At 60.0% G+C, this 57671-nt stretch carries 35 protein-coding genes and 2 pseudogenes (1 of these 37 running past the window's edge); 22 read left to right on the top strand and 15 right to left on the bottom strand.

The window, feature by feature from the left end; translation table 11 throughout:
* Together rph and DSM100238_RS06580 are read right to left on the bottom strand one after the other, a co-directional pair.
* Positions 1-524 carry the 5' portion of a ribonuclease PH gene (gene rph / locus DSM100238_RS06585; protein WP_152355908.1) on the bottom strand. The gene continues 211 nt to the left of window position 1, outside the view, so the window shows 524 of its 735 coding nt (coding positions 1-524); it begins with the start codon at positions 522-524; its stop codon lies off the left edge, out of view.
* A gap of 207 nt (positions 525-731) precedes the next feature.
* Positions 732-1364 (bottom strand): Pr6Pr family membrane protein, encoded by a 633-nt coding sequence (locus DSM100238_RS06580; protein WP_152355884.1) that lies wholly within the window; start codon positions 1362-1364, stop codon positions 732-734.
* Between the two features lie 556 nt (positions 1365-1920).
* Between DSM100238_RS06580 and DSM100238_RS06575 the strand changes: the two genes are divergently transcribed.
* Positions 1921-3312 (top strand): nicotinate phosphoribosyltransferase, encoded by a 1392-nt coding sequence (locus DSM100238_RS06575; protein WP_152355883.1) that lies wholly within the window; start codon positions 1921-1923, stop codon positions 3310-3312.
* A 204-nt stretch (positions 3313-3516) separates the two neighbouring features.
* Here the strand turns inward: DSM100238_RS06575 and DSM100238_RS06570 are convergent, their stop codons facing one another.
* The gene (locus DSM100238_RS06570; RefSeq protein ID WP_152355907.1) at positions 3517-3837 is read right to left on the bottom strand and encodes a DUF3039 domain-containing protein; all 321 of its coding nucleotides are present in this window, start codon (positions 3835-3837) and stop codon (positions 3517-3519) included.
* Between the two features lie 655 nt (positions 3838-4492).
* Between DSM100238_RS06570 and coaD the strand changes: the two genes are divergently transcribed.
* From coaD to ilvN, 7 genes are all read left to right on the top strand, one after another.
* The gene (gene coaD / locus DSM100238_RS06565) at positions 4493-4999 is read left to right on the top strand and encodes a pantetheine-phosphate adenylyltransferase (RefSeq protein WP_152355882.1); all 507 of its coding nucleotides are present in this window, start codon (positions 4493-4495) and stop codon (positions 4997-4999) included.
* Positions 5000-5166: 167 nt separating this feature from the next.
* Positions 5167-6132, top strand: coding sequence for an ATP synthase subunit B family protein (locus tag DSM100238_RS06560; RefSeq protein WP_152355881.1), 966 nt, complete (start codon positions 5167-5169; stop codon positions 6130-6132).
* Position 6133: 1 nt separating this feature from the next.
* Positions 6134-6751 carry a YceD family protein gene (locus DSM100238_RS06555; RefSeq protein ID WP_152355880.1) on the top strand — a complete coding sequence of 206 codons (618 nt, stop codon included), beginning with the start codon at positions 6134-6136 and terminating at the stop codon, positions 6749-6751.
* A gap of 202 nt (positions 6752-6953) precedes the next feature.
* Complete coding sequence (gene rpmF, locus DSM100238_RS06550; RefSeq protein ID WP_015449839.1) at positions 6954-7148, top strand: 50S ribosomal protein L32; 195 nt, start codon at positions 6954-6956, stop codon at positions 7146-7148.
* 487 nt (positions 7149-7635) lie between these two features.
* On the top strand, positions 7636-8613 hold the full coding sequence (rnc, locus tag DSM100238_RS06545) for a ribonuclease III (protein ID WP_167511089.1): 978 nt from the start codon (positions 7636-7638) through the stop codon (positions 8611-8613).
* A 282-nt stretch (positions 8614-8895) separates the two neighbouring features.
* On the top strand, positions 8896-10818 hold the full coding sequence (locus tag DSM100238_RS06540) for an acetolactate synthase large subunit (protein ID WP_152355879.1): 1923 nt from the start codon (positions 8896-8898) through the stop codon (positions 10816-10818).
* Between the two features lie 39 nt (positions 10819-10857).
* On the top strand, positions 10858-11412 hold the full coding sequence (gene ilvN, locus DSM100238_RS06535) for an acetolactate synthase small subunit (protein WP_152355878.1): 555 nt from the start codon (positions 10858-10860) through the stop codon (positions 11410-11412).
* Between the two features lie 333 nt (positions 11413-11745).
* Here the strand turns inward: ilvN and DSM100238_RS09705 are convergent.
* The 3 genes and pseudogenes from DSM100238_RS09705 to DSM100238_RS06525 form a co-directional block, all read right to left on the bottom strand.
* Positions 11746-11982: pseudogene (locus tag DSM100238_RS09705) on the bottom strand (ABC transporter C-terminal domain-containing protein); the annotation flags it as partial.
* 105 nt (positions 11983-12087) lie between these two features.
* Positions 12088-13911 (bottom strand): annotated as a pseudogene (locus DSM100238_RS06530) (ABC-F family ATP-binding cassette domain-containing protein); the annotation flags it as partial.
* A 156-nt stretch (positions 13912-14067) separates the two neighbouring features.
* Positions 14068-14793, bottom strand: coding sequence for a type 1 glutamine amidotransferase (locus DSM100238_RS06525; protein WP_152355876.1), 726 nt, complete (start codon positions 14791-14793; stop codon positions 14068-14070).
* A gap of 80 nt (positions 14794-14873) precedes the next feature.
* On the opposite strand from DSM100238_RS06525, the gene cysS reads away from it, so the two are divergent.
* On the top strand, positions 14874-16487 hold the full coding sequence (gene cysS, locus DSM100238_RS06520) for a cysteine--tRNA ligase (RefSeq protein ID WP_152355905.1): 1614 nt from the start codon (positions 14874-14876) through the stop codon (positions 16485-16487).
* A 144-nt stretch (positions 16488-16631) separates the two neighbouring features.
* Here the strand turns inward: cysS and DSM100238_RS06515 are convergent, their stop codons facing one another.
* Positions 16632-17549, bottom strand: a complete 918-nt coding sequence (locus DSM100238_RS06515) for a cation transporter (RefSeq protein ID WP_152355904.1) — start codon at positions 17547-17549, stop codon at positions 16632-16634.
* Between the two features lie 441 nt (positions 17550-17990).
* Between DSM100238_RS06515 and ffh the strand changes: the two genes are divergently transcribed.
* The 5 genes from ffh to rimM all read left to right on the top strand — a co-directional run bounded on the left by ffh (position 17991) and on the right by rimM (position 22750).
* Entirely contained in the window at positions 17991-19631 is a 1641-nt protein-coding gene (gene ffh, locus DSM100238_RS06510) for a signal recognition particle protein (protein ID WP_152355875.1), read from the top strand.
* 213 nt (positions 19632-19844) lie between these two features.
* Positions 19845-20909, top strand: a complete 1065-nt coding sequence (locus tag DSM100238_RS06505) for an endonuclease/exonuclease/phosphatase family protein (RefSeq protein ID WP_167511087.1) — start codon at positions 19845-19847, stop codon at positions 20907-20909.
* 554 nt (positions 20910-21463) lie between these two features.
* On the top strand, positions 21464-21925 hold the full coding sequence (gene rpsP / locus DSM100238_RS06500; RefSeq protein WP_152355873.1) for a 30S ribosomal protein S16: 462 nt from the start codon (positions 21464-21466) through the stop codon (positions 21923-21925).
* A gap of 1 nt (position 21926) precedes the next feature.
* Positions 21927-22160: an RNA-binding protein gene (locus DSM100238_RS06495; protein ID WP_015449829.1), complete on the top strand. Its 234-nt coding sequence runs from the start codon at positions 21927-21929 to the stop codon at positions 22158-22160.
* Positions 22161-22168: 8 nt separating this feature from the next.
* The gene (gene rimM / locus DSM100238_RS06490) at positions 22169-22750 is read left to right on the top strand and encodes a ribosome maturation factor RimM (RefSeq protein WP_152355903.1); all 582 of its coding nucleotides are present in this window, start codon (positions 22169-22171) and stop codon (positions 22748-22750) included.
* Positions 22751-22891: 141 nt separating this feature from the next.
* Here rimM and DSM100238_RS06485 read toward each other — a convergent pair whose 3' ends face one another.
* The gene (locus DSM100238_RS06485) at positions 22892-23641 is read right to left on the bottom strand and encodes a DUF4190 domain-containing protein (protein ID WP_167511086.1); all 750 of its coding nucleotides are present in this window, start codon (positions 23639-23641) and stop codon (positions 22892-22894) included.
* 322 nt (positions 23642-23963) lie between these two features.
* Between DSM100238_RS06485 and trmD the strand changes: the two genes are divergently transcribed.
* Complete coding sequence (gene trmD / locus DSM100238_RS06480) at positions 23964-24959, top strand: tRNA (guanosine(37)-N1)-methyltransferase TrmD (RefSeq protein WP_152355902.1); 996 nt, start codon at positions 23964-23966, stop codon at positions 24957-24959.
* An 819-nt stretch (positions 24960-25778) separates the two neighbouring features.
* Here trmD and DSM100238_RS06475 read toward each other — a convergent pair.
* Complete coding sequence (locus DSM100238_RS06475; protein ID WP_152355871.1) at positions 25779-26381, bottom strand: nitroreductase family protein; 603 nt, start codon at positions 26379-26381, stop codon at positions 25779-25781.
* A 266-nt stretch (positions 26382-26647) separates the two neighbouring features.
* Between DSM100238_RS06475 and rsmD the strand changes: the two genes are divergently transcribed.
* Positions 26648-27277: a 16S rRNA (guanine(966)-N(2))-methyltransferase RsmD gene (gene rsmD, locus DSM100238_RS06470; protein ID WP_152355901.1), complete on the top strand. Its 630-nt coding sequence runs from the start codon at positions 26648-26650 to the stop codon at positions 27275-27277.
* A 187-nt stretch (positions 27278-27464) separates the two neighbouring features.
* Here rsmD and DSM100238_RS06465 read toward each other — a convergent pair whose 3' ends face one another.
* Positions 27465-29969 (bottom strand): ATP-dependent DNA helicase RecG, encoded by a 2505-nt coding sequence (locus DSM100238_RS06465; protein WP_152355870.1) that lies wholly within the window; start codon positions 29967-29969, stop codon positions 27465-27467.
* 977 nt (positions 29970-30946) lie between these two features.
* Entirely contained in the window at positions 30947-31141 is a 195-nt protein-coding gene (rpmB, locus tag DSM100238_RS06460) for a 50S ribosomal protein L28 (RefSeq protein WP_026503384.1), read from the bottom strand.
* A 281-nt stretch (positions 31142-31422) separates the two neighbouring features.
* Between rpmB and DSM100238_RS06455 the strand changes: the two genes are divergently transcribed.
* The 4 genes from DSM100238_RS06455 (at position 31423) to DSM100238_RS06440 (ending at position 37906) form a co-directional block, all read left to right on the top strand.
* Positions 31423-32487 carry a PfkB family carbohydrate kinase gene (locus DSM100238_RS06455; RefSeq protein ID WP_152355869.1) on the top strand — a complete coding sequence of 355 codons (1065 nt, stop codon included), beginning with the start codon at positions 31423-31425 and terminating at the stop codon, positions 32485-32487.
* Between the two features lie 648 nt (positions 32488-33135).
* Positions 33136-34683, top strand: coding sequence for an MFS transporter (locus DSM100238_RS06450; protein ID WP_240812389.1), 1548 nt, complete (start codon positions 33136-33138; stop codon positions 34681-34683).
* A gap of 300 nt (positions 34684-34983) precedes the next feature.
* Entirely contained in the window at positions 34984-36156 is a 1173-nt protein-coding gene (locus DSM100238_RS06445) for an ATP-binding protein (protein ID WP_152355868.1), read from the top strand.
* A 304-nt stretch (positions 36157-36460) separates the two neighbouring features.
* Positions 36461-37906: an aspartate ammonia-lyase gene (locus DSM100238_RS06440; RefSeq protein ID WP_152355899.1), complete on the top strand. Its 1446-nt coding sequence runs from the start codon at positions 36461-36463 to the stop codon at positions 37904-37906.
* A gap of 191 nt (positions 37907-38097) precedes the next feature.
* Here DSM100238_RS06440 and DSM100238_RS06435 read toward each other — a convergent pair whose 3' ends face one another.
* The 3 genes from DSM100238_RS06435 to DSM100238_RS06425 all read right to left on the bottom strand — a co-directional run bounded on the left by DSM100238_RS06435 (position 38098) and on the right by DSM100238_RS06425 (position 52938).
* Complete coding sequence (locus tag DSM100238_RS06435; protein WP_152355867.1) at positions 38098-38943, bottom strand: putative ABC transporter permease; 846 nt, start codon at positions 38941-38943, stop codon at positions 38098-38100.
* Positions 38944-39481: 538 nt separating this feature from the next.
* Complete coding sequence (locus DSM100238_RS06430) at positions 39482-44215, bottom strand: InlB B-repeat-containing protein (RefSeq protein WP_152355866.1); 4734 nt, start codon at positions 44213-44215, stop codon at positions 39482-39484.
* The gene (locus DSM100238_RS06425) at positions 44212-52938 is read right to left on the bottom strand and encodes a Cna B-type domain-containing protein (protein ID WP_167511085.1); all 8727 of its coding nucleotides are present in this window, start codon (positions 52936-52938) and stop codon (positions 44212-44214) included. Before DSM100238_RS06425 ends, DSM100238_RS06430 begins: the two co-directional genes overlap by 4 nt.
* 443 nt (positions 52939-53381) lie before the next feature.
* Here DSM100238_RS06425 and DSM100238_RS06420 point away from each other — a divergent pair, with 443 nt between their 5' ends.
* Positions 53382-54023: a TetR/AcrR family transcriptional regulator gene (locus DSM100238_RS06420; RefSeq protein WP_167511084.1), complete on the top strand. Its 642-nt coding sequence runs from the start codon at positions 53382-53384 to the stop codon at positions 54021-54023.
* Between the two features lie 134 nt (positions 54024-54157).
* Here the strand turns inward: DSM100238_RS06420 and DSM100238_RS06415 are convergent, their stop codons facing one another.
* Positions 54158-55594, bottom strand: coding sequence for an Mbeg1-like protein (locus DSM100238_RS06415; protein ID WP_152355864.1), 1437 nt, complete (start codon positions 55592-55594; stop codon positions 54158-54160).
* 663 nt (positions 55595-56257) lie between these two features.
* On the opposite strand from DSM100238_RS06415, the gene DSM100238_RS06410 reads away from it, so the two are divergent.
* Positions 56258-57040, top strand: coding sequence for a mechanosensitive ion channel family protein (locus DSM100238_RS06410; RefSeq protein ID WP_152355863.1), 783 nt, complete (start codon positions 56258-56260; stop codon positions 57038-57040).
* Positions 57041-57671 lie beyond the last annotated feature (631 nt).

Raw genomic sequence — 57671 nt, 5'->3', positions numbered from 1 at the left:
TTGCCGTCAATCACGCCAACCGACACCGCGGACACCGCGTCCTTGATCACCTTGTCAGCGGACTTGATGTGCCCGTTCTTCTCAGCCCAGCGCAGCGCGTCGACGAGCGCGACATACGCGCCGGTAATCGATGCGGTACGTGTGCCGCCATCCGCTTGCAGGACATCGCAATCAAGTTGGATTTGGTTCTCCCCCAACGCTTTCATGTCGATGACGCCGCGCAGACAACGCCCGATCAGACGGCTGATTTCATGGGTTCTGCCGCCGATCTTGCCTTTGACTGATTCACGGTCGGTACGCTCGGAGGTTGCACGTGGCAGCATCGCGTATTCCGCAGTCACCCAGCCCAGCCCGCTGTCCTTGCGCCAACGCGGTACGGACGGCGTGAATGTCGCTGTGCACATGACGCGCGTATGCCCGCATTCGATGAGCACGGAGCCTTCCGGCGGCTCGGTGAAATGCCGGGTGATGTGTACGGGACGCAGCTCATTGACTTTCCGTCCGTCTGCTCGCGTGAGATTCATATCGACTTCCAAAGCGAGTCGTGATTGCGCATCGCCCTTGGCGCTGTTCTCGGTGGTGTTGCCGAACGCGGAATCCGCCTGTGTCATGTCTGCCTCGTGTTCCTTCATCTGCAATGTGCCGGCCCTACCGGCGTATCATCCTTCGTACGCTCTCAACCTAGCACAGCGGAACGTCCGCTTCACCGCGACCGCATCGCGCGGCACAGCTCACTGCGAGCGCAACAATGATTTTTCGGGAAGGATCCGATCGATAAGGAATACGGCGAGCGCAACCAGGAGAAAACCGATGGCGAGCTCCACGACGTTGACGATGAACTGGCTCCATCCCAGCTGTCCCAGATCGATGAAAGTGTACGGGTATGGGTTGCCGCCGACCGACGGGCCCGAATACGGCCATAGTTGCGCCCGGATCACGACGAACGCAAGGTAGATCGGGAAGTAGCCCATCCAGCTGAGCACGTAGCTGGGTTTGAATCGCCGGTGCGGGTCGAAGAGGAGGAAATCGATCACCGCCATCACTGGTGCGATGCGGTGCAGCATCGTATTGGTCATGATGCCGAGTACTTGGGGCACGTAATGTGGGTCGTCCGGCGGCATCAGTAGGAATGCGACGAGCGCTGTGATGATCGCGTACACTGTCAGACAGCCTTTGAGCCAGGCGGGCGGCTGGATACCTTTCAGCAGGCTTGCAGCTCCGGACCAGAGCATGACCAGCCCAAGCATGAATCCCGTTTGGAATGTGAAATATACCCACCGATTGGGAATCGTCCACGCCTCATATGTGCCGACAAAGCACAACGCGGCGATCGCCAGCCGCCAGACACCCGCTATGAATCTCATACCGCCAGCTTACGCCCGCCCCGCAAGCTACCCAGCGTCGGCACAACCCTCCACCAACACTTAGAGGGCGCCCAGCGTCGGCAGGAACCTCTACCGACACCGGGAATCGAGTGTGCCGCATCCGGACGCTTCTCTCTACAAACTAGCTACGCTGACAACTCCCTCAGCGTAACCAGTTTGTAGAAGAATCCACCACCAACACACAAACCAGCTACACTGACAACTCCCTCAGCGTAACCAGTTCGAGAAGCTATACAAACCAGCCACACCGACAACCCCCTCAGCGTAACCAGTTCGAGAAGCTATACAAACCAGCTACGCTGACGGCCCGCTTAGCGTAACCAGTTTGTAGAAGAATCCACCACCAACACACAAACCAGCCACGCTGACAACCCCCTCAGCGCAACCAGTTCGAGAAGCTATACAAACCAGCTACGCTGACAGCCCGCTTAGCGCAACCAGTTTGTAGAGGAGATGGCGTCGGGGCGAGCACAGACAGCATCGTCCGGGCCGGACAGTACCCCGTCTCCCGCTCTCTGCCGACGCCCACGCGGCAATGCTTGCACGGGGACTTCCGGCGGACTACGCTAACCGGCAACAGGAAGAATCACACGAAGGAAATATCATGGTTGATTACTCACCGGCACTGATGACCGACATGTACGAATACACCATGCTGGATGCCGCACTCAAAGACGGGACAGCAAACCGCCCATGCGTCTTCGAGATCTTCACCCGGCACCTGCCCGAAGGCCGCCGCTACGGCGTACTCGCCGGCACCGGACGCATCCTCGACGCCCTCGAACATTTCCATTTGGACGATGAAGACCTCGCATTCCTCGCCGACCGCAACATCGTCAGCAAGGAAACACTCGACTGGCTCAAGGACTTCCGTTTCACCGGCTCCATCAAAGGGTATCGCGAAGGCGAAATGTTCTTCCCCAATTCGCCCGTCCTGCAAGTCGAAGGAACATTCGGCGAATGCACACTGCTCGAAACGCTGCTCCTGTCCATCCTCAACTACGATTCCGCCGTCGCTTCCGCCGCCTCGCGCATGGTCAGCGCCGCCAAGGATCGCCCCTGCATGGATATGGGCGGCCGACGCACCAACGAATGGGCTGCGGTCGCCGCCGCCCGCGCTGCCGTCGTCGGTGGATTCCAAGGCACCGCGAACCTGCTTGCCGCCCAACTGTACGGGCTCAAAGCCATCGGCACCGCCGCCCACTGCTTCACGCTCGTGCATGACAGCGAACGCGAAGCCTTCGAATCGCAAATCAACGCGCTCGGCAAAAGCACCACGCTGCTGGTCGATACCTACAACATCGAGGAAGCCGTAAAAACCGCCGTCGAAGTCGCCGGGCCAGACCTCGGCGGGGTGCGCATCGATTCCGGCGATCTGGCAGCGATGGCGCAACGCGTGCGCAACGAACTCGACGCGCTGGGAGCGACCTCCACAACCATCACCGTCACCAACGATCTCGACGAATACGCGCTCGCCGCGTTGCAGACCGCCCCGGTTGACTCCTACGGCGTGGGCACGATGCTCGTCACCGGTTCCGGGGCGCCGACGTGCGCAATGGTGTACAAGCTGACGGAACGCGAGAACGCGGACGGCATTATGGAACCTGTCGCCAAGAAGTCCAAGGATAAGGCGACCGTGCCGGGGCGCAAACTCGCGTACCGTTCCTACGAGTACAATCTCGCGGATTGCGAGCACGTCATTTCCGGCTCCGAAAGCAAACTGGCGGACTTCCATGCGCCCGACGATTGGAAGGATCTGCTCGTACAGTACGTCGATCATGGTGACATCAACCACGATTACCAGGGCCATGACGCCATCGTCAATGCGCATAACTATCGCGCGAAGGCATTGGCGGAACTGCCGATCACCGCACAAAGCCTGATGAAGGGCGATCCGGCGATTCCGACTGAAACGACTGTGCTGTAAACAACTCGGCTGTAAACGACCTGCCGCAACCGGGCGTGGCATGATGTCACCCCGGCAGTTCCCAGGTGAGAGCGTGCCGGGGCGGCCGCGTGCTCTGGCAACACAGACGCCATCCATGTGCAAGGCCGGTTGCAGGGCGCATTCACGTCCTGCAACCGGCCTTGCACATTCACCGGCGATGCCTCTTATCCAACAGGGGCGGAATCACTCTTCCCCGTTGCCGGCGCCGCCCATCATCTGCTCATAAATGCGCTTGCATTCCGGGCACACCGGGTACTGCGAAGGGTCGTGCTTCGGCACCCAGATCTTGCCACACAACGCGACCACCGGACGGCCTGTCAAACGGGACTGCTCTATGCGGCGCTTCGAAACATAATGCGCAAAACGGTCCGCATCGCCGTCGTCAGTGCCTTTGAGCTTCTCTTCCGCCTGCGGTCGTTCCAAAACCGCCGTGCCGGTCGCGGAATCCGGATTCGACAGTGGAGATACCGCCTCATCCGCATCGCGCACGGTCAGTCTCGCCATGGCACCAGCCGTGAATCCAGCAGTTGCGCCGGCAGCAGAACCTGCCGTCCGCAGCGTATCGAACGGTTCATCCACGAGCATATTCTCATTGTCACTGGTGTTCTTTACGTACCTGTTCATCAGTTTCCGCCTTCCACCGGATTGTCGTCGATTCCACCATCATAGCCGCGCGAAATATCTGACGGCGGTGACACATCGACGTGCAAGCATCCTCGTGGGGAAGAGGACGTTCTGCCTGGACGATGTTGTCTACGTCTGCGTCTGCCCCCGACGCCGTCCCCTCTACAAACTGGTTACGGAAAGCGGGCCGCCAGCGTAGCTAGTTTGTATAGCTTCTCAATCTGGTTGCGCTGAGGGGGCCGCCAGCGTAGCTAGTTTGTGTTGTTGGTGGCGGGCTTGTCGCTGTGTCTCCTTCACAAACTGGTTACGCTAAGCGGGCTGTCAGCGTAACCAGTTTGTAGAGAGAAGCGCCCGGATGCGGCACGCCCGATTTTTAGCGTCGTTACAACCTTCTACCGACACTCACGACCCACTCAGCGTCGTCACAACCCTCTGCCGACACTCACGACCCACTCAGCGTCGACAGAAACAGGGGCCAAACCGTCCACCGACGCTGAGCTGACGTGCCCGGCAGGAAACGCGGTACGCTTGTGCTATGACTATCGCAGTATGCCCTGGCTCGTTCGACCCGGTTACCGCCGGACATCTTGACGTTATCCGACGCTGCTCGCGCTTCTTCACACAAGTGCATGTAGTCGTCGCCGTCAACGCCGCGAAAACACCGATGTTTTCCGAACGCACCCGGGTTGATATCATCCGTCAGGCTCTCGGCGGAACGTGCGACAATGTAACCGTCGCCTCCACCGACGGCCTCATCACCGATTATTGCAAGAAGGTCGGCGCAACCGTCATCGTCAAAGGCCTACGGCAGAACGGCGATTACGAAGCCGAACTCGGCATGGCGCTCGTCAACCGCAAACTCGCCGACGTAGAAACCCTGTTTCTGCCCGCCGACCCTGTGCTGGAGCATATATCCAGTTCCGTAGTCAAAGATGTCGCACGCCATGGCGGCGATGTGACCGGCATGGTTCCCGATTGCGTCATCCCCCTGCTCGAACACGCGCTGCACGAAGAAGAGCAGGAGCGTCAAGCCGGTAAATAGCCGAAACACACCGCCGGAAGCGGCCCCGACACCGCCGACGCATCGCCTACGATAGAAGAAGACACCAACGATATGGCATCATGGCAGCGCGAGCGCGGCACACAGCAACCGACCAGCCGCCGCGTACCGACATGGCCACAGGAAACCACAGGCAGCAAGGAGACAGCATGACAGGCGAGGAAGCCAACAACGCCAACGATCCTCAGCACGAGACCGACACAAGTGACGACCCGTCGAGCGGCCAGGTCCCCACACAACACCATGCCACGCCACTGTCAACGTCGGCACAGTCCGCCGATACCGAAGCGGACACGTTCGTCTCGACCGCCACTTCAACCACGGCCGCCCATGACGGCAACACGCATACCGCACAAGTCGAGGAACAGCCCGATGGCACCAAGCCGGCGGCAAAACCGGTGTTCTCCGCATTTGACATGTCTTCCCTTCCGGATTTGCGCGATCCGTCCAGCCGCGGCGGAGCCAGCGCCGACACGCCATCGGGCGACGCCCAGACACCCGCGTCTGCAACCCGCAATACCGATGCGCACACCGGCACGCACACCGACGCGGAAGACCAGAGCCGCGCGGAATTCACCACCGTCTACGACATCATCGACACTCTCGAACAGCAACTTGATGAGGCAAAAAGCAGCATCTTCACGCCTTCCCAAGTCAGAATCGACCGCGACGCATTCGCCAGCCAGCTCGACGAGCTCAAGAACATGCTGCCTGTCCAGCTCGAACGCGCCTCAGCACTCATGCGCGAAGCGGAACGCCGTCTCGAAAACGCACAAACCCAAGCGAACGCCGTCGTATCCTCAGCGCAGAGCCGCGCGGCGGACATCATACGAGACGCCCAAGAACAAGCCCAATTCCTCGCCGGGCAAGACAACATCACCAATATCGCGAAGCAGAAGGCGCGTGCTATCCTCGACCAAGCACAAACACAAGCCGACAAACTCACCAGCGGCGCCAACCAGTACTGCACCGACGTCATGCAAAGCCTGCAAGACCAGCTCGACAAGCTCAGCCAAGATGTGCGGGGCGGTCTGACAGTGCTTGACCAGCGTGAACGCGAGGCGAGCGCCCGGCTCGACCACAACATCCAATCAGACGACTATCCGGAGGCTTGATATGGCACGTCCAGAAGATTCAGCATGGGCAGTATCCGTGGCGCAAGTCGCCTCGCGACCAGGGCAGAGCTCGCCCGTGGACGCGGACTTCCCCGCCCCGAGCGGAATCGGAGATGCCATCGTCGGCGTGACCGAAGGTGAACCGATCCACGTGGCAGGGGCGTTTGACTCCATCGTTGACGGCTTGATTTTCCGCGCCCACATCACCGCTCCCGTCCACGCGGAATGCACCCGCTGTCTCAAGCCGCTGCAACGCGACTGGGATGCCGACGTCACCGCATTCTTCCCCTACCAATACAAGGGAGACAATGCGAACGAGGACGCCGACATCATCGCCGGCGAAGAGGAATCCGAAGACTCCTACCCGCTCAGCCCCGATGGATGCTTCGCCGATCTCGAAGCCTTGCTGCGTGACACCTTCGTCGAAACCCTTCCGTTGCAACCGCTGTGCAAACCGGATTGCAAAGGCCTGTGCCCGCAATGCGGAATCAACCTCAATGAACACCCCGATCACCAGCACGACACTACGGATATCAGGTTCGCGGCACTTGCCGGCCTCAAGGAACAGCTTGAACGGGAAACGGGCGAGCATGCCGCGCAGGAGCCGAAGGAGAAGTAGCCACTCTTTTTCCTCCCCATGCGGCGGGGCACGCCGAACGATACGGGGGTATGCGCGGGCCGTGGAACTTCACGGCAGCGTATAGAACGCCGCCGCCGTCTGTCGGAGCGCCGTGTCGCCCTCCGGTAGACGTTGTACGAACGGTGCGGTACAATTCTGAACGCTTAAGCTCAATCGTTCGAACGAAATAGAGGAATACACCATGGCACTGCCTAAGTACAAGACCTCGCGCGCCAATACGCATTCGCGTCGCGCAAACTGGAAAGCGTCTGCAGCGCAGACCGTCACCTGCCCGAACTGCGGCGCTCCGACGCTGCCGCACGTGGCTTGCCCGAGCTGCGGCTCCTTCCGCGGCCGCGTCTACCGTGACGCCATCCAGTCCGCTCACACCAAGTGAGCGTCCGGAACAGCTGAGGTAATTCAGTACAGCAGGACCCTGCCATCGACGGGTGGCAGGGTCCTGCTGTATCCGCACAGATTGTTGTTGTCGGTTATCTGTTGCCTGGCGACTGCACAACCGCATAACCGCACGACACGCAGATACCCCCTTCTGCCGCCACCAACCACGAGATTCCGTCCGCTGGGTGACCGAGACGTCGCACAACGCGCAGATACACCGATTCGCCCCTCCTCAGTGTGCTGCGCAGAAGACCGGCAAAATCACGACCGCCACTATGATAGTGGCCAGGTCTTGCCGCAGAGAGGATGCCCGACGATTGACGGGCTATCCGCGACGCGCAAGGCATGGACTTCAGGCATCCTGCCGGCTACTACAACGGGGACACCCCCTAGTTCGGCCGCCAGCAGAACACCGGAAGTCGCCGAATCGTCATGCACCACGCGTGACGGCAGAACACAACAGGACATAGACAGGGGTACCTAGCATGACCATCAGCAGCGACGACATGTCAGAGAATCACCAGCATCACAGCAAGCATCAGTCATCCAACACATCGCATATTGACCATGCCGACGAAGCCTTCCAACAGCATCATGTCGGCGTTTCCAGGCAGGAAGCGCCCGATCAGGCTCCCGCCAAGGAACTGTTGGACGCGCTCGGCACCACCATCAGCCCGGAATTGCTGGTCCAAGCGTTGACGCACCGCTCGTTCTCACACGAGCATCCCGGTGCCCCCAACTATGAACGGCTTGAGTTCCTTGGCGATGCGGTACTGGAACTCGTCTCCACAGAGACCCTGTTCAAAGCGCATCCAGACATGAATGAAGGGCAGCTTGCGAAGATGCGCGCGAAAGCCGTGTCCGAAGAGTCCTTATCGGCCATCGCGCGCGAGAAACTCCATGTAGGACCTTTCATTCTGCTTGGACACGGAGAGTCCGAATCCGGCGGTGCGGGCAAAAGCTCCATTTTGTGCGACATCGTTGAATCCTTGATCGGCGCCACCTTCGTCGAGCATGGCATCGATGGCGCGCGCGAAGTCGTGCACAGGCTCGTGGACGACACGCTCAGGGAGGTCGCCACTGAAGGCCCCGCCTTGGATTGGAAGACCTCGCTGACCGTGCTCACCCACGAGATGGGTCTGAGCGAACCGGTGTATCGCATGTCGGTCAGCGGCCCGGAGTACGCGCAGCAGTTCACAGCCCGCGCTGTTCTTCCCGGCGGGTACGGCAAGCGTTGGACGTTGCCGATTCATGACGAGCATGGTGCAGTCGCGCAAGAAGGCGACGATCCGCTGCTGGGAACCGGCGCGGGGACAAGCAAGCGCAAAGCGCAACTCGCCGCCGCCGAGCAGGCGTGGCATACGCTCAAGCAACGCGAGCGCGATTGCAAACGTATGCGCGCACACGCCGGCAGCACCGACACGTCCGACAGCACCGACACCACCGGCAGCACTGCCGCATAATCCGACCACGCCTTGCGGCGCACAACAACGATTCGGGCGGCATGCAAGCCCAGCCGAACGCGAATCCCGTCGCAATGACGCCACTGCCGAATCGCCGAGTCATTACCATCATGTGGTCGATTCGGCGATTATCTCGCCACGGGCGATTACGATAAAACCAATACGAACCATCTGGCCTGCCATACCGCCACAAGCGGGACAGGCGGCACAGGCGCCTCACCGGGTTGCGCCCCACCAGGAGCGACGCGCAGCGGAGCACCATCAACACACATGAGAGGGATTATGGCTACACCAACGCCACTTCAGGCATTCAGCGGCGTGCCTAAGGCACCCGCAGCGGAGAAACAGTCCATCGTCGACGGTGAAAAGATGACCGGCGCACAGGCGCTGGTCCGTTCGCTGGAGGATCTGGGCGTCAAGGACGTGTTCGGTATCCCCGGCGGAGCCATCCTGCCTGTCTACAACGCCATCAACCAGCACACCAAGTTCCGTTTCGTGCTCACCCGTCACGAGCAGGCCGCAGGCCATGCCGCGGAAGGGTATGCCGTGGCGACCGGCAAGGTGGGCGTATGCATCGTCACGTCCGGTCCTGGCGCCACCAACGTGGTCACCGCTATCGCCGACGCCAACATGGATTCCATCCCGATGGTGGTCATCACCGGTCAGGTGGGCGTGGGCGCTATCGGCACCGATGCGTTCCAGGAAGCCGATATCGTCGGCATCACCTACCCGGTTGCCAAGCACTCCTATCTGGTCACGAACGCCCAAGACGTTCCGCGTGTGCTCGCCGAAGCATACTACATCGCCGGTTCCGGCCGTCCCGGCCCGGTGGTCGTTGATCTGACCAAGACCGCGCAGAACGGCCAGATGTATTATTCCTGGCCGCAGCGGATGATTCTTCCCGGCTACAATCCCACCACGAAGGCGCATGGCCACGTGCTGTCGGATGCGGCGAAGCTGTTCTCGCAGTCCTACCGCCCGGTGCTGTACGTGGGCGGTGGCGCGGTCCGTTCCAACGCCGGCAAACAGGTCAAGGAACTCGCCGATCTGACAGGCGCCCCGATCGTCACCACGCTGCCCGCGCGCGGCATCGTCCCGGATTCCGATCCGAAGGTGCTCGGCATGCTCGGTATGCACGGCACCATCGCCGCAACCGGTGCAGTCCAGCGTTGCGATCTGCTGGTCGCCATCGGTTCGCGATTCTCCGATCGTGTGACCGGCCGTCTGGATTCCTTCGCTCCTGCCGCACGCGTCATCCATATCGACATCGATCCGGCGGAAATCGGCAAGAACCGTCAGCCTGACGTGCCGATTGTCGGCGACGTGGCAGAAGTGCTTGACGACTTGATTCCTGAAATCAAGCGTCAGCAGGCCATCCACAGCAAGCCGAACCTCAAACCGTGGTGGGCGCAGATCAACGAGTGGCGTGAGAAGTACCCCACGACGTATGACGAGCCGCAGGACGCCCCTGTGGACGGTTCGCTCTCCCCGCAGTGGGTTGTCGAGCAGCTGTCCAAGAACGCGGATCCGGAGACCATTTGGGTCGCGGGCGTCGGCCAGCATCAGATGTGGGCGTCGCAGCTTATTGACTTCGAGCATCCACATTCGTGGATTTCTTCCGGCGGTCTCGGCACGATGGGCTTCGGTCTGCCCGCCGCAATCGGCGCGAAAGTCGGTTCACAGCGTGAATTCAACGGCCGCAAGCCGGTATGGCTGATCGACGGCGACGGCAGCTTCCAGATGACCTCTGAGGAGTTGGCGACCGCCCTGCTCGACCATACGCCGATCAAAATCGCCATCATCAATAATTCCGTATACGGCATGGTGCGTCAGTGGCAGACGCTGTTCTTCGACCATCATTATTCGGCGACGAGCCTGAACGACGGCGAAAACAGTGACGATATCGTCGATGTGCCTGATTTCGTGAAGCTTGCCGAAGCTTACGATTGCGTCGGCCTGCGCGCGTTCACGAAGGACGAGGCGATTGAGGCGATCAAGAAGGCCAACGCGATCAACGATCGTCCGGTGCTCATCGACTTCCGCGTCTGGAAGGACGCGATGGTGTGGCCGATGGTTCCGGCGGGTGCGTCGAATGACGAAGTAGCGTACCGTCCGGGTGTCCGTCCGTTGCTCAGCCCTGCCGCTCAGGCGAAGGCTGCATCTGGCGCCACTGGCAATGCCGTCGCAGCCGCGGACGCAGCGTGAACCACAGCAAGGAAGGCATCGAGGTTTAGAGGAGTCATTATGGCAAACTATCCTGCATCACAGCCCGGTTCCGAGCGTCATACCCTGTCCGTGCTGGTTGAGAATCGTCCTGGTGTTCTGGCTCGTGTCGCCGGCCTGTTCGCCCGTCGCGCGTTCAACATCAACTCGCTGTCCGTTTCGCCTACGGAGCGCCCGGATATTTCCCGCATCACGGTGACAGCCGATGTCGAGGCCGTACCGCTGGAACAGATCATCAAGCAGCTCAATAAGCTGCTGCACGTGCTCAAGATCGTCGAGCTGGATCCGAATAACACCGTCGAACGTGAACTCGTGCTCATCAAGGTCAGCGCGGACGAGTCCAATCGCTCTGACGTGTTGGAGATTGTGCGCCTGTTCCGCGTTCGCGTCGTCGATGTGAACCCGGAGTCGCTGACGATTGAAGCGACCGGCGCGGAAGGCAAGATCGACGCGCTGCTCGGTCTGCTTGCGCATTACGGTGTTATCGAGCTGGTCCGTTCCGGCGCGGTCGCGGTGACCCGTGGCCCGAAGGCCTTGAGCGAGAAAGTCATCGGCTCTGAAATCACCGGACGCTGAGGCTCGGCACTGAAGCAGCCGATTTGTGTGAAACCCCGCGGGATCTCAGGTCTCGCGGGGTTTGCTGTATGGTGAAGCCCGGTTGTTTTTCAGTTGTCGCTGCCGGAGTTGTCGCGACCGGTCAAGCATGTAAATCCGACCCATGCGCGCCCGCGGTACACACGGTGCACGCAGCACACGAGGTACACGCAGTGTACAGCATCCCACGATACGCACGCAGCACACTCAGCACACTCAGCCCAGCACGGCATCCCGCGTCATCCCGTGTCATCCCGTTGCCTCCCGCCAACGGGTATCGCCGCAGACCGCGGCACGAACCATCGCTGCGAACGTTCAGCCTTCGAGTTCTTCGGACAGTTCCAGCCATTCAGCTTCAAGCGCGTCTTTCTCGTCGTTCACGGCGGTCAACTGCGTGTTGAGCTCATTGAGACCTGCAAAATCGCTGGGATCATGAGCGGCCATCTTCGCTTCGATATCAGCACGGCTCTCCTCGAGTTTCGCCAGTTTGCGCTCAATCGCGGACACACGCTTGGACACCTGATGGAATTCCTTGCCACCCAACTTGCGCGTCTGCGGCTGCTCCGACCCGGCATCGCCAGCCTGGACAACGGAACCTTCGGAGCCTGCCTTACCTCCACGCCCGTTGGTCTCCGTACCGAGAATGGCGGACCAATCACCGTCTTTGCGGGCTTGCTCAACCATGTCGAGATAATCGCCGACACCGCCAGGCAGATGCCGCACCTTGCCGCCAATCAGCGCATACTGCTCGTCGGTGACGCGCTCCAGCAGATACCGGTCGTGCGAAACGACGATAAGCGTGCCCGGCCACGTGTCGAGCAGATCTTCCATAACCGCAAGCATATCGGTGTCCAGATCGTTGCCCGGCTCGTCGAGAATCAATACGTTGGGTTCGTTAAGCAAAATCAGCAGCAGCTGCATCCGCCGCTTCTGCCCGCCTGACAGGTCCCTGATCGGCGTCATGAGCTGGGCCGATGAAAAGCCGAGGCGTTCCATAAGCTGGGCTGGAGTGACTTCTTTTCCATCGACGACATAACTCGGCTTGTAGCGGCTGAGCACTTCCTTGATCTTGTATTTGCCGAGTTTTTCCAGTTCGTCGAGCCGCTGCGAAAGAACCGCGAATTTTACGGTTTTCCCGATATTGACGTGTCCTGCCGTCGGCGTGATGGTGCCGTCGAGGATGCTCAGCAACGTCGATTTTCCGGCTCCATTCGCACCGACGATGCCGATGCGGTCGCCAGGACCGATCAGCCACGTGACATCGTCAAGAATCTTGCGCCCGGTGACGGTGACGGTTTTCGCCGCGGACGTAGCTTCAATCCGGTTCCCTTGCACGTCGTCATGCCCTTGCGCGGCACCGGTTGCATCGCTCGTTGCAGTTCCGTCCTGAGCGGCTTGTGCCACGGCGTTCACTGCTTCCGGCACACCTGCATCCACCAGTCTTGGATCGGTCAAATCATCAACCGCGACTTCAATGCTGCCACGTACCTGTGGTTCGGCATACATCGCCGGCACCACATCAACACGCGAAGCGGACGCCTCCATATCCGCGACATCCGGATCGATATCCGCATCGCCCCGGGCATGCTCGAAAATCTGCGTCACATCAATCAGATCGACGACCTGCTTGCCCAGACGGGATGTCGCCATCTGTTTCAGTTCCAACGTATTGCGCATCGGCGGCACGTCGGCGATGAGCTCGCGAGCCTGTTTCACGTGAAACTTCTGTTTGGTCGAACGCGCCCTCGCACCACGGGATAGCCAAGCGAGTTCTTTGCGGGCCAGATTCCGCCGGCGTTCCTCACGCACGTCGGCCTGACGGTCACGTTCCACGCGTTGCAGCATGTACGCGCTGTACCCGCCCTCGAAGGGGTCGATCTGCCCGTCATGCACCTCCCACATCGATTCGCACACCTCGTCGAGGAACCACCGGTCGTGGGTGACCAGCAGCAACGCCCCCTGACCGGAGGCCCAGCGGTTTTTCAGATGCTCGGCCAGCCAGTGGATGGTCACGACATCAAGATGGTTGGTTGGCTCGTCCAGAGCGAGGATATCCCAATCCTTCAGCAGCAGGCGCGCCAAATCCGCGCGTCGGCGCTGACCGCCGGACAATGAAGCGATTTTGGCGTCAAGACTCATACCGCCAAGAAGCGCTTCGACGATCTCTCGCGACGACGTATCGGACGCCCACTCATAGTCCTCGCGTCCTTCGAGGGCGGCTTCGCGCAGCGTCGCGTTGTCATCAAGCGGATCACGCTGCTTGAGCATGCCGAACGTCAACCCGTTGCGTGTTATCACACGGCCGGAATCAGGCTGCTGTTCCCCGGAGAACAGGCGAAGCAACGTTGATTTGCCGTCACCGTTACGCCCGACGATACCGATGCGATCGCCTTCAAACACCCCTTGCGTCACATCAGTGAAGATGGTTTTCGTGGCGAACGACAGCGAAACGTGTTCCAGTCCAAGATCATAAGTCGGCATAATGCCACTATCGTATCGCCCGGCATAGGCAGGCTACGGCAGTGGATGCCTCAACACGACCACGTTCCGTCGCGGCATCCGACGTATGCGCAATTTGCGTCAGATGACTGGCACATGTCACAGATGCGGAGGACGACCGAGACCACCCCGGGTATCTCAGCGCGCCTGCAACGTCTGCATATACGTATTGCACCGTGCCGCGAACCCGGAGAAGACCTGGTCGGCCAACGGCTGCAACTGCGGGTCGTATTCGGCGAAATCGTCACGGATCTTGGCGATCTGCGATTTCTTCATGCCTTCGGTCATCGTCGGTTCCGCAAGCCATTCGTCAAGCAGGGTTGCCGTGACTTCCAGATGGAATTGCAAGCCCAGCGCAGACCCTGCGCGGAAGGCCTGATTCTTCGTATTCGCCGACCGTGCGAGCAGCTGGGCGCCCTCCGGCAGCCCGACCACATCGTTGTGCCAGTGCAGGACGTTGAGTTCCTTGCTCCACATGGAGAAATAATCATGCTTGTCCACACGCTTGATCGGGGCGAACCCGATTTCCGGTTCCTTGCCGTGACTGAGTTTCGCACCTAATGCTCCGGCGATGATCTGATGGCCCAGGCAGATGCCCAGCACCGGCTTGCCGACGCTGACCGCTGCGCGCGCAAGCTTTTCCTCCGCCTTGAGCCCCGGGTATTTGTCATAGTCTTGAGCGCCCATCGGTCCGCCCATGATCACGACGCCCGCGAGTTCCTTGAAATCCGGCAAATCCGGTTTCTTCTCCTTGACGATGCAGACGGTCTGCGTCGGGATCTGCAAGTCCTCAAGGCTATCCAAGATACGTCCCGGTTTCTCCCACGGGACATGCTGCACGATAAGCACTTCTGGTTGCGTCATACATACCATTGTGACATCGCCCATGTAAACATGTGGACACTCGGCCGATTTTGTCTGGCAAATCGAATACGCTCATGGGTATGGGAAACGTCGAAGAACCGCAGAATTCCAACATTTCCAGCGCGCATCAGCTCGCTGGCGCTGCCGCCGGACTGAATCTGTACGACACCGCCTCACACGCCGTGTCGCCGTTCAAGCCGATCCGTCCTGGCCATGTCGGGATCTACGTGTGTGGCGCTACGGTGCAAAGCTCCCCCCATATCGGGCATATCCGCGCCGCCGTCGCCTTCGACATCATCCGCCGTTGGATGTTGCGTCTGGGCTACGACGTGACGTTCGTGCGCAACGTCACCGATATCGATGACAAAATCCTTGACAAGGCCGCAGCCGCCGGCCAGCAGTGGTGGGCGCGCGCCTACTATTACGAACGCGAATTCACCCGCGCCTACGACACACTCGGTGTCCTGCCGCCGACCGTGGAACCGCGCGCAACCGGGCATATTCCCGACATGGTCGAACTGATCGAGCACATCATCCGCAACGGGCATGCCTATGTGGTACGCGATGCCGAAGGCAATCCCACCGGCAACGTGTATTTTGACGTGGCAAGCTGGCCGCATTACGGTGAACTGACTCACCAGAAGCAGGGTGTCGCCGAAACGGATGAAGCGGCCGCGGTCGCCGATCGCATGGGCCCGAGCGTCGATGCGGCAGGCGACGACAAGTACAATCCGATCGACCCGGCGGACGCCTCCCCCGACAAGCATGACCCCCGTGATTTCGCGCTGTGGAAGGCGCCGAAAGCCACCGATCCGCAGGATGCCCGCTGGGCGACCCCGTTCGGCGTGGGACGTCCTGGTTGGCATATCGAATGCTCAGCGATGAGCCACCGGTATTTGGGCGAGGCCTTCGACATTCATGGCGGCGGGCTTGATCTGCGGTTCCCGCACCATGAGAACGAGATGGCGCAGACCCGTGCCGCGGGATGGAATTCCGCCGCCCGCTGGATGCATTCGGCGTGGGTGACCGCCAAAGGCGAGAAAATGTCCAAATCCTTGGGCAACGGGCTGTCTGTGCCGGCGGTGCTTGCCGAACACAGCGCGTGGGTTGTACGGTACGCACTCGGTTCCGTGCAATACCGGTCAATGCTCGAATGGTCCGACCAGACGCTGACCGAAGCGCAAGCCGCATACGAGCGTGTGAGCAACTTCATCGACCGTGCGGGCGCCGCCCTCGGCGAACAGCCCGGACGCGATGAAATCAGCGCCATCGGTGCCGATGCCCTCCCGCAAGACTTCGTCGCCGCGATGAACAACGACATCAATGTCTCGGGCGCGACCGCCGCGATTTTCAGCGCCATCCGCGATGGCAACGCGGTGTTGTCTCAAGTCCAGGGCGCTTTGGACGACACCACCCGCGCCCAAGTGCGCGCCACACTTGTCGCGGTGCGTGCGATGCTCGACACCTTGGGGCTTGACCCGTTGGCAGATCCTTGGGCCGTCGCATCCGCCGACAGCGAGGATTCCAAAGCGAGCAAGGCGCTTGATGCGCTGATTTCGGCGCAGCTCGAGGCCCGTCAGGAGGCGCGTGCGGCAAAGGATTTCGCCACCGCCGACGCGATTCGCGATTCGCTTACCTCCGCCGGCATCCTCATCGAAGATGCCCCGACCGGCTCCACGTGGTCGTTGAAATAACCGATGAAATAACCGAAGCCATGCTGTATGTGGCGCGGGGCTGCCTGCGGGTATGTTCCCCGCGCCCGCCTCAAACGCTGCGGACGATTACCCGTCAGCGAGCGTCTGTGGGCCGAGTACCGGCACTGTCAGGCGTGCCTTGCTCTAATCGAAGACAATATTCACATCGACAATATGCAGCTGGGAAGTCAGCGAGCGCTCCAATCGATGTTTGTAGGCGATGAGATCAGCGACACTGGTCTGACTGCCTCCATGGGGTTCCGCAGCCGTCAGCAGGACGTTGACCGTGAAGCTCATCCCCGTTTTGAACACATCGCATCGCGTCAGGTCCAGGCCAGACGGCAGCCCGCTGAGCGCCTGTGTCGTAACGAAATCACCGATCGTCTCGTCGTCGTGCACCCCGCCAATCAGCTCAATCAACGCCTGTTTGAGCACGAGGAACGGCTCACGGATCGTAGCAATCGCAAGAATCACCGTGATGAAGAAATCCCCGGTGTATCGCAACGGTTCGAGCACCGTGCCATGTGGCAGAAGCAGCAGCACCAACGCCATCACTCCGATGCCGAAGGACATCAATCCGTCGATCATCGTGCTGTTGGTTTCCGCGGCGAGCATGGTGCTTGTCGAACCGAGCCGCCGGTTGCAGCGTCGGTAGTACCCGTATAACGCGAAACACGCGAACACGACAATCGCCTCATACACCACCACAGGCCCGGCCTGCACCGGCTCGCCTTCGCCGGTCCGAAGATACTCCACCGCCTCCTGCGTCACATCCATTACGGAAAACAGCAGCAACGATAAGGTGAGCAGCGCTTTCATAATGGCGTACATCGGTTCGAGCGCGAATTTTCCGTTGGGGAACCGTTCACTGGTACGCATGCTGTGCGTGGAGAGAACCGCCGCCACGATGCCGGAAACGACCGAGATCCACGTGAACGCAGAGTCGAGGAACATCGCTTTGAGACCGGTGATGAAAAACACGATCAGCCCCACGGCAGCGGAGAGCGCATTCACGACAATGCCGATGACCAGCGCATGCCGTTCCACACGCTTGTGCTGCACCGGCGTCACTGCCTGTGGACGCGGTGGTGCTGTCTGGGAAGCTGGAGCTCGGTCCGGAGTATGGCTCATTGGTCCTCCTTCGGGCTGGGGTCGTTACGCGTGTTCGGTTATATGGCCATCGTAGCGAAGGCGCGGGAGGCAGGTTCGCTCCGGGCGCACACCGTTGTGGCGGGGCGCCTGTATTCGACGAGGGGCCCGCGGATTCTATGGGCTCCGGGACTCTGTGGGCTCCGGCGATTTCGTAGGCTCCGGCGATTCCAGCGGCCAGGATGCGCCGCCGATGCCCGGTATTTTGCACAGTATATTGCGCGGACCGGGTGGCTTCCCGGCCCCCGTTCCACAGGGCTCACGCAATGCGCCGACAATCGATTTCCCGCGGTTGTCCGTCACCTCGGCCAGCGTCGTTGATTTTCCCGCGCAACGGCTAGACTGGAATGCATTATGGCAGCATTTAGTTCTTTGACAGACCGGCTCTCGAATGCCTTCAAGCATTTGAAGAGCAAGGGCAAGCTTTCCGAAGCGGACATCGACGGCACGATCCGTGAAATCCGCCGGGCGCTCCTCGACGCCGACGTGTCGCTGGAAGTCGTCCGTTCCTTTACCGGCCGTGTGCGTGAGCGTGCGCTCGGCGAGGAAGTCTCGCAAGCGCTGAATCCAGCGCAACAGGTGGTGAAGATCGTCAACGAGGAGCTGACGTCGATTCTCGGCGCCGGTGTCGATCGACCGCTGAATTTCGCGAAAAACCCGCCGACGATTATCATGCTCGCCGGTCTTCAGGGCGCCGGTAAGACTACGCTTGCCGGCAAACTGGGCTACTGGCTCAAGGACGCCGGCCACACCCCGTTGCTGGTCGCCGCAGATTTGCAGCGGCCGAACGCGGTCACCCAGTTGCAGGTGGTCGGCGAGCGCGCCGGCGTGCCGGTATTCGCCCCCGAAAAGGGTGTGCAGTCCGACGGCGGCGAAGCGGTCGCAGCCCCCGGGCAGACTACGGGCGATCCGGTGAAGGTCGCACGCGATTCCGTCGAATTCGCCAAGCGCAAGCTGTATGACGTGGTCATCATCGATACTGCAGGCCGTCTGGGTGTCGATGACGAGCTGATGAAGCAGGCCCGCGACATCCGCGACGCCGTACATCCAGACGAAATCCTCTTCGTCATTGACGCGATGATCGGCCAGGACGCGGTCAAAACAGCCAAGGCCTTCGATGAAGGCGTGGACTTCACCGGCGTAGTCCTGTCCAAGCTTGACGGCGATGCGCGCGGCGGCGCTGCCCTGTCGGTCGCAAGCGTGACCGGCAAGCCGATCCTGTTCGCATCCACCGGCGAAGGGCTCAAGGATTTCGAGGTTTTCCACCCGGATCGCATGGCATCGCGCATCCTCGATATGGGCGATATTCTCACGCTTATCGAGCAGGCGCAAAAGCAGTTCGACGAGCAGCAGGCGCGCGAAGCGGCATCCAAGATGTCCGAAGGCACCTTCGGATTGGATGACTTCCTTGACCAATTGCAGCAGGTGCGCAAACTCGGCCCGATGAAGAACCTGCTCGGCATGATTCCGGGTATGGCGGCTCATCGTCAGGCATTGGAGCAGCTTGACGAGCACGAAATCGACCGCACTGAGGCGATCATCCGTTCGATGACGCCGGAGGAGCGTCGCAACCCGAAGATCATCGACGGTTCCCGCCGCGCTCGTATCGCCTACGGTTCCGGCAACACCGTGTCCGCAGTCAATGGCCTGTTGGAACGCTTCGAGCAGGCTTCGAAGATGATGCGCCGCATGACCAATCGTGCCGGCATGGGCGGTATTCCTGGGTTCGGCGGTCCCGGTGGCGGCAAGAAGAACAAGAAGGGCGGCAAGAAGAAGAAAGGGTCGAAGTCCGGCAATCCGATGAAGCGCGAAGCCGAGGAGAAGGCATTGCGTCAACGGCTCGCCGGCGGCGGCAAGAGCTCCGGTGGCTCCGCATTCGCCAAGAAACCGCAGAATCCTGCGCTTCCTGCAGGGTTGCAGGAGATGATGGGCGAGAACGGCATGCCTGATTTGCCGCCGAATCTCGGCAAAGGATTGGGCGATCTTCTCGGCTGAGTCATGCTGAGTCTGGTTGCAGACGGTTCAACACCTGCAACCATGGCCGAATCAGCCAATCGTGTAAGGCCCGCAAGCGTTTGCGATGCTTGCGGGCCTCTTTGCATCATCTCGCCTATAATGCCCCTCACAGATATGACACATACGTATGACGAATACGTATGACGAATACAGGTATCAGCGGAGCTGGAACCGTGAATGGAGCGAATGCGAATGACCGTTGTTTTGACGATAATCGCCGTCTTGCTGCTGATTTGGTGGCTGCTTCGCTTCCTGCCGGCGACCGCTGAAGCGCATATGCCGATGCCATACAGCACCGCGCTCGACCGGCATCTGTGGGTGCCGGCAGTAGTCGGTGCGGCTTGGTCGGCGGCGCTCGGCTGCTGGTGGGGTGCGGCACTGTATGCGGTGCTGCTCGTTCTGGTGGTTGCGGGCGAATCCCCGTATTACCGGCATCTGTTCGGTAAACCGTCCGAAACACCTCATCCCGATGATGTTGCATCCGATTCCACAGCGGATTCCAGGACCGATATCGCCATGGACGGCAGGACAAGCGACACCGTGTCACGCCAGTCAGGCAAACCCATCCATGCCATGACGCTCAACTGCCGCTATGGGCGTGCCGATGCCGAGGACATCGTGCGTCTGGTCCGGGAGCGGCATATCGATGTGCTCGCGCTTGAAGAACTCACTGACGAGCTCGTCGAACGGCTCTCGCACGCGGGCTTGGACACGCTGCTGCCCTACTGCCAGCAGGGCGCGCAGCATGCCGACGACAATGGCGGGTTCAACGCGATCTGGTCACGCGCGAAACCGATGGCGCGCACCGCGACCTTTCTGAATATCCATGCCGCGGATGTTCCCGCTGTCACCATCGGCGTGGATGCACAAGATACCTCGGACGGCAGCACAGCACGCGCCGTCACCGTTGCCGCAGCGCACACGAAATCGCCGATGCGCGGATGCCGGGAATGGTCGTATGGGGTGCGGGCGCTGGATGCCATCGCGACCAGTCCGGAGCCTGTGGTCGTACTCGGGGACCTGAACGCCTGCCTTGACCACCGGTGCTTGCGTGATGTGCTTGCCACCGGCGTGCATGATGCGAGCCTTGATGTCGCGCATGGTCCTACGCTGACGTTCCCTTCTTGGACGCCGTGGCCTCGTATCGAGCTTGATCACGCGTTGGCGAACAGCGGTGTGGTCTTCCACTCGGCACAAGCCATCACCGTGCGCGACACCGATCATCGGGCGCTGCTGGTCACCTTGAGTGTGCGGTAACCGCCCCTCCCTCCACAAACTGGCTACGCCCACGACCTCCCTCGCGCAACTAGTTCGGGATGTCTCACAAACCGGCTACGCAAACACGCCCCTCAGCGTCACCAGTTTGTAATACCACACAAACCAGTTACGCCCACGACCTCCCCAGCGTAGACAGTTTGGAATGTCTCACAAACTGGTTACGCGAACACGCCCCTCAGCGTAACTAGTTTGGGATGTCTCACAAACTGGCGACGCAAACGGCCCCCTCAGCGTAGACAGTTTGAGAAACCACACAAACTGGTGACGCCCACGGCCTCCCTCGCGTAACTAGTTTGGGATGTCTCACAAACTGGTTACGGCCAGAGCCTCTCCAGCGTAGACAGTTTGTGGGAGAGGAGAGGAGAGGGCACTGCGCACGACACGCGGGAAAATCGAGGGGATTGCGCTATACTTGTTCAGTTATTCATGGGCGCGGAGCCCTCTCTTTCCGCGGTCATGAGGAACACGTGGGTTTGGTTTCCGTGCCCCACACCGAAGCTGTAACCCGCATTACCAATACAAGGAGAGCCATTTTGGCAACCAAGATTCGTCTGAAGCGCATGGGCAAGAAGTTCTACGCGTACTACCGCGTGGTGATCATGGATTCGCGCAACAAGCGCGACGGCCGCTCCATCGAGGAGATCGGCACCTATGATCCGAACAAGCAGCCTTCGCTGATCCAGATTGACTCCGAGCGCGCTCAGTACTGGCTGGGTGTCGGCGCACAGCCGTCCGAGCCTGTGCTCAAGCTGCTGAAGATCACCGGTGACTGGCAGAAGTTCAAGGGCATTGAGGGCGCTGAAGGCACCCTGAAGACCCCGGAAGCCGGTCCGGACGCCGCTGCTCGTGTCGAGGCCGCTGAAGCCCAGGCACAGAAGCTGAAGGCCGCCAAGTCTGAGGCCGAAGCCAAGGCTAAGGCTGAAGCCGAAGCCGCCGCTGAAGCCGAGAAGGCTGACGAGACTGCTGAAGCCCCGGCTGAGGAAAAGGCTGAGTGACATGCTCGCCCAAGCTGTTGAACACCTCATCAAGAACATCGTGGATTTCCCGGACGACGTTTCCGTCAAATCGCACGAAAACGCGCGAGGAGAATTGCTCCGCGTGCGCGTGAACCCCGAGGACATCGGCCGTGTCATCGGTCGCAAAGGCCGCACGGCCAACGCGATCCGCACGGTTGTGCAGGCCATCGCCGACCACAAAGTGCGTGTCGACATCATGGATGTACGCAGGTGAGCGAGAGCGTGGTGCATCAACAACACTCCGACGACCCTCAGCAGCGCGAACTGCTGAGGGTCTGTCGTATCGGTCGCGCTCAAGGGCTCAAAGGCGAAGTCACCGTACAGGTGTTCACCGACGAGCCTGACTACCGGTTCGAACCAGGTTCCGTGCTGTACACTCGCGACGGCGAACAGGAATTCGAAGTCGCGCATTCACGGACATTCAAGAACCGTTGGATTATTCATTTCGAAGGCGTCGATGACCGTGATGCCGCCGAAGCACTCAACGGCACCGTTCTGTACGGCGAGGCAGACGATCCGGAAGACATGCTCGAGGAGGATGCGTGGTATCCGAAGGATCTTCTCGGGTTGGAAGCCCGGTTCGCCGACGGAAACACGCTCGGCGCGCCCGACGGGCAAAAAGTCGGCGTGGTCGTGGACGTTATCGAAGGCGCCCAGTACCTTCTGAAAATCCGGCTTGTCCAGCCAGTGAACGGAGAAACCAGCACGCTGGTGCCATTCGTCGACCAGTTGGTGCCGGATATCGACCTCGACGACGGGTATCTGACGCTTAATCCGCCAGGAGGGCTGATTCCAGGCTGGTGATCGGCATCCAGGATGACACGGAGACTGATGCGGTGATCATGACCGCATCAGCGAATACCATCATCAACAAAACACGTGAGGGGTGTGTGTTCCTACCACGGGAACGCACACCCCTCACGTCTATGTACAGACAGCTGCGAATCAGCTGAGGAAACCGAGCGACATCGGCAGCAAGACCGCCGACCCCAGGTACTGTCTCAAGTACAGATTGCACACCACCGACAACACCATCCAGACGATGCTGATGATAATGCCTGCTGTCGCCAAGCCGTCACCGCGCTCTCCGCTGGTCTTGATCTGGTTTTTCGCCACAATACACAGGATGAGGCCGACGATGGAAATCAGGAACGAGCAAACGAAACCGACAATAGCCAGAGTATTCGTCTTCGGCTTGGACGGATACGGCGTACCATATGGTGCCCCATAGCCCGGCGCAGCAGCTGGGGCAGGTTGGGCGTAATACTGCTGCGAATAATCCTGCTGCGGATACGGATATCCCTGCTGTGGCGGATAATCCTGTGGCTGATAATACTGCTGCTGCGGATAGTCCTGTTGTGGATAACCCTGTGCGTCGACCGCCTGCGGCTGCGCATAGTACCCTTCCTGAGGCGCCGGCGCCTGATACTGCGAATTGTCAGGCAATGGAGACTGCTCAAACGACTGAGCCGCTGGCTGCCCTTGTGGCATCGGCGGCTGCCCGAACGATCGGGCGTCCGGCTGTCCATATTGTGCTGTTGCCGGTTGCGACGGCTGGGCATCAGGCAACGGCGGCTGAGAGAAATACGCCTGCTGTGCTGCCGATTGGGCGTTCTGCGGCATCTGCTGCTCGTCTGCGCCTGCGGCAGGCTGGTCGCCAGACTGCGCATCCCATGGAATCTGTCCGTTCGTCATACTCTGTTGCTCCTTCGCCGAAGTATTCGCCCCGTGGGACGCCGTGTCGTCGACACCTTTTAGCAATGCCATGTTCGCTGCGTGTACAGCGACTTCCCATCAGGAACGTGTACTCGCGTCTCGTTATCCAACGTCCAGCAGGTCGCGGGGCATGTGCTTCTTTCACTGTATCAGTCAAGCGGCATCAACGTCAGTAACGCGTCACATCCCGTGTCGCAGCCCCGTCGCGTATCACGCCTTCTGCCGTTCACTGTATTCGCCACATCGCATGACATCCATCATGTCAACCGTCTTGGGACGGCAGGCCGGTACAGTGGTGGGCATGCAGATCGATATCGTTTCCGTATTCCCCGAATACTTCGACGTGCTGAACCTGAGCCTGTTCGGCAAGGCACAGAGCAAGGGGCTCGTCAGCGTCCACGCCCACAACCTGCGCGACTGGACGCACGACGTGCATCATTCCGTGGACGATACTCCGGTCGGCGGAGGTGCCGGCATGGTCATGAAGCCGGAAGTGTGGGCGGAATGCCTTGATGATTTGCTCGGGCTAGAACCGCAAGCAATAACGGCGGATTCTGATACTGCTACTGCCATCGAAACCAACACGACTGATGAATCCGGTGAAACCGACACAGCCGACAATACCGGCGACGCTGACGAAACCGGCGAAACCGACACAGCAACACAGAACAGCACGCTGGACGGCACATTGACGGATACACCGTCCGAAGCTCGTCGGCAAACCCCTGCCCGGAATCTTGAAACCGTATTGATCTTCCCCAATCCTTCCGCTCCCCTGTTCACACAGCGCGATGCCACTGAACTCAGCCATGCCAAGCGGCTGGTGTTCGGGTGCGGGCGCTACGAAGGCTATGACGCGCGAATCCCCGCGTATTATCAGGCGCAGGGCGTGGATGTGCGCGAATATTCAATCGGTGATTATGTGCTCAACGGCGGCGAAGTCGCAGTATCGGTGATGCTGGAGGCGATTACACGCCTGCTGCCAGGATTCATGGGCAATCCGGAATCCATCGTCGAGGAATCCTATACCGGCTCCGAGGCGCTGCTCGAACACCGACAGTACACGCGGCCGGCAGTATGGCGAGGCATGGAGGTGCCTGATGTGCTGCTCTCCGGCGATCATGGGAAAGTCGACCGGTTCCGCCGCGATGAGGCGCTGGCACGGACCGATGCGATCCGCCCAGATTTGATTGAGCAGCTGGATTGTGCGCTTTTGAGCAAAGCCGATCGGAAAACGCTGATGGCGCTTGGTTGGGAGGTGTCCGCCGAACATCCGCGACGGCTGAAGCGGGGATGAATTGTGTTGTGGGCACCCCTTGCACCCTCGCACAGGTACCGGCGGATAATCCGACATCTACGACATGCCGGGCCGCCCACCGTACAATCCCGCGAGATACACGGCCTTCTTGCACACCATGACGCAGATGCCAAGGCATACTCGTCATCCTGCGGGCACCGCGGATCAGCAACCGCCAGATGACTGTGTATCTGCGGGTTCCCGGAACACCAACCCCACAGCAAACCCCCATCTCACACAACCGCCACGAAATCCACACTCCACACGACCACCGCCCAACAACAACCGCCAGATAGACACGCATCAACGGATTCCCGGAACCCCGACCGAACAGCAACCGCCAGATAGCTGCACATCTCCGGATCACCTGAACACCGCCGCAACAGCAAACCGGCACCAGCACACCCAATCACACAGCCGCCGCAAGATACCATTGCAATCCACACTTCCTGCGACAGCTGCCGAACAGGAACCGCCAGATAGCCGTCCATCGGCGGATCTCCGGAACATCGCTGCAACAGGATATCGACGCTAGAACCCCATCTCGCACAACATCACGCAGATACCGATGCATTCCAGTCATCCTGCGGGCGCCGCCCAACAGCAACCACAAGATAGACGCACATCAGCGGGTTCCCGGGACACCGGACCAACAGGATATCGGCGTTAGAGCACCATATCGCACAGCCGCCACAACATACCGCTACAATCCGCGCTTCCTGAGACCGCCCTATGACAGGAACTCCGAATCAGCCCCATAACGACGAAAGCCTGCCGGAATCACACCCGGCAGGCTACATATTCAGCTGCGAGTCCTCATCACAGGCCGCGCACCTGAACCTGCTCATCCAGCGGCATATGTTCACGCTCGCCGGCCGGCGCAGTGACCTCGCCGAACGGCATCTGCGCGATCAGCTTCCAATCAGCCGGAATGCCGAAAGCATCACGGACCGCATCATCAATCAGCGGATTGTAATGCTGCAAGTTCGCGCCAATACCGGCCTCGGCAAGCGCCGACCATACTGCGAACTGAAGCATGCCATTCGCCTGCTGCGCCCACACAGGGAAGTTCGCCGCGTAGGAGGGGAAACGCTCCTGCAGATTTGTGGTGACCGTGGTGTCATCGAAATACAGGATCGTGCCGTGAGCGGCGTCAAAACCGGCGATTTTCTGTTCGGTCGCGGCGAACGCGGTATCGTCCTTGACGACTGCACGCAACGCATCATGCACAATCGCCCACAGACGGTGATGGTCCTCGCCGAACAGGACGACGGCACGTTGCGGCTGGGAGTTGAACGCGCTGGGGACTTCGCCTGTGACCGAACGGACGAGATCGACAATCTCCGAATCGGACAGCGCAGCCGTATCAGACAGCGCATACTGCGAGCGGCGGACGGAAATCGCGGAAACGAACGTGGACATGATACCTCCAAACGTGGCGGACTGGTTGGCTTGCGGAATGCTCCGGTGTGCGTGGTGACGGTTCGATAGCATGCTGTCGAGGATAGATGCGGCGCTTCTGCTCCGTTACCCGTTACGGTAGAACGCGTAATGGCGGAATGACCATCTGTCCTGCTGCTTTCAGGCTACATGTCAGACCGGTTCGACACCTGCGGTTTCTCTGATGGAATACTGTGGGTGAAGTCACAGTGGCGGCCGCGACCGGGGCACGGGCTAGAGTGGACGGTATGCGCGTGATTGCAGGACGATTCAAAGGCATGGCGTTGGCCACGCCGAAACCGGGGACCCGGCCGACCACCGACCGTACCAAAGAGGCGGTGTTCTCCCATCTCGACTCGTGGGATCTGGTGCGGGGCGCCAGTGTGCTGGACTTGTTCGCCGGGACGGGGGCGCTCGGCATCGAAGCGCTGTCGCGCGGGGCGCAGTCGTTGGTGGCCGTGGAATCCGCGGGGCCAGCCGCTGCGCTCATCAACGGTACCTTGGCCCAACTCAAGCGTTCCAAGGCGTGGCGGCCGGAATTGTCCGCGCGGGTGATGCGCCGGCGTGCCGAAGTGTTCGTCGACACGTATCATGGCGCGCCATTCGATGTGATCTTTATCGACCCACCGTATGCGTATGCGACCGAGGAATGCAACGCGCTGTTGGATGCGTTGGCGCGTGGCGCGGCGACCGGGCCGAACACGATGATTGTGGTCGAACGGTCTGCGCGGTCGAATGCGCTCACTGCGCCGGTTGGGTGGCATGAGGCGGATGAGCGTACATACGGTGAAACCGCGGTCATCTATCTTGAACCGCTTGAACCTGGCGCGCAGGACATCGAGACGCAGGACGTCAGCGCCGAGGATGCCGAATCATAAACCCTCTGTTTCTGCCGACACTCACGGGGCACTCAGTGTCGGCAGAAACAGAAAACACAACCCACTACCGACGCTCACTTGGGGCTCAGCGTCGATACAACCCTTCACCGACGCTCACTGGGTGCTCAACGTCGGCAAAAGCTTCCACCGACACTCACCCACCCCCCAACGTCGGCAGAAGCGGGGATCAGCTACTGATGAGGTGCGACTCGTTGCCGCGCGTGAAATCCAGCACCGCGCCGGCAAGCTGGATCTCATGACCGAGTCCCGGATCATCCGCAAGCACCTGTTCGGCACGGGTACGCGCATCCGCAATCATGTCCGCATCCTTGACCACGCGCAACAGCTTCAGTCCTGATTTTCCACCGGATTGCGCATCTCCCAGCACATCGCCAGCCCCGCGCAACTCCAAATCCGCCTGCGCGATTTCGGCACCGTCAAGCGAGCCTTGAATCACAGCAAGCCGCTGTTCGGCGATACTGCCCGGCTCGGCACGGGACACGAGGAACGCCCACGAATCCGTGCCGCCACGCCCGACACGACCACGCAACTGATGCAACTGCGACAAGCCGAATCGGTCTGCATCAAAAATCACGATGCAACTGGCCTGCGGAACATCCACACCCACCTCAATCACCGTGGTCGCCACAAGAACCGGCGTGACACCCGCTGCGAAATCAGCCATCACCTGCTGTTTCGTCGCATCGTCGTTGCGTCCGGTCAATGTCGCGAAACGCACACCTTGGAATTGCGGAAGCGCCTCCAGCCTTGCAGCGATTTCGCTGACTGCATGCAGCGGCGGTTTCGGCTGGGCCGACGCCGACCCACCGGTTCCCTCCCCCGAGCCGGAAGTATCATCGGGCTCATCGAACAGTTCGACATCCTGTCCGGTCTGATCGGTGCTTTCGTCCTCGTCAATCCGTGCGCAGACGATATACGCGCGCTCCCCCGCGTCAATCCTGCGGCGGATGTGCCGGAACATATTCGCCATCGTCTGGCCATCCGCTTCAGGAATCACAAACGTGCGAATTGGCTTACGCCCGCCCGGCAATTCCGTCAGCCACGACATATCAAGACTGCCGAACCAAGTCATCGCAGCCGTGCGGGGAATAGGCGTGGCCGTCATCACCAGCAGGTGTGGGATGTTCTCCCCTCGTTCCAGCAAGGTCTCGCGTTGCTCAACGCCGAATCGATGCTGCTCGTCAATGACCGCAAGCGCCAGATTCGGCGCTTGGAACGTCCGCGAGAATGCGGCATGTGTGGCGATGATGATGCCCGGCTCGCCGCTCGCCGCCATCGCAAGCGCTTTTCGACGGGCGGCGAGTTTCATACCGCCGGTGATCAAGGTGACCGGAATGTCGAGACCGGCCTTGCTCACCATACCGCCGACAGTTTCAGCGTGCTGCTCGGCAAGTACCTGCGTCGGCGCCACGAGCACCGCCTGATAGCCGGACCCCACGGCTTGCAGCATCGCAGCGAGCGCGACCACGGTTTTGCCTGAGCCGACTTCGCCTTGCAGCAGGCGTTGCATCGGGTAGTCTCTGCCCATATCCTGGACGATGTCATCAATCACGCTGACCTGCCCGCCAGTCAATGTGAACGGGAGTGAATCGATGAACGTCTTCCGCATCCCGCCCTTTTTGCAGGGGAATGTCTTGGCTTTGCGCGCCTGCTCGCGTTCCTGTAGGACGGCGGTCTGGGAGATGAATGCCTCCTCGTACCGCAGCGTGTGCAGGGCTTGACGGAAGGCGTCCACCGAATCGGGCTCATGGATGGCGAGGAATGCTTCGGCTCGGTGCATCAATCCGCATGCTTCACGCACGCTTTCAGGGAGGATGTCAGGAATGGCGCGTCGCAAGGCGGCAGTAGGAATTTTCGGGGATGTCTCGATGCCGTCGGGGGCTGGCGAGAGGCAAGAGGCGCGGGATGGTGATGGTGCGGACTCTTGGAGTTTCGCGGGTTCCGGGGATGTTGCGGTTGTGCTGGTCGTTCCGCGTGATCCGGATTGCGCGGATTGCGCGGCGTTGCCGGATTGCGCGGCAGATGGCTCGGCATTGTCATCGTCTCCGGCAGCGAGCGCACGCAACACGGTGACGATGGAATCGTGGATATGCTCGCTGGAAATACGGGAGTTGGCGTGGTAAACCGGGCGCGGACGGCAGACGCGCCGCAACGCGTCATCGATGCTGTCGGCATCGAACCGCTGGCCATGGCCGGGTTCTTGTGTTGTGGAGGGGGATGCCGGGACGGTCAGGACTTCAGGATGGGTGAACTGCGGCATGCCGTCGTATTCGCTAGGCGTGCCGCACACGACCACCGACGCACCGGTGTGCAGTCGGGCGCTGAGCCAATTGACGTACTGCTGTTTGTAGGAGAAAAACACAAGCGCGGTGACAGTGCCGGCCACGCGGCGTTCGGCGGCGAACGCGGAATCATCGACCATGGCTTGCAACCGGTAGCCGCGACGGGCGTTCATCGGCATCACGCGCACATCGCGCACGACACCGGCGAAAGCCATCGGCTCGCCAATCCGGCCTTCCCGCACCGCCCGCAGGGGCACGGGATCGGTAACCCGGAACGGGTAATACGTGAGGGCGTCGGCACACGTGACCACGCCGAGGCCTTTCAGCGCGCTGATCCGTCGACGGTTGGTCAGCAGCTTGGCTAGCGGGGTGGTCAGTGAAACGGTCATACCTCTTATTGTCCCACATCCGGTTCTGTGCGGCGGGAAAGCGATGAATCCCGCCTTGTCGTGCGATGACGGGGTCGCACAGCGGGCAGATAGCCCCGACTTCTCAAGGTGAGCCTATAGCAATCCCGGCGCTGTGCAACATCCCAGTCGCATAGCAGGCAGATAGCCCCCACCAATTATCGGAAACCGTCGATATCTCACCGCCGTGCGACAACCCAATCACACAGCAGGCAGATACCACCGGAATCCAAAACAATACCGCTGGCACCCCGCCGCCATGTCATCCACTAGTCGCACAACAAGCAGATACCTCCAGCCCACCAGCCGAACCTCACACAATCCCGCCGCCGTGCGACCATCCGGTCACACCGCAGGCTGATGACCCCGCTCCCCCAGCAGAATCCGGTATAACCCTGACGTTGTGCGACTATCCAGTCACACTGCAGGCTGATACCGCCGGCAGCACGCACCCTGCCCGCCTTCTGGGTTATTGGCCAAAATGTGTGTCCGGAAATCGTGTGTAGGGGTTGTTCTGCCGGGCGTGTCGCGGTTTCGAATCCTCATGCCGCCACTTTCGAGCCCGGCCAGAATGTGTGTCCGGAATCGGCGCGGACCCGTTGCGGCGCAAGGCGTACAGGCGATTCGAATGTGCCGGGTCGCGCATGTCATGACATACGTCGTGCGCCAGACAGAAGGCTTCCCGCACTGTCCGGTAGCCATAGCGTCGGTTTGCGTATGCCTGGGCATGCACGAACCGCAAAACAGGGATCTCCACTGCCGTTTTCCGTCGATATCCGTTCAGCTTCGCATGCCACGGCATACAGGACGTGCACACGACCAGAGCAACAATCAAGACTCCCACACACCCCACCAGCAGACACACATACTGGCCTATAACCCCGCCTTCTCCACTCCGGCGGCAAAAGCAAAGACCCCGGAAGCTTGAAGCTCCGGGGTCTTGTTTCTTCATTCGCGATTCACGCGGCCACACGCTGAACCTTGCCAGCCTTGAGGCATTTCACGCACACGCGCAGACGGACATTCTGACCGTCAATCGTAGTGCGGACCGGCTGCAGGTTCGGGCGGAAGGTGCGCTTATTGCGAATATGCGAATGCGACACGGTGAAACCGGTTTGCGGTCCCTTGCCGCACACTGCGCAACGAGCTGCCATGATGGACTCCCTATACATTTCTGTGACTTGCAAGTCGTGTCTGCCCGACCGCCGCATATGCGTCCGCCGAACACACAACTACACTATGATACAACCAAAACGAATCAAGCGCAAACCTGCGTGCCGCTTCTGCGACGATGGTGAAATCCCAGCATTTTCAAGCAACATGTCTAGCTTCAATCTCCGCAAAATTCCGGGAAAAACCGATACAATGTGAGAACAGTCCGCGGCAATCACATTGCCCCGCATACGAATCGCACAACGATGAGTCAGGAGGTTGTATGCTTCACGATATCCTCAACTCGCAGGAGCCGGAGCACGGCACGGCATCGGTGATTTCGCTCGGCCAAGTATGGGTCGACATCATGATGGGCATCGGAGAACTGCCGCAGCCGGGCGGATTCGCCGTCGCCGATTCGGTGACACCATCGGTAGGCGGAAGCTTCCGCGTCCTGCAGGCAGCCGCGCGGTCAGGTTCGCCCGCACAGCACGCGGGCATCGTCGGCACGGGACTGTGGTCATCGGTGATTCGCGACGAATTCGAGGCAAATGGCATTCAGCACATCGGCAACGACCGGCTTGACAAGGACTCCGGATTCCGGCTGGTGCTCAACGACGGCTCGCACAAGACGTTTATCGCGACATACGGAGCCGAAGCGCAGGGCGACGAGCATACCTTCGACGCGATTGAGCCTGAACCTGGGGATGTCGTCCATATCAGCGGCAACACCTTGATGGATCACTCGGCGGCCGGCATCGAAGGATTCCTGCACCGCACCGGAGCGAATCCCGGGAAGAGGCCATTCACCATCGTATTGAATCCGACGAATTCGCTGCATCTGGTCAGCGACCATCTGATTGAGGACACCGTGTTGTGCCGCCCGATCTGGTCATGCAACCGTCAAGAAGCCAACACACTCGCCGAACGGCTCGGCATCCCGCCTACAGATGATTCCAAACTGACCATCGGGGGCGGATTCGACGATGCGATGACCAAACTGTGCAACGCGCTCGGCGCCACGTTGCGAGCTCCGCTCGTCCTGCGCGCCGGCGCGCGAGGGGCATGGGTGCGCGTACCGGGCAGCGACGTGGTTCATGCGGAAGGTTTCCCGGTGAAATCCACGCATACGCGTTCCGCCGGCTCATGCCACACCGGCGTCATGTGCGCGATGCTTGCCCAAGGCTGGTCGCTGTTCGACGCGGTGCGGATCGCCAACGCCGCGGCTTCCATCGCGATCAGCAACAACAAGGCCGGCGTGCCCGACTGCCCGCCTGTCGAAGATGCGATCGCACTGATCAAGCGGCACGAGGAACACGCGGACGAATCCGCGGAGGTACAGGCGTAGCGACACAACCGAAGAGTCCAAATGCGCCGATTCGTCGCGGCGAGTGTTCCGCCCGCCGCGACGACTGCTTTACGGCACGCGCATGCCTCGCGTGTATCCCTTCCTGCATGCCCGTGCATGCCTCAGCCCGGTGCGCTGCTGATTCTACGATTCCGGACGTTGCGGGTGTATGCCGCAGTCTGTTGGCGTGGTTACGCTTGGACGACGGATCTTCTCGAGCGCGGTGATTCCGGGAGAAGTGTCGGATTCGCCTGATGCGCGTCCGTTCTCCCACATCCGTGCAGCACACGGCACGCCGAAACACCGCCCCTCACAAACCAGCCACGCAAACAAACCCGCCAGCGTAACCAGTTTGGAAGAGGGGGCACCCGCCTCCCCACCACATACAAACCAGCCACGCAAACAAACCTCCCAGCGTAACCAGTTTGGAGAAATGACCTACACGTTCCACCACCCCTCACAAACCAGCTACGCAAACAAGCCCGCCAGCGTAACCAGTTTGGAAGGATGAGAAGACGATAGCGCGGGACGAATTGCCGGGGAGCGGCGCACCCAAGAAATCACGCATTATTCACGGTCAGTTCATCTGTTGCACCCCATCCGTTGTTTGCGCAACCATACCCTTCTTGGTGACAGATGGGAGTTGCCATGACCGATATCCTTGACACAGCGCAGCGACAAGACAATCCAACGATCACCGGTATTGCACCGGAGAACCGAGTACAGCATCTCACGGGATTGGACGCGACGATTGCCTGCAGCCAACGCATCGTCCCATCACCATCAGTCGACGCAACGAGCAGCACGCCTTCCGACAGCACCCCGGCAGACAGCATTCCCCCGACCGATGGCACTCCGGCAGACAGCACCCCAGTAACCGCCCACGCCGCCAACACCAACACCAACGCCAACGCCGACACCAACAACATCAACAACACCAACCATCTCAACCGCCGCGAAAAACAGTGGATCCTCTATGATGTCGGCAATTCCGCATTCGTCCTGCTGTCCACCGCAGTCATCCCCATCTACGCGAACTCCCTGCTCAAATCCGCTGGGGAATCCAATATCGTGTCGACCTGGGGCTACATGCAGACCATCGCATCCCTCATCATCGCGCTACTCATGCCAATTCTCGGCTCCATCGCCGACGTGCAGGGCATGAAAATCAAGTTCTTCATCGGATTCTTCGGCACCGGCGTCCTCGCCTGCTGCGCAATGGCGCTCCCCCTGGGTTGGGTCGCATTCCTCGCGGTGTGCATGCTCGCCACCATCGGTTTGAACGGCTCACTGACCTTCTATGATTCGATGCTCATCGACACCACCACCAATGACCGCATGGATCAAGTCTCCTCACACGGCTACGGATGGGGGTACGTCGGTTCGACCATCCCGTTCATCGCCTGCATCGCGCTGATTTTCGCCGGTCCTTCGGCATTCGGGTGGAGTACCGCGGCCTGCACTCGCGCGAGCTTCGTCATCACCGCCCTGTGGTGGACAGCATTCACCATTCCGCTGATCAGCAGCTACCGCCAGACGCATTATCGCGAAACCGCCGACCATATGCGCGATGCCGTACGCGGCACGTTCGCAGAGCTGGGGCACACCTTCCGCGAGATTTCCCACAACAAACCGCTGTGGATGTTCATGATCGCGTTCTTCTTCTATATCGATGCCGTGAACACGGTGATTTCGATGAGCACGTCATACGGCACGCAGCTTGGCATCGACTCCACACAGCTGGTGCTCGCCCTGCTGGTGACCCAGTTCGTCGCCTTCCCGTGCGCAATCGCCTACGGGCGGCTTGCCAGGCGATTCGGATGCAAGCCGATGATCATGGCCGCGGTCATCGCATATCTCGGCATCGTATGCTTCGCGGCGTTCTTCCTGCGCTCGGCCACCGAATTCTGGATTCTCGCAATTCTGGTCGGCATGTTCCAAGGCGGCATTCAGGCGCTCAGCCGCTCGTATTACGGCAAAATCATCCCCAAGTCGCATGCCAACGAATACTACGGGTTCTACGACATCTTCGGCAAGACCGCAAGCATTCTCGGCACCTTCATCGTCGCGGCGACCACATCGGCAACCGGCAACGCGTCGCTCGGCGTGCTGTCCATCGGCGTGCTGCTTGCGGTGGCGCTGGTGTTCCTTGTCTTGCAGCGCGATCCGGCTGCCGCAAGCGAAACCGCGGCATGACGCGAGTCCATACCACCGTTTGGCGGATTCATGAATCCGGTTGTCTGACCGGCTGTCTCTTCGGAGCCCGAATGCTTCGATGAAACAGCCGGATTCCTATCGTCCTGGCGCCTATTCCGACGATTCAGTTGCACCTGAAATCAGTCATATTCCAACGTTTCCACATCCTGACTACCGAATCTGCATAACTTTGACTTCCAGATTTGCATAAGGTTGACTACCGGGTTATCATGACTTCCACTACCGAATCTACATAATCGAGGCTGCAAGGTTCGCTTCGCCAAGGAAGGAGCATGCGTCATGATTCCCCGCACACTGTCCACGATGGCCCAGCGCATGGCAACCTGGTTTCCAGTCGTCTCGGTCACCGGCCCCAGACAAAGCGGCAAATCTACTTTGTTAAGGAACACCTTCCCTGATTTCACGTATCTCAACCTCGAAACCCGCAATCTCAGAATCAGCGCCGAAACAGACCCCGTCGGCTTCATCCATTCCCGTCCGAGCCATCTGTTCATCGACGAAGCCCAATACGCGCCGGACATTTTCGCGGAAATCCAAGCAGCCAGCGACGAACGGCGTGACATGGGGCAATACGTGCTGTCCGGCTCGCAGAATTTCCTGCTGCTACACAATATCGACGAATCCCTCGCCGGTCGTGTCGGACTGCTGCAACTGCTTCCATTGAGCTTTGTTGAAGCATCCCAAGCATCCAGCCGACTCGCAGTCGATGATTTCGCCGTGCGTGGCGGATACCCGCATCTGTACGAGGTGGATGTCCCGCTCAACATCTATTTCCAAAGCTATATCGCCACCTATATCGAACGTGACGTCTCAGGCATCGTCAACCCGGACAATCTCACGACATTCCGCACATTCCTGAAACTGTGCGCGAACAGCGCCGGCCAATTGCTCAACATCACACATCTCGCCGCAGAGGCCGACATCTCGTTCAAAACCGCGCGCGCCTGGCTGTCGCTGCTCGAATCCAGCTATATCGTGTTCCGTCTGCCGCCATACGCATCAAATGCGCGCAAACGGCTGACCAAGACACCTAAACTGTATTTCTACGACACCGGCCTGCTCTGCCATCTTCTCGGAATCACGACAACAGAACAATACAACACGAGCGATAAACGCGGGGACGTATTCGAAAACCTCATCATCGAGGAAACACTCAAGCATTACTACAACCACGCGCAAACACCGCAACTGTACTTCTACCGTGATTCCAACCAGGTAGAAGTCGACCTCATGGACCTGACGGATCAATCATCGCCGAAACTCATCGAAATCAAATCCGGACAAACGGCCCGGCTCACCTTCGTCCGCCATCTGTCAACCGTCGGCACAATGCTGGATATCCCAGCCGAACACCGGTTCGTCATCTACCGAGGCGACGAACGATTCGCGACGCAATCGGCGATTTTTGAACCGGCATCGCAGTACCTGCGATTCATCAGTGACGCGGAATAGCCCCTCCACGAACCCACCGGTCGCGTGCACCCGGGCACGTTTCCGCGCAGTTTCAGCTTCAGGCGTGTCGTGTTACGATGCGGCATCATAGGTAACGAAGAAAGCCTAGGGTGAAACCATGGATACAGCAGCTACCAGCAACGACACCATTGACACCACGGATGTTGCGGACACCGCCATCAGCGGCATCACAACGATGCCCGCGGACAGCGGTCACGACGCCGACGCAAAAGCCGCCGCAGCGGCAGTCAGCGAAAACGCGACAGAACAACTGCGTGACCCTCGGGACGCAACCGTATCCCACATGCCGCTGCCATTCAGCGGCCCGGCGCGCATCGAGCACGATTCCCTCGGCGAAATGCCGGTTCCAGCGAACGTATACTGGGGCATCAACGTGCAACGCGCCATCCAGAACTTCCCCGTTTCCGACACGCCCATCAGCAGGCATCCGGAACTCATCGCCGGGTACGCGCAAGTCAAGCGCGCGTGCGTGGACGCCAATGAGGAGCTCGGGCTGATCGACCCGATGCGCGCCGAACTCATCCGACAGGCCTGCCGCGACATCGAAGCCGGCGAACTCGCCGACCAGTTCCCCGTGGATGTGCGTCAAGGCGGCGCCGGCACTTCGACGAACATGAACATGAACGAGGTCATCGCCAATCGCGCGCTCGAACTCGCCGGCCACCAGCGCGGCGACTACGGGTACATCCACCCGAACGACCACGTGAACAAGTCGCAGTCCACCAACGACACCTACCCGGCGGCATGCCGTCTCGCCCTGATTACCGCGCTCAAGCCGATGATCGAGGAATGCCGTCTGCTCGCCCGCGCATTCCACAAGCTCGCCGACAAGCACATCAACGATGTGACCATCGGGCGCACACAACTCCAGGATGCGGTCCCGATGACATACGGGCAGGAATTCCACGCGTTCGCCTCATATTTCAAAGCCGACAAGGCATCGCTCGACAAGCTGGAACCTGAACTTGCGGTGATGAACCTGGGCGGCACCGCCATCGGCACCGGCATTTGCGCGGACATCCGTTTCCGCAAGTCAGCAATCGAACATCTGGGTGACATCACCGGATACCCGGTGACTGCCGCCCCCGATCCGATTGCCGCGACCAGCGATATGAGCGCGTTCGTGAACACGTCATCGGCGCTGAAGAACCTCGCCGTGCATCTGAAGAAGGCGGCGGACGATTTGCGTCTGCTCAACTCCGGCCCGCGCTGCGGTTTCAACGACATCAACGTTCCCCCGCGTCAGGCAGGTTCGAGCATCATGCCCGGCAAGGTGAACCCGGTCATCCCGGAATGCGTCGACCAGTGCTGCTTCACCGTGTTCGGCATGGACACAACCGTCAATTGGGCGTGCGCCGAAGGCCAGCTGCAGCTCAACGCCTTCGAACCAGTCGCCGTGCACACGCTGCTCGAAGGTATTCGCCTGCTGGGCAACGCCATGCGCACCTTCCGCCTCAACTGCGTGGACGGCATCACCGTCAACCTTGAACAAGGGCGTCAGTTCGCGGCTGAATCGCCATCCATCTCCGCTTCGCTCAACAGTGAAATCGGGTACGAGCGCGCCGCCGCCATCGCCAAAGAAGCGTTGCGCACCAAGCGTACCGTGCGCGAGGTTGCCGGCGAGCGCACCGACATGCCGGACGGGCGGCTCGATCAGCTGCTGGATCCGATCACCTTGTCCCGTCGTCTCGGCCAGACCTGCCGTGAGCAAGGCGGACAGCAAGCCTGACGAAATCAGTGGTTCGGCGGCTTGACATCGGTAATGCCATGGGTGCCATCGCTTCCCGTCACCGCCACCAGTATGCGTGAGGGCCCATCCATTGTGGGTGGGCCCTCACGCATATCTCAGCCGCCATGGCTCGGCGTTCCTATATCACGTGTCTTCTGACGGCACAAGCGTTGTACGGCATCAAGCAGGAATCACTCTGCCGGCTTATCGGCGTGAGTGCCGGCTGCGATGGCATCGGCGTCATCATGCCGTGTGCTGTTCGCCCTGCGCCCGGAGCGCAGCCCCTCCATGCTTTCCCGCAGCTGGTCGATAATCGTATTGTCACGCACCGAACGCATAGCCGGGAACGCCTGCATCAACCGCCGCTGCTGCCAATTGAGCGTATGCGACACATGCGAATCGAGGACGGTACGTCTGCGTTCCTCGAAACGTTCGCTGGCCGTGACCACCTTTTCGTCAAGATTCGCGACCTGTTCCGCATGCAAGGCATTGACATCCTCACTGATGCGCTTGAGTTTGGTGTCAAAACTCCACGAGTATGCCGCCGTAAGCGCGACATCCACCATCAACAACACCGCAATGACCGCTGATACCACATGCACGGCCAGCGGCGCCCACTGGCGCACGACCCCCATGAACCACGGTTGTACGAACAATTTCACCAGTGTCGCGCCCGCACCGAACGCGATGAATCCGTTGAGGTACACGCGACCGTTGATGTTGAACGGCTTATTGGTGTAATCCCACAGCCTGACGTGATGCAGCTTCTCGATGACATATGAGGAAATGTATTCCAACGTGCATGCGACGACACCGCTGCTGAGGAACAGGGCGATGGGATTGGTCACATCATTGAGCAAGAACAGCACCAGCAGCGCGCCGAACCCGTAAATCGGACATAACGGGCCAATCAGGACACCTCGATCGACAAAACGGTGGCGCACGACGATCGACAAGCCGGTCTCCCAAATCCAGCCGATGCAGCTGTACAACGCCCATGTGAGGAACAGCTGTTCCAAGAATTCCAAAACCTGCATGCCGAACGCCTTTCTTGAATCGGATCCGCAGCGCGCCTCGGCTGGCTGGCCGCGGAATCGTGCCGGCGCTGTTGCGCACGCTGCGTGGGACGCTATAGTGCCGTGACGATGGTGGAACGGATGCGTACCCGGCCGTACACCCTTCACAGACGCATATGCAGACGCATATTCGTGCTCATGCCGACGTGTTCCAGTCTAGCTGTTCGGCCGGTGCATGTCAGATTGTGCAGACTGCTGAGACTATTCGGGCGTATTACGAAGCTGACGCATGATGCCGGTTGTGTCTTGGCTGTGCCGAATGAGAACGATCGGAACCAGGCCACAACCAGACCATCGGCCGACCACAGACTCAGACCTCAGACCTCGCGGCAGACCGGTTCGTGAGTACAACCGAAGACGACAATCGAACAACCAGCCCGGAAAACCACGTCGGGCGGGATTGCACATGCAAATCCCGCCCAACGAGTGGTCACCGGTTGTCGTCATACCACATCATCTGTCCGGCAGCCTCCGGCAATGCGATACCGGAGTCTCCCGGTCAGTGACGTGTGTGCCGCCCGCCTGCAGGCCGACGATGCTTCGCCGTATCGGCGCGCAGCGCGGTTCCGAGTCCTGCGAATACCAGCGCTGCGGCGAGTACGGCGGTCACACCGGCGCCGGTCTTGGCGAGCTTGCCGCCCGCCGATCCCGGTCCCGTCTGTTGACGTGCGCTCGGCACATTCGCCCCTGATGCCGGATTCAGATTCACTGGACCGCCGGCAGTCACACCGGACGCACTCGGCGTATTGCCGTCAGACACGGTGGCCGTCGAGCCGGATCCGGTGCCGGTAGATGCAGAACCTGATCCTGTACCAGTGCCCTGTTGGTTATCGGAATCGGTATCCGACTTGGTATCAGTACCAGAATCACCAGTGTTACCGTCGGTCTTATCGTCGCCGTTGCCTTGCGATGTCGAGGTATCGGAACCCGGATTCTGCGACCACTGCGCGTACAAGCTCAGCGGCGCGTTGACCGGGGTTGCGAAGTCGTACAGCTTCTTGCCGGCCTTGTCGGTCGACCAGCCGGTGAAGGTGTAGCCGGAGCGAATCGGGTCAACCGGTTTCACCGCCTTGCGTCCGTGCTTCACGTGCTCGCGGTAGCTCACGCCATCGTAGACATGCATGACGATTTCCAGCTTGTTGGCGGAACCCGAGGCCTCCTGTGGTGCCCACAACGCGTACAAGGTGATATCGCCGGTGACCGGAGCATCGAAATCGTAGATGTGCGATCCATCGGGGTCGTCCGCCTGCGTGCTCCAGCCTTCGAACACATACCCGTCGCGTGTCGGTTCACCGGGGCGAACTGCCTGAGAGCCATATGCCACCTGCTGGGACGCCACGTCCGAACCGCCTTGGGCATCATACGTCACCGTCTGCCGGTTTGCCGCCCACTGTGCGACCAGCGCCACGTCCGAAGTGACAGGGCTGTTGAAGTCGAACATGGTCTTTCCGGTCTTGTCGGTTGACCAACCGGTGAACGTGTACCCTTCACGTACCGGATCGGCCGGTCGAGTGGCAGTCGTGCCGTCCAAGACCTGTTGCGGGTCGATGGCCGTATCAGTGCCCGTGTCGAAGCTCACCGTATGCATACCGGCCCACTGTGCGTACAGGTCGAGATCGGTGGTCACCGTGGTGTTGAAATCGTATGGTTGGGTGCCTGCAGCATCCAGCGACCAGTAAGCGAACCGATATCCTTGACGGGTTGGCGCCGGGTTTGGCGCCTGCACGGTCGAGCCTGCGGACACTCTGATCCAACTGGTGTTCTGGGTACCGTCGTTCGCGTGGAAAGTCACGCTGTGCGGCATGCTCGCATTGTCCACCCATACGGCGTACAAGGTGAGGTCACCGGTAACGGGAGCCGCAAACGTATAGGATTGCGTCCCCTGCTGATCGGTGGACCATCCGCCGAATGTGAACCCACTGCGGATCGGCTCGGCGGGCGCCGTGGCCGTCTTACCGTCCGCAACGGTCTGCGGGTTGACCGCACTGCCGCCTTGCGAATCGAAGGTGACCGTATGGTTCGTGCTCTTCCAACCCGCGTACAGGGTGACATCCGAGGTCAGCGGCTTGGTGAAGTCGAACGGAACGGTTCGTGCAGCGTCGGCGTACCAACCGTTGAAGGCGTACCCGTCGCGCGTCGGATCCTGCGCCGGTTCGGTCGCGGTGTCACCCTGCTCTACGGTATACGGCTGGTAATCGTATCCGTCATTGTCGAAGCTGACGGTGTAGGCGGGATCCCACTGCGCGTACAAGGTCATATCGTCGGTGACCGGCGTGTCGAAGTCATAGGCTTGCTTGCCGTCCTTGTCACAAGTCCACTGGCTGAACATGTAGCCGGTTCTGGTGGGCGCTGACGGCACGGCGATGCCGGTTGTTTTCTGCGACGCGCGGTCCGCTACCGATACGCGGGTCGTCGGCTCTCCGCCGTTGCCGTCGAAGGTGACCAGATGAGTGGTCGGACGGTAGGCGTACAGGGTCGGGTCGCCGCTGACGACCCAGAATTCCGCCGTGCCGTTCTCACTATCGGCAACGCTCAGCAGGGATTCAGGAATCTCACGATCCGGAGAGTTGTCCGGATCCTTGGCCAGCCAAGAGCTGCCGCCCTGGCGCAACAGGAATTCGACGTTGCGCACGCCGCTTGGAGAATTCAAGTCGAAGGACGCGATTTCGCCGAAATCGTCGTGGTCGGTGAACGCGTAAGCTCTGCCGGCAGAGTTGTACTGCCAAGACCACACGTCCCAGCCTCGCCACGTGTCATCGTCCAGGTTGTACTGCTGGTACTGCCCGTCCGCTCGCTGGTAGTGGATGACCACATGCAGGTTCTTAGGATTTTTCTGGTCGTTCGCTGTCGGGATGCTGGTTCCTTGACGCGCCGCAGGCGAATTGGTGAACGCCGTTGACGGGTTGTTGGAATCCACCCACGCCTCGACGACGCCGCTGACGTGGTCAAGTGCCGCGGCGGAATAATCGCCGCCGATAACAGTGGCGCCCGAATCGTCGGTCAAACGGAAGCTGAACGCCGCATAATCACCGGAGAACTCATGGATGAGCACATCACCGAAGGAATCGGTTCCGGTGAACGCATAGCTCTTCTTCGCCAGCGTTTTGCCGGACTTGTCTGTTCCCCACACTTCGGCGTGGGTCGCGTTGATATCCGCAGAGACGTGCAACGTGAACCGGGTCTTGTTTTCGCCGTTCGTGGCGAATGGCATGCCCAGACTTGACTGATGGCCTTGCACGGCGATGACGGTCGCACCGACTTCCGCCTCGTAGGATGTTCCTTGTGCACCGTTACCGTTCTGCCAGTCATAGGCTCCAGATCCGTTGCCGAAGTGGAAGGATACTCCACGTAGCCCGGCATCGGAGATGGTCGTGCTGTACCAGCCGTCATGGCCGGAGACCTGACGCATAGCCAGTGTCTTCGTGGTGTCGGAACCGCCGAGCGAATAGTACAGATTGACGTTGCCCCAGCTCTGATCGGGACGATAGTAGACGGTGAGCGAACGGTCAGCGACCTTCGACCCATCCGCAGTGTCCTGATAATCAGGGTCGGAGACATCGGTCGCGCCTGTAGAGCTGCTCACCCATGTGGATGGTGTCGCAGCTGCGTAAATGGCGACTGCACTGCGGGCGCCGATCGTCGTGTCAAGCTTGCCGCCCTTCACGCTGACGCGCACGGAGCAATCCCGTGAAGCGTATACGTTGCAGTATTCGCCGTCAGGCAGATTGGTGGAGTAGCTGACATGATGCGCCTGCAGGGTGTTGTTGATCGCGAAGAAGCCTTGGTCTTGGCCGTTCGAGCTGCGCGCGAACCCGATATTGTTGTCGCCGTCGTTCTGCCAGTTGGCCACGCTCGTGCCTTGGACCGCGTTGTGGAAGCCGATCATGCCACGCACTGATGTCCAGCGCTGCTGGCACAACCATTGGCCGTCCTGCCAGCGGTCAGAGTCGTTGCCTGTGGCCGCCTTGCATGCGGTATTCATATCGACGTCCGGCACGGTCGTGTCCGTTGCGCCGGATGGCCCGACCGCGGTGTCATTGCCGTACCAGTAGGAGGACATGAGTTTCGGTGAACCGTAGTCGTTGGCGAGCAGGAATGCGTTCGCCAGCTCATAACGTGCACCCGAAGCAGGGGTGAGGGTCTCGTCAGAGCGTTCGGTATCCCAGTTGCTGACGAACACGTTGGCGCTCGAGGACGGCGTAAGCCCTTTCGATATGTTCTTGAGCTTGGTCACCGAGCTGGCGAAGTCCTGCTTGAGCTGGTAGGCGTAGCTGAATTCGATGACTTTGCCGTTGCCCAGATAGTTGCGCGGGTTCAGTGCCTCGGCTTCACCTCCGTGGTAGATGACTTCCTGTACCCAGGGGATATCCGCGGCTGCGACGCCGATCTTCTCCGCCAGCTTCGCCTTGATCGCCGCCAGATCAGCGGGATCGATATGCTTGGCGGAATCGATACGGTATGCGCGCACGCCGTCTTTCCAGAGTCTGGCGAGGTAGTCCGCCTCGATGTCCTGGACATGTGCCGAACCGGTATTGAGATCCCACATGGTGGACAAACGGCAGTTGCGCACTTGGTCGGCGTTCGTGTAATCGACGATGTTGTCGGTGCAGTCATGGAAATCGTCGGTGGTCAGACCGTATTGGTGGCCATTGCCGTTTTCCTTGTACCGGTACACACCATCACCCATGGCGGGGTAGCGTCCGTAGCTGCCGTTGTAGGCGGATCCGGCCACGCCCTGCTGGTCGTTGACCAAGGCGACATCAGCACCGGTCGTATGGTTGATCACCGCATCGGCGACGATGCTGACACCGACCGCGTTGCACTGCTGAATCATCGACTTGAATTCGGCTTCGGTTCCGAATTTGGAATCGATCCGATAACTGACCGGCTGGTATGCAGTCCACCACTGGGTGCCTTGGATGGACTCTTCAGGCGGGGAGACCTGGATGTACCCCACGCCTTCAGGACCGTAGGTTTCCGTGCATTCCTTGGCAATGGTGTTCCAGGATTGCTGGAACGCGACAACGGTGACATCGCTTTGCGGGGCGGTTTTCGGTGCCGCGGATGCGTTAGCTGCGGCAATGGTGGGTTGTCCCACCAGACCGACCGCCGTCAACGCAGCGCACGCTGCCACAGCGACCGCTCCCCTCGTCACTGTACGCCACTGGCGCATCCATAGACGCCGGAGCGTTGACACATTGCCGTGTCGTGGTGATTGTCCGTAGGCGTTCATGCTTGCCTCCTCGAAGTTTGCGCGTCATCGTGCTTCGGTGAGATGCCTTCATGGCGACGGCGCAGCATCATGAGCATGACTCCGCACGCAGCCAACAGGACCGCTGATGCCGCGCTCAGCAGGATTGCAACACCGGTCTGTGCAAGTCGCGGCTGCTGCCGCTGTGTGGTCGTAGTCGTCGGCGGGGTCGTCGGCGGGGTCGTCGGTGGCGTCACCGGCGGAGTGATTGGCGGCGTCACCGGAGGAATAACCGGCGGTACGGTCGATTTCAGATCGCTGATCAGCACGACGCCGTCTGATGCCGCGGTCGCCGCATCGATGGCTCCGTCATCCTTCACCTGGAAGTACACGTCGCCGGTCAACTGGTAGCCCTTCGGCGCCGCGACCTCATGCAGCAGGTAGTCGCCTGGGGCCAGGGATGCCACGCGAGGCTTGTCAGCGTCGGTGACCCATGTCAGGTCACTGCCGTCGGCGTCCTTGACCGTCTTCCCGTCCATCGTGGTGACGGCAAGGGTGGCACCGTCGAGGCGAACACTATTGTCAAGCGCATCGGCCTTATTCAGTTTCACGGTATGCCGTTCGATGGTGTTGGTGATGGTGAACCCGTCAGTCGCATTCCCTGTGACGGCTGGCTTGGCGTATCCTTCCACGCTGCCCAGTTCCTTCACGGTGTATGTGACCGGTTGACCGTCTACGTTCACCGGCAGCGCGTTCCACGTGTGAACCCAGCCGTCCTTCGCGGTGAGACGAACAGAACGACCGACCTGCCGACCATTGGCATACAGCTGTACACGGATGGCATCCGGCCGCAACTGGGCGGTATCGTCATCGTCGTTCCACACCTTGTTCACGGTGATGTCGGTAGTGCTCTGCGAGCGCGTATTCGTAATCGTGAACCCGTGCTCGGCATCGCCGATCACGGAAGACGTGTATCCGTCAACAGGCTTTTCCGCCATGGTGTAGACAATCGGCTTGCCGTTGCTGTCGTTCTTCGGCATGCCTTCGAAGGTCCACTTCCACGTTCCGTCAGCGTCCGGAGTAATGTCCGTGGTCACCATCGGCGAGCCGTTGCCGTACAGCACGACATCGATATGATCCGGGCGCACGCCGTCCGCGTTATCGTTGTCGTCCCAGACTTTCGTGCCGCTGATGGCGATGGTGTCAGGCTGGTGGATGTTGGTCACGTAGATCCGTACGCCATCCGTTTGCGGCACACGGTGTGTGCTCTCATGGTAGTTGGCGCTGTCGAAGGTGATTTCCTCGACGGTGTACCGGATGGTCTTGCCCTTGTCATCGGCTTGCGTGAGGCCGGACCATGTGGTCGACCAGTTGTTCGCTGCGCTCAAGGTGCGAATGCTGTCAGCATCCGAAACCAGGCCATTGGCCGTCGTGGCGGTTTTGCCGTTCGCCTTGAGCACCATCTTGACGCTCGTGGCACGCTTGCCGTCTCGATCATTGCCATCGGACCATTGTTTGACTGCCGTCACCGCGGTCTTTGCGACCGCCTTGTCCTGCATACGGACAGTATCGTCGGCCACTGTCTGACCGTTGATGGTGAGGACACCGTCTGTCACAGTGAAATCGATGGGATCGGCGGCTTCGTAACCATCCGGCGCACTGGTTTCGCTCATCGTGTAGGTGCCATTGGGCAGCTGAAGCACGAGCGGCCCATCCGCCTTGGACGTCCACGTATGACGGTACGAGACGCCTTCAAAGGTGGTGCCGGTGATCTTCAAGCTTGCGCCGGCGAGTTCGCGCGACACGTTATCGCTGCCGACCTTGCTCAAGGTGACCGGCGTGGTTGCCGGCTCGTCGATCATGTCAAGCGTTCGACCGTATTGACGTTCACCACCGATTTCCAGCGCACCGCCCGGCGTGATGGTGAAATCAATCGGTGCGGCGGTCGTATACCCGGCGGGGGCTGCGGTTTCCCGAAGCGTGTAGCTTCCCGGCTTGAGTTCGGTCGAATGATCTTTGCCTTGCTCGGAAGTCCACTGATCTTCGACGGATTCACCGTCAAGATTCACACCGCTGATTTCCAGCTGTGCTCCGGCGATTTCACCGATGCCCTCGGTCAGGCTCTTCTTGGAGACCTTCACTGTATGGCTGGCGTATGTATCAACCGCGGTGATGGTGTTGCCGCCAAGCGTGCGGGCGCCCTCCCCATCGGTCACAGTCAGGGTACCGTCATCGCCTACGGTGAAGTCGATCGGGTCGATGGCTGCATACATACCTGAAGCCGGAGCCTGGGCTTCCACAAGCCGATACGAGCCGGGCTCGAGGCTGAGCGCGTGCGCGTTTTCGCCGTCCGTGGTCCACTGAGCCAGCGTGGTTGTGCCGCCCGCGGTGGTCACTTCAAGGACGGCGCCTTCCACGCGCGTGCCCGCCACGTTGACTTTGTCAATGTTGACTTGGAAACGGCTGCGTGCGTCACGCATCGTAACCGTCGCCTGGTCCTGCTGCTCGCCGCCGATGATCACCTTGCCGCCGCTGACCTTGAACGGGATTGCGGCTGCGATGTCGTAGTGTGCCGGCGCCTGCGTCTCAGTGAGTACATAGGATCCGTCGGGCAGCTCGGTTTCGTAAGGCTGTCCACCGGAAATCCACGGTTCTACGACATCGACACCGTTCGGGTCTGTCAAGCGCATGCTCGCACCCGGCAGAGCGGTCCCGTTTTCGTCGATTTTGGCGAGTTTGACGGTGTGCCGGTCAATGGTGTTGGTGATGGTGAAACCGTTCGTCGCATCACCGCTGATGGCAGCCGTATATCCGTCGACGGGCTCTTCCTTGACGGTGTAGGTGACAGCCGAGCCGTTGTCCATGACGGGCAGGCCGTCGAAGCTGAAGGCCCAGCCGGTTTCGGCGCTGGCGTTCGCCGTGACGGGCTTGCCGTTCTTGGTGACTGCCTTCCCGTTGGCAAGCAGATCAACCGTGATGGCAGATGGGCGCTTTCCTGCTTGGTCAGCGTTGTCGTTCCAGACCTTCGTACCGCTGATGTTGGTGGTCTGGGACTTGTCGGCCATGGTCAGAGTGCTGTTCTCGGCGGACTTCTTGCTGCCGTCCTTGCCGGTGAACGTGACTTTGCCGCCCGCTGCGATGTTGAAGGCGATCGCATCGGCGATCTGGTAGCCTTCAGGTGCTTGCAGTTCCGTCAGCAGGTAATCGCCCGGATACAGGTTATGTATGGTGGACGATCCGTTGCTGGTGAAGCTGCCTTCCACCGGAACGCCATTGACGTCAGTGATCTGCAGTTTGGCCCCGGCAAGCGGCGCATCCCCATCGGTTTTCACGATGGTGACCGGATACCGGCGTGCGGTGTTGGTCAGCGTAATGACGTTGCCGTCACCGGAGGTCGAGGAGGACGCGGTATATCCTTCAGGCACGGCTGTCTCCTTGACCGTGTACGCAATGTCGGCGCCTGCCTTCTTCGCATCGAGATCGGTCCACGTGTACGTCCAGCCGTTGTCAGCGTTCAGTTTCACAGGGGATCCAGCAGGATTGCCGTCGGCATACAGCTGCACGCTGATCGATGCCCGACGGTTCGTGCTGCTCCCAGTCCCTGCAGCGTCAATCCACTGCTTGATGACGGTGAGTGAACGCTTTCCTGGCACATATGTGTTCGTCACCGCATAGTTGTTGTCAGCGTTACCGATCTCGGCGATGTAGTCGTTTGTCGAGGAGGTTTCCACGACCGTGTAGTTCACCACGACGCCCTTGTTGTATTTGGGCAATCCGGTGAACGCATATGTCCAGCCATTGCTTGCGCTGGCGGTTGCGGTGAGCGGATTGCCGTCAGCGCCCAGCACTGGCGAACCGTCCGCGTACAACTGCAGCGTGACACTTTGCGGTCTGGTGGCTTCGGTGTCGTTCTTCCACTGTTTGATGCCATTGATCTCTACGGTTTCGTTGTCATGCGTGTTGGTGACGGTGAATCCGCTGGTGGCATCGCCGCTGACTGCGGAAGTGTATCCGGCAACCGGCTGTTCCTTGACGCTGTAGGCGATGGCTTTGCCGCTCGCATCGACTCGCGGAAGGTTCTTGAAGTTGAACTGCCAACCGTCCTCGGCGGTGACCGTCGTGGAGCGTTGCTTGCCGGTTGCGTCCGTCACCGGCTGTCCGTTGGCGAGCAGGCTGATGGTGACGTTGTCCGGGCGCAATCCGTCGTGGTTATTGTTGTCGTTCCACTGTTTGATGCCGGTGATATCGATGGTGTCCAGCTTGTCCGCCATCGTCACGGTAGCCGCATCCGCCTTGGCGCCGTTCACCGTGACGGTACCGTTCGTGCTGACGGTGAATGCGACGGGGCTTGAAGCGGGCTGATACCCGGCAGGTGCCGCTTCCTCGACGAGCTGGTAGTCGCCTGCTGCCAGTTGCATGGATGTGGCTTGCGTGCCGCTGGTCCAGCTTGCGCCGACTTGGGTGCCCGACGTTGTCGCGACATGCATGACGGCCCCGGCGACAGGCGTACCGGATTCGTCGGTTTTCAGAAGCTTGACTTCATGCTTGGTCACCGTGTTGGTGACGTTGTATCCGTCGACTTGCGCACTGTAGCCGGTCACCGGTTCTTCGACGATGGTATAGGCGATTTTTGCGCCCGCGCTATATGCAGGCTGATCGCCGAAGTCCCAACGCCATGAGCCGCTGGCGGTGGCGATGCGGGAATCGACTTTCTTCCCATTGGCGTACAGGTCGATGGTGATGGATTTCGGCCTGTTGCCGGTCAGGTTGTTGTCGTCGTTCCACGTCTTGGATCCTTGGATGGTGACGGTCTGGGGCTTGTGGGTGTTCGTGATGGTATACCCGTCCGCCGCGGTTCCCGACACCTGTGCGGTGTACCCGTTGACCGCTTGTTCGCGCACGCTGTACGCAATCGCCTTGCCCGAAGCATAGACAGGCAAGTCTGCGAAGGTGACTGTCCAGTTGTTCGCTCCGGTGATGGCGGCCGTGCGTCCGGTGGCTACTCCGTCCGCGTACAGTTCCACATGGACGTTGTTCGGCCGGATGCCGTCTTGGTTGTCTGCGTCGTCCCAAACCTTGCGCACACTGATCGCAGTGGTCTGCGGCGTGTATGTGTTGGTGAACGTGTATCCGCTGGATGCGTTGCCACTGACGGTCGTCTTGTACCCGTTCGTGTTTGCGGTGTTTTCCTTGACGGAATAGGTGATGGGTTTGCCGTTCTCATATTGCGGCAGACCTGTCCACTGAACGGTCAGTCCATCTCCGGTGGCGTTGGACGCTATGGTCTTGTCTTTGCCGCTGATTTTCTGTTCCGTTTCACCGGCGACTTGGCGGTACAGGCTGAAGCTCGCGTCGGTACGCTTGCCGTCTTGGTTATTGGCGTCATTCCAGACCTTGGTCGCCTTCACCGATGTGGTCTTCGGGCTATCTGTCATGACAATCGCGCTGACCGACTGGCCGTTGCGCACGATGGTGCCATCTGAATTGACGGTGAAATCAATCGGGGCCGCCACTTCGTAGCCTTGCGGCGCGCTGACTTCCTTAAGCCGGTATTCGCCGGAGGAGGAGAGCGTCACCTGATGGTCGTGGACACCGTCAGTGGTCCATTCAGCCTCGATGGTTCCTTCGGCGCCGTTGTTCATACGAATCAGCTGCAATTGGGCACCCTTGAGCTTCGTCTTTTCATCGGTCGCGTCGACTTTGCTGACGGTCACAGGATAGGACCGGGGCGTTTCCTTGTCGGCGCAATCCCACGAGTAGGTTTGCAAGGTCACGCCGTCAGAGGTCGAAGCGACAATCAGCTTGTGACCGTCCACGGTCTGGTTCTCATACGTGCTGATGTCTGCAGCGGTGTCGGGGAAGACAATATACAGTGGCTCAGCGGTCTGGTAGCCGCTCGGCGCTTTGGTCTCACTGATCTTGTACACCGTGTTCGGCAGCAATGCGCCGTAGGCGACAGTACCGTTCTTGTCGGTGGTTTCCGTATCGACCAGCGTCTGTTTCGTGGCTTTGCCGTTGCTGACTTCGAGCTGGTAGATGCCGAATTCCGCGTCCGGGAGCGCATGACTCGCATCGCCGTCGGCATACTTGTAGATGCTCAGCGTGAACCGGTCGGATGTGGTGCCGCCCTTGGCTTCGTATACCGAGCCTTTGAGGGTTGTAGCGCTTTCCCAGCCGCTGTCGCTGTACCCTTTCAACACCACTGTGTTGTTGATACTCATCTGGCTGCCGGGCTTGAGCAGCACGCGGGCTGCATACGTGACCTTGGCGTGGGTGGAATCAGGTACGGTGACGGTCAGCAAACGGGTCGTCGGATTGTACGTGTAGCTCGCACCGGGCAGTTCCGAGCCGGATTCGCTGACAATCTTCACCGAAGTGGCATTGAGGGCAAGACTGTCCGAAATGGTATCCGTAAGGGTGAGCTTGTTGCCGTCGTTGAGTGGAATGGCAGCCGGGTTGACGTCGATGGTGTAGTTGGCGTATGGAGCGGTGTCTTCGCTGTAGTTCACATTCTTCGATACCAGCGATGTAAGCTGCCCCCCGCCATAGGCGGGCACCGGCGCATACTGGGTGCCATCGACCGTCAGATACGCGCTGTTGACGTACTGGGTGTACTGCTGGGCGGCAGCTGCGAAATCGCTGTACGTGGTGGTGTATGTGATCGTCACCCCGTTGCCGCCAGATGCGATGGCAGGGTTCTTCAGCGTGAACACCAAGGTGTTGCCGCTGGTCGCTACGTCGATGTTCTCTGCCACGCACTGTTGCAGGTCACTGCCCTGACCGGTACAGTTCGACAGTTTCACCGAATTGGGAACGTATTTCAAGCCCTGCGGGAGCGTATCAGTGATGGTAACCTTCTTCGCGCTGGCATCGATATTGCTGACTTCAAGACTCCATGGAAGCCTGCCGGCAGAAGGATTGCTGTCGGGATAATACACGAACGCCTTGCTCAGCGTCGGCTGTTCCTTCTTCGGGATGGTGTAGTTGGCGCTGGCGCTGATTCCCGCGAAGGTCGCTGTGTTCGTCTCCTTTGTGCCTGCAGGTGTGTCTGGGCTCACATAGGTGGAGTATTCGATGGTCATAACAGCGCCCTTCGGAATGGTCGACCCGAAGTCCAACACGACTTTGCCCGATTCACAGCTGGACACCTTGTATTGCGGAGCGGCGCCGGCGCCTTGCATGGAGATGTTGAACGCGGTGGTGATATTCGCGCAATCGAAGCTGTGCGATCCGGTGCTCGATTCAGCCGAAATGACATCGACGAACCGCGGGTTGACCAGGTCGCGATTGGCGGTGACCGTGGTTTCCCATGTGAGCTTGGTCCGGCCATCCTGCGCGGCAGCACTTACGAACTTCTTGGAAACCTTCGCCTTTGGCTGCGTATTGCCGATGGGGACGTTCCCCGTGGCGGATTGTCCCGGCACATTGGCGGGTTTCGCGGGTGTGATGGTGAAGGTGTTGTTGTACGTCTTCGCGTCTTGGTCGTCCGACGGCGGGTTATCGACCTTGGTGCTGTACGTAAGCACGTACCGTTTGTGCCCAGCAACGCTGGACGGCACGGCATAGCTTCCGCTGGCGACTTGGCTCCACGGGATGCTTATCGACCCCTTAAGCTGATTCGGATTATTCCACCACTCCTCGTCGTAGTAGTCCATGGTGACGTCGCCGGTCGGGGCTTCAAGCCCGTTGCCCAAGACGTCCTTGAGTTTCGCGCCGGAAATGTCGCCGGAGTCGCCCGGCCGCAACACGGCCGTCCATGTGATAGTCTTCGACGACTTGTCATAGTTTCCCGTCTTGTCGACGCTCCACGTGTTGTTGATGTCGATTCTGTTCGAGGTCGTCTGCTTGTTGGTATTTCCATTCCATGTGTAGGAGACGGTGTTGGTGCGTCTGCCGGCGGAATCGTTGCGGTCGGAAGTCGTCGAGCTGTAGATGCTGTCGCGGTCGGCGTTCACGCGGTATTTGACGTACAGCGTCTGCTTGGTGTCCATGCTGTCAATGACCGTGGTGAACGCCCGGCTACCCGCGGTGTTCCCAGTCACCGTGACTTTTCCTGTATATGGCTGCGTGCAGTTCGCATCCGTATACACCATAACCGGTGTCGTCTCGTCAATGGTGAGCAGTTCGCCCATTGAATCATCAAGGGTCACACCGCTGGTTTTGCCGTTTGATGTGACCGTGACAATGAAGTCGAACTTATCCGGATTGCCCGGAACCGTTTTCGCATTGGATTTCGATGCGGAGACACTGGCCGTCGATGGCAGGTTGAATACCAGCGTCCCATACCCCGGGAATTCAAAACTCTTCTTGCCGCCAGTGCCATCGGGATCCGCAGATTGGTCGATGTTCGCGTCAACCGTGGCGAAACCGGTGACGTCCTGCCCCTCGTCTTTGGTATACGTCACCGTAAGTGTGTCGCCGTTGATGACGAAGTTACCGTCTACGGCACCGTTGTTGTACAGGTCGTACTTCTTACCTTCATTGAGCTTGAGACCATGCGGAAGCTTGTAGGTGAAGGTGTCACCTGACTTAACCCTAATGGTGTTCGGGAACTTCCAGTGCAGGGAGACCCTGATTTTATCGTTGTAGCTGACCGACATGCCCTCCGTGTAGGGCGTCCATGTCTGGCCGTTGTCTTTGCTCACCGAAACCACGGTGCTGCCTTTGTCGATGTATTGCGACAAGTCACGCTGCTCCGCATATGCTTGCGGCGCCGATACGACGGCGCAGGCGAACAGAGTGGCCAAGGCGACTAATGCCGCCACTGCTGTCCTCCACACGGAGTGGATGGATACACGATCACTATGCATTGCGACCATAGCTCTTCTCCTCTATCTCGCCCGCACACCGGCTGCCGCCATGCGAACGATTGCGCCCCGCGAGTGAACCTGTGTGTTATGGATCCCCCGTTGCGTATCTATATAAATCTGAGTCTATCACGAAGTTGGACGTTTCAATTACAGGATAGACCGAATGTCAACGATTGGTTGCGCAAACATCTCTGACACGCATTCAGGTAGAACGATTGACGAATGACACAGAAACCAGCAGGTATTGCATACGTTCTCAGCTGAACTATGCATAGGCCGGAGCACAGTACCACCGCAACGCCTGCACCCGTCAGCCGCAACGTCAATCAATGATGCGACAATAGTGACACTGTGACGTGCAGCGGACGCCACGATCCCAAGAAAAGGAGCAGGCACGTATGGCAAGGCCACGCCGAGACTCGGAAATCCTCCCAGCCAAGGAACGCATGGAGAATGCGTTCTGGGATCTCCTCGCATCACGCGAATACCGGAAAATCACCGTGACCGACATCGTGCGCGAAGCCGCCGTCAACCGCAACTCCTTCTACTACCATTTCAGCAGCCTGCCCGAACTCGCCGATGCCGCAATCCTGCACATGGTGGAAAACACACCCGTCTTGCTGCCCCAATCCGACACCGACGCGGAAACAGCGTGGCGCGTGAACGTCGCCAATACGTTGCAATCGCCCGAACAACGCGAACGGCTCGACCGGCTGTCCCTGCTCACTGGTCCCCACGGTTCAGCAGCGCTGATCGCATCCCTGCGGGACTTCTCCCGGCTCAACCTCATGAGCATCCTGCAAATCAATCCACAGCAGCTCGACCTGAAAACAGATCTCATGCTTGACTTCGCCATCGGCGGCATGTTTGCAGTCCTGCGACGTTGGCCTGAACTCTCGGATCACATCAAACCGGAGGATCTGCTCAGCGACGACACCGCCGCTCTGGCGATGAGCATGTATCTGAGCCTGTCGAAAACAGACATGCTCGGCTACTGGAAGCGCGTGTTCAACCCGTCCGCCGCCCCGCGGATCCAATAGTCGGCGGCCAATCCGCCAGTCTGCGGTCAATCCGTCACAGAGCCCCGGCGAAAACCATCCGGGGCAAAGAACCATCAGCGGCTAATCGTCCCCTCAGGCCAGTCTGGTCGCCGAATCACGGGTCCAACCGCCTATCAGCGCAGCGAATCAATCACCAGTTGCGGTACCTGCGGCAGATTGCGCCAAGCCGTCGCCGGAAGCGCAGCCAACACACCGGCAACCAGTCGCCGCGTCTCACGGTCCGTATGACGGGCAGCCTCAATCACCGCCGGAAGCGCCGTCGTCCAATGCTCCGCAAGTTCACCGAAACTGCGGTACCCCGGAGCAGAAAAAATCGCGTACAACTCGTCGATCACCTTACGGCGGTCGATCGGATCGATTCCCAACATCCACGCATTCACCGTGCTGCCGGCGAATGTCGCGGTCGCAGACAACCCGGGCGCCATGACAAACTCGCCATCCTCCACCTGCCAAGACATGCCCAAATGCTGCATAATACCGACAGCATCCGCCTCGATGACCCGGTGGGGCAAGCCGTCATCCATCAACATGCCGACAACCGATGACTGCGGGACCGTCTTGTCGACACGCGCAGCCATCGCCTCGAATGCTGCTGATTCAAGCCGCTTGGGGAATCCCGGGCCGTCATGGGAGAACACCCGGCGAATACGCGCCGCATACCGGCTGTGTTCGTCGCCTCGGTCGTTGCGGTCGTTGCGACCGTTGTTGCCGCTGCCGATGTTGTTGCCGCTGCCGTTGTTGCCGCGGTCGCCGCGGTGAACTCGATCGTTTCGACCATCTTGGCCGTCGTCATCGATATGCGACACCTGTCCGGACGAACGCTTCCTACCGGACAGCCGGCCGTCTGTTGACGTTGCCTCAATCATTGGCAACTGCGATTCGCCGGATTCATCAGCAAGCCACTGCATCGCATCCAAATCACGCGCCGCCATGCGAACCGCCGCATACACCGCCATATTCCCGCCTTTTGAATGGCCTCCCACCATCACGGCGGGGGCTTCGCCACCAGGCACACCCGCCGAACGGTCAAGAATCGAGGAAAGATACCGGGCGGCCGACTCCTGCGACGGCACCGGGCAGCGGAACGCCATATTGAAATCTTCTTTCCAGCCGAGCAACGTGCCGTCAGTGCCGCGGAAAGCGACATACAGCAGACCGCCGGCACCGAAGCTTTCACGGATTCCAGTGCAATCCACCAAATCGAAAGTCATCGCGGCGAACTGCTGTTCACGGTCGGCGTCATCACGCTGAACATACTCCCCCACACGCATGCCGCGGAACCTCGGGCTCTCAGCGACGGCAACCAGTAGATCAAGACGAGTGCTGTTCACTTGCTGGGAGTCGGCGGCGAACATCGCGGGGAAATCCTCAGCGCGCAGCAATCCACTCACCGGCATCGTATCAATCGAACGCGCCGCCCCAAACACCGGAACCACCAACGGCAAGCGGATATACGACAGCTCGCTGAGCACCAAAGAATCAACCGCGGAGAACGGATGCTCGGCGAACGTACGAAAATCAGTGCGCACATAATCGACGATGTTGCCCATACCACCATCGTAATCGAGAGCCATGCGATATCAGGACAGGGCATGGCGGCGATTGCGCAACACAGGCGCACGAACATCAGCCGACGAATCCGCCGGCGGCAATACAGCCATTCTTCTCGATCCGCGCGCCTGACGGCAACCCGTTGAAACATGGATTGAAGCCATCTGCGATATCTGTAGTACCTGCAGAAGCCTATCTCGCGTATCCGTGTGCGCCAACCACCGATTTCCGAAGTAGCATCGTTGACTTCCGCGGGCTGTACTCGCGGCTTCGGACACGAACGAACCCTCCAAAGCGACATGCGGTCGGTGAAGTACTACAGATACGCAAAATGCACGCTTTCAGTCAGTACTCCAAATGCGTGAAATGCCGTCATCGGTACGGCCTGGAACGCCGGCGAGCGCGCCGTTCGTGACCGACACGCGACACTGCATGGCCTGATATTCCGGGTGTCATCCCTGAGCCATCATCGACAGGGCTTGAACGCCGCAATTCGTTAATTCTGTGCGAATCGCCCGCAGATCGGCGCACAGTTGCGGCGCGATGGCGCAAGATACAAGATACTGGAACGGGAACGAAGCGGGACGAATCTGGAACGAATCTGGCCTGCCGGATCGGCACTGCATCGGCATCCACGCTGGCAGCGCAGGAATCGAGGGAATATGAATATTGTCGAATATATCGTCGCGTGGCTGAGCACCAACGCGGGCAAACTCATCTGGCTGGCTACAGTAATCGTCGTCGCCATCATCGTCTCAAAACTCGTCAGCCGAGGGCTGCGCAAACTGCTTGATCGCTCGCAAGTGCCGAGCGCCTCGATCTTCATCAACCTGGCGCGCGTACTGATCTGGGTTCTCGCCGTGACCATCGTGCTGCAACCGGTGTTCGGCATCAATCCGACCACACTCATCACCGCACTTGGCGTTGGAGGCGTTGCCATCTCCCTCGGCATGAAGGACACCATCGCGAACGTCATCGGCGGATTCGGGCTGATGCTGGGCAAAGTGATCCAGCCCGGCGATCTGGTCACCGTAGCGGGCACGACGGGCGTAGTCAAGGACATCACGTGGCGTCACACGGTCGTCAAAGCCCGCAGCGGCGACGAAATCGTCATTCCGAATTCCGTGCTGAACACGTCGTCGTTGGAACGGGTGACCGAAGCGAGCGAAGGCTGCGTTACCGTGCCGTTCACGCTGAAATCCGGGACCGACCTCGACGCCGCCTCCATGCGGATGATCGCCGCGGTCGGCAAGGCGACCGCAGAGTATGCCGCGGACGGGAATCCGCCGCTGGTCAAGTTCACTGGCTTCTCACCATACGGGGTGGAGGGCGAGATCATGGTGTTCGCCAAGCCTGGTGTCTTCGCGTCCACGATTCGGGATGCCGCAGTCCGATCCTTGGCAGGTGAGGAGTTCCTCGAGCAACGTGCTGCGACCGGGGAGTGAGCAGAGGGGGTAGCAGAGGGGTATCTGTCCCGTTGTGTATGCCACGACATACGCGACGGGACAGAGCACAGCGAAAACCATCATCGTCATGCCACAACCGGCAGCTCACGCATGCTCCGACATACACGACAAAGCAAACCCCCGACAACCACCACCACACCGGGCAACATCCGACAAGTTGCGCATGCCCAGACATACGCAACAGGACAGAACACGACGAAAACCACAACAGACCAACGACATCCAGCTGTCTGCGCATGCCACGACATACACGACAAAGCAAACCCCCGACAACCACCACCACACCGGGCGACATCCCACAAGCTGCGCATGTCTAGACATACACAACGGGACAAACCGCCAACAACCACCACCACACCGGGCGACACCACACAGGCTACGCATGCTCAGACATACACAACGGGACGGAACGACACCCACGACCACAGCAGCAAACGACAACACCGGGAACCTGACAGAGACCTGACGGCTTGCGCATGTCCCGACATACGCAACAGGACAGAACACGACGAAAACCACAACAGACCAACGACATCCAGCTGTCTGCGCATGCCACGACATACACGACAAAGCAAACCCCCGACAACCACCACCACACCGGGCGACATCC

This window comes from Bifidobacterium apri (assembly GCF_009299485.1).
GTDB classification, from domain to species: Bacteria; Actinomycetota; Actinomycetes; order Actinomycetales; family Bifidobacteriaceae; genus Bifidobacterium; species Bifidobacterium apri.
This window is presented reverse-complemented; position numbering and strand designations above follow the sequence as displayed.

Bases quoted from the DNA above. Each gene is read 5' to 3' on its own strand.
- DSM100238_RS06455 (WP_152355869.1), top strand. From the start codon at position 31,423: ATGCTTCACGATATCCTCAACTCGCAGGAGCCGGAGCACGGCACGGCA.
- rnc (WP_167511089.1), top strand. From the start codon at position 7,636: ATGACCATCAGCAGCGACGACATGTCAGAGAATCACCAGCATCACAGC.
- DSM100238_RS06435 (WP_152355867.1), bottom strand. From the start codon at position 38,943: ATGCAGGTTTTGGAATTCTTGGAACAGCTGTTCCTCACATGGGCGTTG.
- DSM100238_RS06495 (WP_015449829.1), top strand. From the start codon at position 21,927: ATGCTCGCCCAAGCTGTTGAACACCTCATCAAGAACATCGTGGATTTC.
- DSM100238_RS06410 (WP_152355863.1), top strand. From the start codon at position 56,258: ATGAATATTGTCGAATATATCGTCGCGTGGCTGAGCACCAACGCGGGC.
- DSM100238_RS06570 (WP_152355907.1), bottom strand. From the start codon at position 3,837: ATGGCGAGACTGACCGTGCGCGATGCGGATGAGGCGGTATCTCCACTG.
- DSM100238_RS06525 (WP_152355876.1), bottom strand. From the start codon at position 14,793: ATGACGCAACCAGAAGTGCTTATCGTGCAGCATGTCCCGTGGGAGAAA.
- DSM100238_RS06555 (WP_152355880.1), top strand. From the start codon at position 6,134: ATGGCACGTCCAGAAGATTCAGCATGGGCAGTATCCGTGGCGCAAGTC.
- DSM100238_RS06485 (WP_167511086.1), bottom strand. From the start codon at position 23,641: ATGACGAACGGACAGATTCCATGGGATGCGCAGTCTGGCGACCAGCCT.
- DSM100238_RS06475 (WP_152355871.1), bottom strand. From the start codon at position 26,381: ATGTCCACGTTCGTTTCCGCGATTTCCGTCCGCCGCTCGCAGTATGCG.
- DSM100238_RS06415 (WP_152355864.1), bottom strand. From the start codon at position 55,594: ATGGGCAACATCGTCGATTATGTGCGCACTGATTTTCGTACGTTCGCC.
- DSM100238_RS06430 (WP_152355866.1), bottom strand. From the start codon at position 44,215: ATGAACGCCTACGGACAATCACCACGACACGGCAATGTGTCAACGCTC.
- cysS (WP_152355905.1), top strand. From the start codon at position 14,874: ATGGGAAACGTCGAAGAACCGCAGAATTCCAACATTTCCAGCGCGCAT.
- rsmD (WP_152355901.1), top strand. From the start codon at position 26,648: ATGCGCGTGATTGCAGGACGATTCAAAGGCATGGCGTTGGCCACGCCG.
- DSM100238_RS06440 (WP_152355899.1), top strand. From the start codon at position 36,461: ATGCCGCTGCCATTCAGCGGCCCGGCGCGCATCGAGCACGATTCCCTC.
- DSM100238_RS06540 (WP_152355879.1), top strand. From the start codon at position 8,896: ATGGCTACACCAACGCCACTTCAGGCATTCAGCGGCGTGCCTAAGGCA.
- coaD (WP_152355882.1), top strand. From the start codon at position 4,493: ATGACTATCGCAGTATGCCCTGGCTCGTTCGACCCGGTTACCGCCGGA.
- trmD (WP_152355902.1), top strand. From the start codon at position 23,964: ATGCAGATCGATATCGTTTCCGTATTCCCCGAATACTTCGACGTGCTG.
- rpmF (WP_015449839.1), top strand. From the start codon at position 6,954: ATGGCACTGCCTAAGTACAAGACCTCGCGCGCCAATACGCATTCGCGT.
- DSM100238_RS06420 (WP_167511084.1), top strand. From the start codon at position 53,382: ATGGCAAGGCCACGCCGAGACTCGGAAATCCTCCCAGCCAAGGAACGC.
- ilvN (WP_152355878.1), top strand. From the start codon at position 10,858: ATGGCAAACTATCCTGCATCACAGCCCGGTTCCGAGCGTCATACCCTG.
- DSM100238_RS06560 (WP_152355881.1), top strand. From the start codon at position 5,167: ATGACAGGCGAGGAAGCCAACAACGCCAACGATCCTCAGCACGAGACC.
- DSM100238_RS06505 (WP_167511087.1), top strand. From the start codon at position 19,845: ATGACCGTTGTTTTGACGATAATCGCCGTCTTGCTGCTGATTTGGTGG.
- DSM100238_RS06580 (WP_152355884.1), bottom strand. From the start codon at position 1,364: ATGAGATTCATAGCGGGTGTCTGGCGGCTGGCGATCGCCGCGTTGTGC.
- DSM100238_RS06450 (WP_240812389.1), top strand. From the start codon at position 33,136: ATGACCGATATCCTTGACACAGCGCAGCGACAAGACAATCCAACGATC.
- ffh (WP_152355875.1), top strand. From the start codon at position 17,991: ATGGCAGCATTTAGTTCTTTGACAGACCGGCTCTCGAATGCCTTCAAG.
- DSM100238_RS06445 (WP_152355868.1), top strand. From the start codon at position 34,984: ATGATTCCCCGCACACTGTCCACGATGGCCCAGCGCATGGCAACCTGG.
- rpmB (WP_026503384.1), bottom strand. From the start codon at position 31,141: ATGGCAGCTCGTTGCGCAGTGTGCGGCAAGGGACCGCAAACCGGTTTC.
- DSM100238_RS06465 (WP_152355870.1), bottom strand. From the start codon at position 29,969: ATGACCGTTTCACTGACCACCCCGCTAGCCAAGCTGCTGACCAACCGT.
- DSM100238_RS06575 (WP_152355883.1), top strand. From the start codon at position 1,921: ATGCTTGCACGGGGACTTCCGGCGGACTACGCTAACCGGCAACAGGAA.